The sequence below is a fragment of the Streptomyces tibetensis genome (assembly GCF_040647715.1).
In the GTDB taxonomy this organism is placed as follows: domain Bacteria; phylum Actinomycetota; class Actinomycetes; order Streptomycetales; family Streptomycetaceae; genus Streptomyces; species Streptomyces tibetensis_A.
The window spans coordinates 54994-109719 of sequence record NZ_JBEZCR010000017.1; the positions used below are offsets into that span (position 1 = coordinate 54994).

Sequence of the window (54726 nt, forward strand, 5' to 3'; positions counted from 1 at the left end):
CTGGTCGGGGAGAGCGAGGAGCCGGAGTGCCGCGGCGTGCTGTCCGTGCTGTACGCCGCCGGACGGCCCGTCGCCGCGCATCTGGGACTGCGCTCGCGCACGGTGCTGTCCTGGTGGTTCCCCGCGTACGACCGTGCGTACGCCAGGTACTCCCCCGGCCTGCTGCTGCAGTTGCGGATGCTGGAGGCCGCTGCGGGCGACGGCATCGAAACCGTCGACCTGGGCAGCGGGCCGGCGCGCTACAAGGAGTCGCTCAAGACCCGTGACCTGCGCGTGTACGAAGGAGCGGTGGTGCGGCCGGTGCCGGGTGGAGCCGCCCACTGGCTGGGCCGCGAGCCCGCCCGGGCCGCCCGCCGCTTCGTCCGCGGCCGGCCCCGGCTGGCCGGTGCGGCGGCCCGGACGCTCGAGGAAGTGGGCCGGTTGCGCGGCGGCTGAGGCCTGGTTGAGCGAGGCGGCTGAGGCCTGTTCAGCAAGCGGCGCCCGGCCCCTGAGGGCCGGGCGCCGTGCGGTCGGCCCGTGGCCGTCAGCCCGTGGCGGTCCAGCTGTGGGCGACGTCCACGACGACACGGTCGTCCAGCTGCTGCACCCGGAAGGGCAGCCGCGCGCGGACGCCGAGACCGATCTGGGTCTGCCCCTCGAAGCTGCCGGCGAAGCGGGTGTCCCGGAAGGTGCGGTAGCCGGTGAGGTCCACGCCCGGCAGGGGGCGCGCCACCTGGCCGGGATACGTGGCCGCGCCGGTCTCCGGGTCGTACGCGGGCGCGCTCACCCGTACCTCGAGCACGGCACCGCCGGACACGGGGATGTAGCGGCCCGAGCCGTCCTGGTAGAGCTTGTCGACGTACTGGACGGTGTAGCCGACGCCGCTGCCCGCGCCGGGCACGTCGATGACCATCCGGTCGAAGCAGGTGTGACCACCGGTCCTGACGTCGGTCATCGGTGCGACGCCGGAGCCGGCGTCGGTCTTGGCGAGGCTTCCCCAGCCGGTCGGACACGCGGTGGCCCGTGCGGCGGACTGCGGGCCGGCCACCGGTGCGGCGCCGGCCGGGATGGCCGCCACGCCCACCGTGGCGCCCACGAGTGCGAGAGTCGCGCATGCTCTTCTGATACGTACCATTGCCGCCCCCGAGGCTTGCATGTGGGTGATGCCGGTTGAGACGGCCGGGGCGGCCGAAAGGTTGCACTTGCCGCGCCGGAGCGCCGACCATGGCACATCCTGGTGGGGAGCGATTGGTGTCCGGTGCGTCCGTACCGGGAGGACGCGACATGGATGAGGCAGCCGCCGTACCGGACGGGCCCCGGTCAGCCACCGGCCCGAGTGGGAACGGGGCTGAGGGCCGGGTCCCGGCCGAGGACCCGGGCCGGATCGAGGACGCCCTGACGACCCCGCTGGTGGAGGCCGTGCGGGACCTCGACGGCTACGGCGGGCTGGTCTACCTGCGCTCCCGCGACCGGCGCTCGCTGGTGCTGGCGATGATCACCGGGGTGCCCCGTTCGCTGCTCAGGAGCTGGTGGCGGGTGCCGGTGGGCGGTGCCCTGCCCATGGCGGAGGCCTACCGGCGCGACGAGACGCTGTGGCTGCCGGACGAGCACGCCACCATGGTCCGCTTCCCGCACTTCACGGCCGGGCTCCCCTACTCTTTCGGCTCCGCCTACCAGCCCGTCCGCGCCGGCGGCGAGGCGGTCGGTGTGCTGGTGGTGCTGCGCTCGGCGGCCCGGGCCCCGATGGACGGTGAAGCGGTCGGTTCCGCGCTGCGCCCCGCCGAGCGGGCCATGGAAGAGCGCCTCGACCGCCTGGTCGCGAGCCGGCCGGACCCGGACTCCGCCGCCCACTACGTCGAGTACGACGACGAGCCGATCAGCGTGCGGTTGCCCACCTCGGCCGCCCACCCGGTCCGGGTCGGACTCATCGACTGGGACCTGGACACCGACCGCTGCACGGCGGACGACGACGCCCTCGCGCTCCTCGGCCTGGACCGGTCGGCCTACGGCGGCACCATCGCGGACATCGAGGCCCGTGTCAGCCCCGACGACCTGCACGAACTGCGCGAGAGCCGCCACGACGCGCTGGCCGACGGCCGGGTCAGGTCACGACACTTCCGGGTCCGCGACGAGTCCCGGGGCGAGGAGAAGGCCGGCTACCGGCCGGTCGAGCTGTGGGGCCATCTCGTCCAGGGCGGGGCCGGGTCCGCGCGGATCCTGGTGGGCGCCCTCGTCGACGCGGGCGGCGGACTCACTGCGGCCGGAGCGGCCGAGCGGTTGCCCGACGGGCTCTTCTCCCTGGACCAGGACGGCCGTCTGACGTACGCCAACCGTCGCTGCGAGGAACTGCTGGGCTCCGGCCGGGAGGACCTCTTCGGCCGCTACCCGTGGGAGGTGGTCACCTGGCTGCGGGACCCCGCGTACGAGGACCGCTACCGGGCGGCGATGCTGTCGCAGGAGCAGGTCTCCTTCCTGGTCCGGCGGCCCGACGGGAGCTGGCTGAGTTTCGTGCTCTACCCGGACGTGCACGGGCTGACCGGCCGGGTCTTCCCCACCGGGCCGCCCAGCGGCGCCGAGCGGGGACCGGTAGCCGCTTCCGACGCCGGCGGGGGCCTCGGCGTCGTCGCGCCGCCGCCCGGGCCGGTGGCGGCAGCGCGGGCCGGAGCGCTCTACCACGTGGTGCAGATGGCGAGCGTGCTCACCGAGGCGGTCACCGTGCTGGACGTGTGCCGGGCCGTGTCGGAGCAGTTGCTGCCCGCGTTCGGCGCCCGGGAACTGGCCCTCTACACCGTCCGTGAGGGCCGGATGTACCTGCTGTGGGAGTCGGGCTACCCGGAGGGCTTCCTCACCCCGTTCGAGGGTGTCACCCTCGACACACAGCTGCCCGGCGTGCACGCGCTGACCACGCGGCTGCCCCTGTTCTTCGAGTCGCCCGAGGAGCTCTCCCTCGCCTATCCGGGCATCACCCTGGACCGCATGCAGGCCTGGTCGTTCCTGCCGCTGATCGCCTCCGGCCGCTCCGTCGGGTCCTGCATCCTCGGCTGGGACGCCCCGCACCGGTTCACCCCGGACGAGCGGTCCGCCCTCACCGCGCTGAGCGGCCTGGCCGCCCAGGCGATGGAACGGGCGCGGCTGTACGACTCGGAGTCCGCCGTCGCCCGTGGTCTCCAGGAGGGACTCCTGCCGCACCGGCTGCCCGCCGTCCAGGGCCTGCGCACCACCGGCCGCTATCTGCCCGGTACGCAGGGCATGGCGATCGGCGGCGACTGGTACGACGTGATCACCACCGGGCGTGGCGTGGCCCTGGTCATCGGGGACGTCGAAGGCCACAGTGTCGGCGCCGCCGCGGTGATGGGGCAGCTGCGCAGCGCGGTGCACGCCTTCGCGGCGAGCGAGCGCCCGCCGCAGGAGGTCATCACCCACACCAACCGGCTGCTGAGCGAACTGGAGTCGGACGTCTTCGCCACCTGCTGTTACATCGAACTCGACCCGGCCACCGGACGGGCCCTGGCCGTGCGGGCCGGCCATCCCCCGCCGCTGCTGCGCCACCCCGACGGGCGGGCCGAGACACTGGATCTCGAGGGCGGCGTCATGCTGGGCGTGCAGCCCGACGCGGTGTACCCCGTCACCGCGCTCACCCTGGCCCCCGGCAGCGTGCTCGCCCTGTACACCGACGGGTTGGTCGAGCGGCCCGGCAGCGACATCGAGTCCGGCATCGACGCGGTCCGCCGCCGTCTGTCCGAGACCCCGGCGGACTCGGTGGAGCACCTCGCCGACCGGCTGGTGGGCACGGCCCGTCAGGCCCGGGAGCGGCCGGACGACGTGGCTCTGCTGCTCACGGCGTACCGGTGATCGCCGTGCTCACCCCGGGCAGGCCGCCGCCACGGCACCCGACCGAACGGGCGAACGGGCGAACGGGCGAACCGGCGTGCGAAGCGGCACGGAGTACGGTGGTCAGGACCGGTGAGCAGGGCGGTGGTTGCGGTGGAGTGGCAGCGGTACGCCGAGCAGATGGCCCGGCTCGCCCGGGACCTGGGCTCGCAGGATTCGGTCCAGGCGACGCTGGACGCCATCTCGTCGTCGGCGGTGAAGGTGATCGACGGCTGTGACGCCGCCGGCATCCTGGCGGTCTCGAAGGGCCGGGCCGTGACCCTTTCCGTGTGCGGGGACATGGTCGCGGAGTCGGACCGGTTGCAGGGCGAGTTCGGTGAGGGGCCGTGCTTCGACGCCGCACGCCGCGTGGACGGGGAGCGGCTGTTCCGGGTCGCCGACATGACCCGGCCGCAGCCGTCCTGGCCGCGGTACAGCCGGGCGGCCCGCGACCTCGGGATCGGCAGCATGACCGGTGTCCTGCTCTACACCCACGAGGAGGACTTCGGTGCGCTGAACCTCTACTCGCGCCGTCCCGGGGCCTTCGGCGAGGACATCGAGGCCGCGGGCTGGCTGCTCGCCTCCCATGCCGCGGTGGCGCTGGCGACGGCCCGTACCGTGGACCAGCTGGAGCACGCGCTGGAGACCCGGCACGCCATCGGTGAGGCCATGGGGATCCTGATGGAGCGCCATGAGCTGGGCGAGGACGAGGCTTTCGGTGTGCTGCGGCGCATCTCCCAGGACCACAATCTCAAGCTGCGCGACGTGGCCCGGCGGGTCACGTCCGGTTCCCCGGACCCGGATTGACGTCTCACGCCGTACCGTCGCCGAGCCGGGAGGCGCGCAGGAGCAGCACCGCTATGTCGTCCGCGTGCTGTCCGGTGGGGGTGGTGTGGCGGACGAGCCGGTCGATGAGCCGTTCCAGGTCGTGGCCGTCGGCGGTGTCCAGGTGGGCGGCGAGGTCGGTGGTGGTGCGGGTGGCGTCGGTGCCCGGGAGTTCGACCAGGCCGTCGGTGTACAGGGCGAGGGTGGTGCCCGGGAGCAGGGGCACGGTGGTGACCGGGTAGTCGGTGCCGGTGTCGATGCCCAGCAGCGGGCCGGGCTCGATGTCGAGGACGCCGGCGGGGTGCCGGGCCTGGCGCAGCAGGGGCGGCACGTGTCCCGCGCTGGCGAGGGACGCCCGGTGGCGGCCCAGGTCGAGGTGGACGAAGAGGCAGGAGACGAGCAGTTCGGAGTCGAGGTCGGCCAGGAGCCGGTTGGTGCGGGCGAGGACCTGGCCGGGTGCGGCGCCGGCGGTGGCGTGGGCGTGGATGGCGGTGCGGACCTGGCCCATGAGGGCGGCGGCGGCGACGCTGTGGCCTTCGACGTCGCCGATCACGGCGGCCGCGCTCGTGTCGTTCAGGCGCAGCACGTCGAAGAAGTCTCCGCCGACCTCGGTGCCGTGGCCGGCGGGCAGATAGCGGGCGGCGACGTCGAGGCCGGGCAGGCGCGGCAGGGCCCGGGGCAGCAGGGCGCGCTGCAGTTCGTGCACGAGCCGGTGTTTGGTGTCGTAGAGCCGGGCGCGGTCGAGGGCCTGGGCGATCAGGCCGGACAGCGAGGTGAGGACGGCGCGTTCGTCGGCGGTGAAGGTGTGCGGCCGGGTGTAGGACAGGATGCAGCAGCCGACCGGTCGGCCGGAGATGATCAGGGGGAGGAACGCCCAGGCCTGTTTGCCGCTGATCTGCGGTGCTCTGGGGTAGTTGGCGGCCAGCTCGCCGGGGTCGGCGAAGAAGGCGGGGGTGCCGCTGGCGAGGACCTGGCCGGCGGGGGTGAGGTCGGTGTCCAGGGAGAGGGCGTCGAGCCGCTCCACGGCGTCGGGCGGATAGCCGTGGTGGCCGATGATCTTCAGCCGGCCGGCGTCGACACTGGACAGCACCAGGCCCTGGGCGCCGAAGGCGGGCAGGATCTGGTGGGCGATCAGCGCGACGAGGTCGCGCACGGTCACCGACTCGGTGAGCGCGGCGGCCAGGTGCACGAGTTGGTAGAGGCGTCCCGTCGGGGCCGCGGCGGGTGGCCGCGCGCCGGTGGGCGGCGTCGCGTGCTCGGTCTGCTCCGCGCTCGGCAGGACGCGGACGCTGATGCCGCTGGCGTCGGGGTAGAGCTGGAAGGTCAGCGAGTGGTCCGGCGGGCGGAGCGCGGTGAAGGAGACCGGGGCACGGCTGACGATCGCCGTCCGGTAGTGGTCCTCGACGACCGGGTCGTCGAGCCAGGGCAGGGAGTGCCAGGGACGGGTGCCGAGGAGACGGTCTGCGCCGCGGCCGAGCAGACGTGCCGCGGCGGCGGTCGCGAAGGTGATGCGGCCCTCCAGATCGAGGGCCAGGGCCCCTTCGGGCAGGCGTTCGAGGTAGTCGGCCGCGGCCAGACCGGTCTGCGCGGGGTGACGGGTGGTCCCGACGGGAACGACGCGCGGCTGGTCGGGCAGGGACGGCGGCCGGGTGGCGTCGTCCAGGAGGCGGGCCATGCGGCGGGCGCTGGAGGTGATGTGACCGTGTTCGCGTGGTGTGACCCGGCGCGGCCGCCCGGCGGGCCACATCAGCACGAGACCGCCCCAGGAGCGTCGTACGCCGGTCAGCGGGGCGGCGACCAGGGCGAACGGATAGGGCAGGACGGCGGCGGCCCGGGGGTAGCGGCGGGCCATCTCGTCCTGGCCGGCGATGCTGACCAGGGCGTCGTCGTGGATCGCGTCGGTGACCGGGACCGGCGCGGTCAGGGGCAGCCGCTGCCAGGGGGCACTGAAGGCCATCGGAAGACCGCACAGGGCGACCAGCCGCAGCACCGGCTCCGCGTCCTCGATCAGATAGAGGCCGCCGATCGAGGCGCCGGTGCCGCGCACGGTGTCGGCCAGCACGATCCCCAGGGCATCGTCCGGCGATCCGGAGTCGCCGGGGTGCTCCTTGCTCCCGGGCATGGTGTCCTCCCGCTCCTACCCCGGACGCTACGCCTGGCCGAGCGTGCGGGCACCCCGTCCGGACGGGGTGCCCGGTTCGCGGGTGGATGTACAGGGCCGGGGCAGGGCCGTGGGGGGGTCGGCGACCGCACACCGGCGGTTTCTTCGCGCAGGCGGCCGTGCCGGCGGACGTCTGCCGGCAGAATCGGGATCCTGGACGGCATGGGGAGGCCGGCTTGCAGACGCTGACATCGCGGGACCCGCTGGCCGTCGCCGTCACGCAGGCGATCCGGGCCGGAGATCTGCCTGGCGACCGCGCAGTACCTGCACCAGCACGGCGCGGACCCGCACTGGTGCGGCTACGACGGCATGGCCCCGCTCGACATCGCCCGCGCCCAGGACGCCGACGACGTCGTGCGGTGGCTGTGCGACCCGGGCGCGAGGAGTGCCTCCTGGCGTCCCGCCGCGGCCCGACGCCTCACAGGCAGTAGCGCACGAGCCATTCATCCTGGTTGTACGCGGTGCGCGCCGGGTCGGGCACGCTGGCTGCCCGCTCCTCGACCATGTCCTCCACGCGCACCGGCTCCGGCAGTGCCCCGAAGCGTGCCCGGCGGGCGGCGCTCTCCGCCTCGCTCCCCTGCTGCGACGTCGCCTCGTCCACGGCGATTCCCCTCTCCGGCTGGTCGGTCCGACCGTTCGGCCCTAGGTGGGCAAAGGGTTGACGTGCGAGAGGGGTTCTTGGTTCCCGCGGCGTCGATCCGTACCGGAGGCGAACCGGCTTGTTCGACCCTACGAACCTGCAACCCGCCTGTTTCCCTTGCGGCCCCACAGTGATAGGAAACTTTCCTATCAGTTCAGCGCACCAGGCCCCCTTCGGTTCAGAGCACGGGCTCTTCCACCCCCTTCGGTTCAGCGCACTGGTTCTTCCACCCCCCTTCGGTTCAACGCGCCCGCTCCTCCACCCCTTTCAGTTCTGCACGGCCCGCTCTTCCAACCCCCCACTCCGTTTGGAGGCACCGTGAGACACCCCTTTGCCCCGGCCGGCCGCCGTACCGTCCTGGCGCTGTTCGGCGCGGCCCTCGCCGCCACTCCGTTCCTGAAGCCACCGCGCGCCACGGCCTCCGTGGCCGCGGTCGGACTCGACGACCCGGCTAAGAAGGAGATCGCCATGCAACTCGTGTCGAGCGCGGAGAACTCCTCGCTCGACTGGAAGGCGCAGTACCCGTACATCGAGGACATCGGCGACGGCCGCGGGTACACCGCCGGCATCATCGGGTTCTGCTCCGGCACCGGCGACATGCTGGGTCTCGTCGAGCTCTACACCGCCCGCAGGCCCGGCAACGCCCTCGCGAGGTACCTGCCCGCCCTGCGCGAGGTCGACGGCTCCGACTCGCACGACGGACTCGACCCCGGCTTCCCCGGTGACTGGCGCCGGGCGGCGCGGGACGCCGGGTTCCGGCGCGCCCAGGACGACGAGCGCGACCGGGTGTACTTCGATCCGGCGGTCGCGCAGGGGAAGGCCGACGGGCTGCGTGCGCTGGGCCAGTTCGCCTACTACGACGCCATCGTCATGCACGGCGACGGCGGCGACCCGACGAGTTTCCGCTCCATCCGCAGGCGGGCCCTGCGGACGGCGAAGCCGCCGGCGCAGGGAGGTGACGAGGTGACCTACCTCCACGCCTTCCTGGACGCACGAGTGTGGGCCATGAAGCAGGAGGAGGCACACAGCGACACGAGCCGGGTCGACACGGCCCAGCGCGTCTTCCTGAACCGGCGCAATCTCGATCTCACCCCGCCGCTGGACTGGAAGGTCTACGGCGACAGCTACCACATCGGCTGACGCAGCGGCCCGGGGAAGTGGTCCCTGAACCAGGCACGGAAGTGGACTGCTTCCCGGGCCGCCCGGCTGCCTAGCGTCACCCGCATGAACGCCACGACCACGCGCGGAGCCCTGCTCGCCGCGCTCGCCTGCGTCCTCGTCGGAGGGTCCTTCACGGCCAACAGCGTGCTGGGCGACTACCCGTACGCAGGCGGTCAGTTCCTGCGCTACGGGCTGGCCTGTCTGTTACTGCTCCCGGCGGCCGGGAGAGGTGCTGCCGACCGGCTGCGGGCCCTGACACCACGCCAGTGGGGGCGTCTCGCCCTGCTCGCGGCGGTCGGCATGGTCGGGTTCAACCTGGCCGTCATCGCCGCCGAGCGCACGGCCGAACCGGCGGTGCCCGGCGTGTTCGTGGGCTGCGCGCCGGTGGCCGTCGCCGTGATCGTGCCCCTGCTGGACCACCGCCGGCCGCAACGCACGGTGGTGTACGGGGCGTTGCTCGTGGCCGTCGGTGCCTTCACCGTCCAGGGCTGGGGGCGCACGGACGGCGTGGGCATCGCCTTCTCGGTGTGCGCCCTGGCCGGGGAGGCCGGGTTCGCCGTACTCGCGGTCCCCGTGCTGCGGCCGCTCGGGCCGCGGCTGCTGTCCGCCGTCGTGTGCGCCGTCGCCGCACTGGAGTCGGCGGCGATCGGGCTGATGGCCGACGGGGGCGGGTGGCTGCGGCGGCCCGACGGCGTCGAGACGGCCGCGCTGCTGTGGCAGGCGGTGGTGGTCACGGTGGTCGGCTTCGTGTGCTGGTACGTGGGCCTGCAACGGATCGGCGCGGAACGCGCCACCCTGTTCTCCGGCCTCATCCCGGTCGCGGCGGCCTGCACCGCACCGCTCGTGGGCACGGGCTCCTACGGGCTCCCCCAGGCGGCGGGGAGCGCGCTGGTGGGGCTCGCGGTGGCGCTCGGGTCGGGGGTGCTGGGGCGCGCGGGAGGCGAGCGCCTTGCCGGGGCGCGGGCCTTTCGGGGGAACAGGCGCCCGGAGTCCCGCGGTGTCTGCGTGCCTGAAACGCAGGAATGATCCCGCGTGCATCTAATGGACGGCATTGACCTCCCGGCCGACACAGGAGAAGACGTCCATGCCGCAGAGCCGCACCGGTGAAGGGGACCAGAAGGCCGCGCGCGGGGGTGTGCTGCGGCGGCTGGGCGAGTGGTGCGCACGCCACTTCGTCATCGTCATCATCGCCTGGCTGGTGGCACTGGTGGCGCTGCAGGTCGTCAGCCGTGAGTTCGGCGGCGAGTACTCCGACAACTTCAGCCTGCCCCAGGCGCAGGCCCAGAAGGGCCTGGACGTGCTGAAGGCGCACGATCCCCAGGCCGGCGGCTACAGCAGCCAGATCGTCATGCACGACGACCAGCAGCCCCTGACGGCGCTGAGCTCCCAGATGTCCACCACGGTCGCCGACCTGGAAAAGCTCCCGCACGTGCTGTCCGCCCAGAACCCGCTGTCCGCCCCGCCCACGCCGAGCGGTCAGAAGAACGTGGGGCCGTTGTCGGACGACAAGAAGACGGCCTACATCACCGTCCGCTTCAACGTGCAGCCCTCGACGCTCGGCGACGACTACCTCAACGGGGTCGACAGCGCCGTGCAGCCGTTGCGGTCGGCCGGGGCGGACGTCGAGTACGGCGGACCGCTCGGCGAGCTGGCCCGGCCGTCCGCCGACGACCGGGTGAGCGAGCTGATCGGTTTCGGCGTGGCGGTCGTCGTGCTGCTGGTCGGGTTCGGCAGCGTGATCGCCGCTGTCATCCCGCTGCTGAGTGCGCTGATCAGCGTCGTCGGTGGTCTCGCCATCCTCGGGCTGCTGGCGGCGGCCTTCACCTTCGCGACGGTCTCACCGACCCTGGCCACGATGATCGGCCTCGGTGTCGGCATCGACTACGCCCTGTTCATGCTCACCCGGCACCGGCAGAACCTCATCGACGGCATGGACCCGGTGCGGGCCGCGGGTCAGGCCGCGAGCACCAGCGGCCACGCCGTCCTCGTCTCGGGCTGCACGGTGATCATCGCGCTGGCCGGCCTGTCCGCGTCCGGGGTCTCCTTCATCTCCCTGCTCGGCCTGGCCGCCGCCGTCACCGTCGTCTCGGCCGTCGTCGGCGCGCTCACCCTGGTGCCGGCCCTGCTCGGCTTCGTCGGCCGCCACATCGACCGTTTCCACGTGCGCCGGCCCATCGCCGAGACCGAAGCCGGGGCGGGGGACACACCGCAGGGCACCTGGCACCGGTACGCGCAGCGGGTGGAGCGCAGACCGCTGTCGTTCCTGTCGGCGGGTGTCGCCGTGGTCGTGGTCCTCGCGATCCCGTTGTTCTCCATCCAGCTCGGGCACATCGGTGACGGTGCCGACCCGACGTCCTTCACCGACCGACGGGCGTTCGACCTGATGTCCGACGCCTTCGGGCCAGGCTCGAACGGCCCGCTCACGGTCGTCATCGACCAGACGAACGTGCCCCAGTCGCAGCGCTCCGACCTGGCCTCGAAGGCCCAGCAGTCGATCGACAAGGTCCAGGGCGCCGCCGTCGTCACTCCCTTGACGCCCACGCAGGACGGCGACATCCTGCTCGGCACGGTCTACTCGACCGTGTCCCCGCAGAACGCCACCACCACGGACCTGACCAACCGTCTCGTCGACGACACGCTGCCGGACGTCGTCCAGGGCACGGACGCGAAGGGATACGTCACCGGTACGACGGCCACCCAGGTCGACTTCCGTGACATCGTCGCCTCCCAGCTGCCCGTGATCATCGCCGTCGTGGTGGGTCTGGCGTTCCTGATCATCCTGGCCGTGTTCCGGGGGCTGCTCGTCGCCGTCAAGGCGGCCGTCCTGAACGTGCTGTCGATCGCCGCGTCGTACGGGGTGGTCGTCGCGGTCTTCCAGTGGGGCTGGGGCGGGCCCGCGCTCGGGGTGCACGGCAAGGTGCCCATCGAGAGCTACGTGCCGATGATGATGTTCGCCATCGTCTTCGGCCTCAGCATGGACTACGAGATCTTCCTGCTGTCCCGTGTCCACGAGGCCTGGCTCCGTACCGGGGACGCCAAGGGGTCGGTCGCACACGCCCTGGAGATCACGGCCCGGGTCATCACCTGCGCCGCGCTGATCATGGTGAGCGTGTTCGCGGCGTTCCTCCTCAGCGACAACATCGTGGTCAAGATGCTCGGGCTGGGGCTGGCCGTCAGCGTGCTCATCGACGCGACCGTGGTCCGGCTGCTCATGGTGCCCGCCGTCATGACGCTCCTCGGGCGGCACGCCTGGTGGATGCCACGGTGGCTGGACCGGGTGCTGCCGCACATCGACGCCGAGGGGTCGAAGACCGAGGCGCGTCCGGCTTCCTGACAGGGCCGGGGGTCAGTGGAGCACCAGGTGGACGAGGGCGACCGTGCCGACCGACACGATCAGCGTGCGCAGTACGGCGGGACTGAAGCGGCGTCCCGTTCTGGCACCGACGAGGCCGCCGAGCGCCGATCCGCCGGCGATGAGCAGGACGGCCGTCCAGTCGAAGTGGGCGAAGAACAGGAACAGCACGGCGGCGACGGTGTTGACGACGGCGGCCAGCACGTTCTTCACGGCGTTGAGCCGCTGGAGCGTCTCGTCGAGCAGCATGCCCATCAGGGAGACGTAGATGATGCCCTGCGCGGCGGAGAAGTAGCCGCCGTAGACGCTGGCCAGCGTCAGCCCGGCGAACAGCAGGGGTCCACCGTCGCGGCGCACGGGGCCGCTCCCGCTCTCGCGACGGTGGCGCACCCTCTTCGCGATCCAGGGCTGGCACGCGACCAGGACGAGGGCGAGGCCCACCAGGACCGGCACGATCCGTTCGAACGCCGACGCGGGAAGGGTCAACAGCGCTACGGCGCCCGTGAGGCCGCCCAGCACGGCACCGATGCCGAGCAGCAGGACGCGCCTGCCCTGGCCGCGCAGTTCCTCGCGGTAGCCGAGGGCCGCGGTGACGGAACCGGGGACCAGGCCCAGCCCGTTGGACACCGTGGCGGTGACCGGGGGCAGTCCGGCGGCCAGCAGAACCGGGAAGGTGATCAGCGTTCCTGAGCCGACGACGGCGTTGACGGCTCCGGCACCCGTGCCGGCGGCGAGCACGGCGGCCATCTCCCACGGCGTCACGCCGCCGCTCCGCCACTCGTGCCGTTCCCGGTGAGGTTCATGGGATCACGCTAGAGGGTGGATCCTTCGGCGTTGGTCGAAGGGTGCCGGTGTGCGGCCCCGGCCGGACACGCGGAACGGCGCCGGGATCCGGTGGGATCCCGCCGCCGTCACCGCTTCACGCCGGGACGTGATGTCGAGCCGCCTCACATGTGGCTGCGCCTCACCCGGCGGAGGACGACGAAGCCCGCGATGACCAGAACGGCACCCGCCGCGGCCGGCCAGAGCTGCGCTCCGGTGTCGGCCAGGCCGCCCTCGCCGACCGCCTGGGGCTCGGTACGGGACGGGGCCGACGGGGTCGGGGCGGCACTGGTCGCCGTGCCGACGGCCTGGGAGTCGCCGAGGCCGTCCTCGGCGTCGCCGTTCTCGGAACCGCCACCCTGCTCGGCGGCGTTGCCGGTGCCGGCGGAGGCCGTCGCCTTCACCTCCGGCCGGGCACCACCGGGAGCGGTGGACGCGTCGCCGGGCTCCGGCTCGGCGTCCGGCTTGTCCGCCGGGGGCTTCGCGGCCCCGCCCTTGCCGTCGTCGCCCTGGCCGGCAGGCTTGCCGCCGCCGTTGCCGTTCTGCGGGGCGTCGGGTGTCTTGGTCGGCTGCTCCTGCGGGGCCTCCGTCTTCGTCGGCTCCTCCTGAGGCTCCTCGGGGGTCTTTGTCGGCTCCTCCTGCGGGGCCTCCGTCTTTGTCGGCTCCTCCTGCGGGGCCTCCGTCTTCGTCGGCTCCTCCTGAGGCTCCTCGCTCGGTGCCGGCTTCTGCCCACCGTCCGCTCCGGCTCCGCACTCACGGCCGTCGTTGATGCAGTCGACCATCTCCCCCATCAGATCCTCGTCGAAGATGTTGATGAAGTCGCCGTGGTCCGTGACCGGCTTGTGCAGCTGCTCCGGGAAGGAGTCGACCGCGAACAGCGGTGTCGTGCGGCCGCCGTCCTGCAGACTCGGCGCGTCGACGTCGTAGACGATGCGCTGGACGAGCTGCGGGATGGGGCGGAAGCCGGACGGGCAGTTCCCGTCGGCGTCCGCGAACGCCACGTGCGTACGGTGGTTGGCGCTGTCGATGTTGCGACCGTCCCAGCAGCTCTGGAACTTGAAGGTCCGTACGACGTCGCTGCCCTGCGGGCACAGCGGGTACTTGTCCTTCAGCTGCCGGTCCTCGAAGCCGGTGCAGCTCCAGGAGGCGTTGGCGTTGGCGGGGCCGTTGACGAACGACTTGGCGTCGCCGGTGATGATGCGCAGCAGCCGCGGCATGGCCGTGACCTTCTCGCGCGGGTTGCCGACGAACGTCAGCGTGACCTGCTTCGGCGTCACGATCTCGCCGGCGTTGCCCTCGATGCCGCCGCCGGGCTTCTGCGCGTCCTGCTCCTGCGCGCCGTTCTGCAGACGCACGACGGGCCAGTAGTAGGAGGACTTGTCGCCCTGGTCGTCGCAGCTGGTCTCGGCCTTCGCCAGGTCCTGGTCGCTGGCGAAGGCGTTGTTGGACTGGTTGCCGACGTAGTCGTGGAAGTGGTGGGCGCCGTTGGTGACACCCGGCGCGGCGATGATGTTGTCCGAGTTGAACAGCCCGTTCTCGTTCACGCCGCAGCTGGTGGCGAAGGAGCCGCGGGACGCGCCGCCCTCCTGGCGCGGGTTGTTCACGTTGGGCTGGACGCTCTTGATGTCGGCGAAGTCGGCGGCGACGGGGCCGTTGCCCGCCTGTCCGCCGTTGGCGCCCTGGCCGTTCTGCTGCCCCTGGCCTGCCTGGCCCTGCTCCTGGCCGGGCTGCTCGGTCGCGCCGGCGTCCTTGCCCTCGCCCTGCGCGGGGGCCTGGTTGCCGTCCTGGAGGGTGCAGGCGGCGAGCGCGTCGAGCCCCTCGGGGCGGTCTCCCACGCGGTCGATGGCGATGGCGATGCGCTCGAGGGTCGCGGCCCGCTTCTCCTTCAGCGGGTTCACGACCGCACTGTCGGCGAAGCCGGGGTCCTGCTGCACCTGCTGGGCCGATTCGCTCAGCCGCTGGTAGGCCTTGGCGATCTGCTCGTCCAGCAGGGCGAGTTCCTTGTCGACCTCCCCCCGTGCCTGCTCGGGGACCGAGGTCAGCTTGCTGCCGACGTCCGGGCAGTCGATCGTGGCGCCCGCGGTACGGACCCCCGTGCCTGACCGCGTCCGGGCGGAGTCACCGTCCGAACCACCGTCCGTGGCCGAGGCGTAGACGTTCGCGGCCATCAGGCCGCCTCCGCCCAGGATCAGTGCGAATGCGGCGAAGGTCGCGCGTCGTGGGCCGGTAGGGCGTCTTCGCGTGTTGCGTCCCAAGGGTGCTCTCCTGCGCTTGTGGCGTGCCGGGCATGAAAATCCCCTCGTCCCGTACGTGCGGGAGCGCCGCTGTGTTCACCCGCCTCGAAAACTTTCGGAGAATTCTCATGAAGCCCGGACCCGCCAGGGCCCCGCCGGGCACGCCGTCCGGCGGGGCGGCGCAGGTCAGCGGAAGTTCACGTCACTGCACAGGAAGTAGGTCTGGTCCATGTGCGAGGCCTGCCAGATCGTGTACACGATGTGGCGGCCGCTGAGTCCCGAAGTGCTCACGGGGATCTCGTAGTTCTGGCTGGGCGCGTACCTGGCGGTGCGCTTGACGAGCTGGAGGTCGTTCCAGGTCAGCGGCTGGGTAGCGGGGTCGAATCCCTGCCGCGTGACGTACACCAGGAAGTAGTCGGCGCCGTGACTGGCCTGGTCGTACAGCTTCACCGTGAAGTTGCCGGTGATGTCCGTCGCCTTCCAGGCGCCGACCGCGTCGAGGGAGTTGTACCGGCCACCCTCGGTCCGGCCACCGCTGCACAGCTGGCCGTTGGGGACGACGGCCTGGAAGTTCCCGCCGGAGCCGTTGCGGTACAGGCCGTTCCAGTTCCACATGGCGTTGGCGTCGGCCCGCCACGCCTGCCAGCACATGGGGTCCTGCTGGGCCATCGCGGGGTTCAGGTGGTCGTTGCCCCAGCGCTGCCAGCAGCCGTAGTTGCGGGAGGCCGGGTCGACGACCGAGCCGTGGGCGACGGCGGTACCGCTCCACGGGATGAGGCTGAGCAGCGCGGCGACCAGCACGCCCAGGGCGAGCGTCAGGCGGGACCTGAACCGAGCCGTCCGTAAGTCATGACCATGACAATTCATGATCTCCTCTTTCGGGTGTGGGGGTGTCGTGCGTTTCCGTCTCACTTTCGATCATGTTTCGAAATGGGAGCGCTCCCACTCGCACAGAGTGCGCCTGGTGGTCACGGATCGGCAATGCGGGTTTGCGCCACTTCCGTATCGGTCAGAGCCGGTCGAGCGCCTGGGTGGTGCGCCCGAGGAAGACGGCCTCACCGGGCTCGGGGACATCGATCACCTCGAAGCCCATGCGGTCGTAGAAGGCACCGGCCCGGGTGTTGGCCTTCGACATCGCCAGGTGGACGGCCGGGACCCCCTTGTCCTGCAGCGCGTGCAGGAAGGTCCGCATCAGGCGGCGCCCGTGACCGCGCCCCTGCCAGGCGGGCAACAGGTCGATGTGCAGATGGGCGGGGTGGCCGGCCAGCTCGGGCAGCACCATCCGTTCGGGGTGGTGCAGCATGCCCGCCATCGCCTCGTCCGGTGTGCGCGGCGGGCCGGGCGGTGCCGGGTACCGGTCGGCCACCAGGGGCAGCCACCTGGTCCGGAAAGCGGCGGCGAAGCGAGGGGTGTCGGCCGCACCGAGGATGTAGCCGACCGCCCCTCCCCGCCCGTCGTCCAGCACGAAGGCCAGATCCGGCTCCAGACGGACGTAGGGAGTCGCGAAGGTCGCCGGGAAGATGCCCGGATCCGCGTAGTGGGGGCGGCTGTCCTCGCCGTGGTGGGCGGTGCGGACGCAGATGTCCTCCAGGGCCGGACGATCCCCGGGGCGGTAGGGGCGGATGGCGGGTGAGGCGGTCATGTCGGCATCGTGCCCGCATGGGGAGCGCTCCCTCAAGTGGGCGCGGACCGGTTTGCCGTGCGCGGCTTAAGGGTCCGGCCCGGGGTTACCCGTCTCACATGGTGAAGCTGCATATTCCGGGACGAAAAGAACACTCCGAGTCCGAGGCCCCGCCCCCGGAGAGCCCGCCCGGGGGATCCGAGGCGGATCGCCGGGAGACGTTCGGGGCGGGCCGTGGTGAGGCTGTCGAGGCGGGCCGTGGGGAGTCTTCCGAGGCGGACCGCCGGGAAACCATCGAGTCCGGCCGCAGGGAGGAGACCGCCCGAGCGGACCACGGGGAGGCTGCGCAAGCGGACCGGGACGGTTCCGGCCGGGAGCGCCGGGAAACCGCCGCCGCCGCTTTCGACGAACCGGGGCCGGATCCCTCGGTGGAGCGCGCCGCGCCGGACTCGCCGACCGAGTTGCCCCGGAAGTCGTGGGTCGCGGTGCTCAAGGGCAGTGTGCGGGAGTTCAAGGACGACGAGCTCACCGACCGCGCCGCCGCGCTGACCTACTACGGTGTGCTGGCCCTGTTCCCCGCCCTGCTGGTGCTGGTGTCGATGCTGGGCCTCACCGGCCGCTCGACCACCGACAAGGTGACCGAGAACGTCCGCGAGCTCGTCCCCGGCTCCGCGGGCGACATCATCACCAGGGCCGTCGACCAGTTGCAGGGCAACGCCGGCATCGGCTCTCTGATGGCGATCGTCGGTCTGGTGCTGGCCGTGTGGTCGGCGTCCGGCTATGTCGGGGCGTTCATCCGCTCCGCCAACGCCGTGTACGACATGCCCGAGGGCCGGCCCGTGTGGAAGCTGCTGCCGATGAGGGTGGGCGTGACGGTCGTGCTGCTGATCATGGCCGTCATCAGCGCGCTGATCGTGGTGTTCTCGGGCGGGGTGGCCCAGCAGGCAGGAGACCTGCTGGGCGTCGGCGACACCGCACTGACGGTGTGGTCGATCGCCAAGTGGCCGGTCCTGGTCCTGTTGGTCGTGAGCATGATCGCGATCCTGTACTGGGCGGCCCCGAACGCCAAGGTGAAGGGGTTCCGCTGGATCACGCCCGGCAGTCTGCTGGCCCTGCTGATCTGGATGGTCGCCTCCGCCGGCTTCGCCGTCTACGTGGCCAACTTCGCCTCCTACAACAAGACCTACGGCACGATGGCCGGTGTCATCGTCTTCCTCGTCTGGCTGTGGATCACCAACCTGGCGATCCTGCTGGGTCTGGAGTTCGACGCGGAGACGGTGCGCCAGCGGGCCATCGCCGGCGGGCATCCGCCCGAGGCCGAGCCGTACACCCAGCCGCGGGACACCCGGGCGTGGGACGAGCAGGACCGGCGCCGGATGGAGGAGGCCTGACGGCGCGAGAGGCCTGACGGTGCGAGAGGCTCAGCCCATGAGACCGGCGGCCACCGTCGCGCCCAGCTCCCAGCACCGCTCGAGGTCGCCCTTGTCCGGCTCGCCGGTCACGGTCACGGCCTCGGCGGTGCGGCGCCAGCCGAGACCCGTCGTGACCGACTCGATGCCGCGTACCGCTCCGGTGACGTCGTTGCCGCCGTGCACCCAGTAGCCGAAGGGACGGCCGCGGGTGGCGTCCAGGCACGGGTAGTAGACCTGGTCGAAGAAGTGCTTGAGCGCTCCGGACATGTAGCCGAGGTTCGCGGGAGTGCCGAGGAGGAAGCCGTCGGCGGCGAGGACGTCGGAGGCGGTGGCGGCCAGCGCGGGCACGCGGACGACGCGGACGTTCTGGATCTCGGGATCCGTCGCCCCGGAGACGACGGCCTCGAACATCGCCTGGCAGTTCGGCGAGGGCGTGTGATGGACGATCAGCAAGGTGGCCACGGCACCTGACCTTGCCGTCCGGGCACCTGTCACGCAAGCCCGGGCCCGTCACCTCTCGCGGTGACGTCGCGCTAGCCCGGGCCCGTCACCTCTCGCGGTGACGTCGCGCAAGCACCGCGCAAGCCAGGGCCCCGTCACCTCGCGCGGTGACGGGGCCCGGGTGTCGCTGTCACTCAGCAGTTGCCGCGACGGTGCGTCCGCAGGCAGACCGATTCAGCGGTTTCCGCGGCGGCGGATCAGCAGGCAGGCCACCACGACGGCACCCGCGCCCGCGAGCAGGGCGGCCCGGTGGTCGCGCACCGACTGCGGGGCCTTGTCCTGCCAGACCTGCTCGGCCTGTGCGGCTTTCTCCTTGGCGCCCTCAGCGGCGGCGGCGCCCTTCTCCTTGACCGGCTCGGGCAGCTTCTCCTCCACGGTGTGGAAGACGTGCGCGGCCTTGGCCCTGGCCTGCCCGCTCCACTCCTGGGCCTTCGCCCCGGCCTGTTCCCTGACCGCGACGGCCTTCTCGCGGGCGCGTGTCCTGACGTCGGCCCGGTCCGCCAGGGCCTGGACGGTGCCGCCCAGTTCGTGGCGGGTGTGCTCGACCTGCTCGCGCAGCTCCTGCCGGCTGCGGGCGGTCGGCTCGTCGTGCGGGGGCTGGGTCATCGCTGTGCACTCTCCTTGATCTCGGCCACGTCGGCCTTCACGCTGTCGATGGTCTGCTGCGGGGCGGGCGGGGCGGCGCTGCGCACCTGTTTGCGGCCGGCCAGCGCGGTCAGGCCCGTGGCGACCGCCAGGACGCCCGTGACGATCAGCGCCGCCGCCCACACCGGCAGCGGGACGGCCAGGGCGGCGATCGCCGTGGCGGCCAAGGCCTGGAGGGTGACGAAGCCGAGTACGCCGGCTCCGCCGAACAGGCCTCCGCCCTTGCCGAAGCGTTTGCCCTTCTCGGTCATCTCCGCCCGGGCGAGGCGCATTTCGCCGCGCACCAGGTCGGTCAGCTGCTCTGTGGCCCGTTCCACCAGCTCGCCCACCGGCTCCTGCCCGGCTTCCGGCACGCTCCCCGTGCGGGGAGCGGCGGGGGCCGTGCGGTGCGTGTCCGCCATGACGATCACCTCCCGTTCCGCAGTTCCTGGCCGGGTACCAGCCAGGACGGAAAGAACACCTGGTCGGACAACTTGTGATGACGAGGAGTGAGCGGCGCGAGATCTGGTACCCGTCCGTCGCTCACACACGAGAGAGGGAGGTTTCGCCTTGTCGCAGGTAGAGGAATCCATCGAGGTCCGCGTGCCGGTGCACACCGCGTACAACCAGTGGACGCAGTTCGAGTCCTTCCCTGAGTTCATGGACGGCGTCGAGCGCATCGAGCAGCGCACCGACACCCTCACGCACTGGGTGACGAAGGTCGGCGGACAGGCGCGGGAGTTCGACGCGGAGATCACCGAGCAGGTCCCGGACGAGCGGGTCGCCTGGACCACCGTGGGCGGCGAGGCGCGGCAGGCCGGTGTGGTGACGTTCCACCGCATCCAGGACGACACGACCAAGGTCATGCTGCAGATGGACTTCGACCCCAGTGGCGTGGCCGAGAACGTCGGCGACAAGCTGGGCTTCGTGAAGCGGCAGGTCTCCGGTGATCTGAAGCGGTTCAAGCAGTTCATGGAGGCTCGGGGCGCGGAGACCGGCGCCTGGCGCGGCGAGGTCTGACCGCATGTGAGGAGGCCGCCACCACAGCTCGTGGTGGCGGCCTCTTTCGTGTTCTGCGCTACGACGCCACCGGGGCGGCGATCCCGCTCTGGAAGAGCTGCCGGGCCTGGCGGCTCAGGTCGTTGAGACGCAGGGCGAGGTGCGCCGCGGCGTCGTAGAGGGTGTGGACGGCCCCAAGCCGTTCGAGACGGGGGGCCAGGGCCGACAGGGCGATGGCCAGGGCGACTCCGGTCCAGGCCACGGGCCCGAGTGGGGTGCAGCCGAAGAAGTGGCTGACCCCGGGGGTCTGGACGAGGGCGGCGAGGACGGCTGCGGAGCCGAGGGCCGTGACCCACACCAGCGTGCTGTGGCGGCGTCCGGAGAGGGTCTGCACGAGCTGGGCACCGACCACACCGCACAGGGCCATGGTGGTGGACCGGCGTTCGGTGCCGGGGGTGAGGCGGCCGATGAGGTACGCCGCGACCGCGCCGAAGCAGGTGGTGATGCCGCGGCGGCGGATGGAGCGCAGCAGGGGCGCGCCGAGGACGTCGAGGCCCATCGGGCCGGTCGCGGCGTGCTCCGCGGTCGAGGGGTCACTGCTCGGCGTAACGGCCACGGCCATGGCCGGGAACATGTCGGTGAGCAGGTTGACCAGCAGCAGCTGACGGGTCGACAGGGGTGAGGCGCCGGCGAGCAGGGTGCCCAGGACGCTGAAGCCGACCTCGCCGGCGTTGCCGCCGATGAGGATGCTCACCGCGTCGGCGACGCTGCGCCACAGGGCGCGGCCCTCGGTGACCGCGTCCACGAGAACGGACAGGTCGCCGGTGGTGAGCACGAGGTCGGCGGCGTTGCGGGCGGCCGCCGAGCCGCGCGACTCGACGCCGACGCCGACGTCGGCCGCGCGGATGGCGGCGGCGTCGTTGGCGCCGTCACCGGCCATCGCCACGACCCGCCCGGCCTGTTGCAGGGCCTCCACGACGTGCAGCTTCTGCTCGGGTGCGACCCGGGCGATGACGCCGGCGCCCCGCAGGACCCGGACGCGTTCGCGGCGTTGCATGGCGACGAGTTCGTCCCCGGTCACCGCCTCCGTCTCCTCCGGCCAGCCCAGTTGCAGCGCGATGGCGCGGGCGGTCTCCGGGTGGTCGCCGGTGAGCATGACGGGCAGGATGCCGGAGCGGCGCAGTTCCGCGAGCAGGGCGTGCGAGGTGTCGCGCGGGACGTCGGCGAGGGCGACGAAACCGCTGAACTCCAGGTCCCCGAGCGGCGCGTCGAGTTCGGCCTCGGCGTCGTCGGCCCGGCAGGCTCGGCGGGCGACGGCGAGGACGCGCAGTCCCTGCCCGGCGAGCTCGTGGGCGGTGTCCGAGGCGTGGCCGGGCAGGTCCCGGCAGGCGGGCAGGATCGTCTCGGGGGCGCCCTTGACGACGAGGAGTTCGCCCATGTCGGGGTCGCCGTCGCGACCGACGGCGGCGGCGTAGCCCCGGCGGGTCTCGAAGGGCAGCTCGCCGGTGGGGGCCCAGCCCTGGTCGGGCGGGGCCACGTCGAGGACGGCCTCGTCGGTGGCGTGTGCGACGCGGCGGCCCTGCCCCGTCTCCTCCTGCGGGCAGGCGCGCGCGGCCAGCCGCACGATCGGATCGGCCTGCTCCTCGTCCGTGGCGAGGACGGTGCCGTCGGCGGTGGCGACACGGACCAGGCGCAGCTTGTTCTCGGTGAGGGTGCCGGTTTTGTCGAAGCAGACGGTGTCGACCCGGCCGAGCGCCTCCAGGGTGCGCGGGGTGCGGACCAGAACGCCGCGGCGGGAGAGCCGGCGGGCCGCCGCCATCTGCGCGACGGTGGCGACGAGCGGCAGGCCTTCGGGGACGGCTGCCACGGCGACCGCGACGCCGCCGCTGACGGCGCGCCGGACGGGGCTGCCGCGCAGCAGGGACAGGCCGGTCACGGCGGCGCCGCCGGTGAAGGTCACGGGCAGGGCCTTGCGGGTGAGTTCCTGGAGCCGGGCCTGGACGCCGGCGGGGGGCGGAGTACGGGCGGCGAGGGTGACGGCCCGGCCGGCCTCCGTCTGCTCGCCGGTGTCGACGACGAGGGCGGTGGCCCGCCCGGCCACCACCGTGGTGCCCTCGAAGACCATGCAGGTGCGCTGGGCCACGGGGAGCCCGGGCGTGGCCTCGACCGCCTTGCTCACGGGCAGGGACTCGCCGGTGAGCGCCGACTCGTCGACCTCCAGGCCGTCGACGTCCAGCAGCCGGGCGTCGGCGGGTACGACGTCGCCGGCGTCGAGGCTGATCTCGTCGCCGGGCCGCAGCCGGGCGGCGTCGACGGTGACCGTGCGGTGGCGGCTGTCCTGCTTGCGGGCCTTGGGCTGCTGCCGGGCGGCGAGCCGGGCCAGGGCCTGTTCGGCGCGCAGCCGCTGGAGCCCGCCGGTCACGGCGTTGAGGTCCATGGCGCCGACGACGAGCAGCGCGTCGACGACCGAGCCGAGCAGCGCCGAGGCGACGGCGCCCGTGGCGAGGACGGGGGTCAGCGGGTCGTCGAGTTCGCGGCGTACGGCACCGGCCGCCTGCCACGTCCAGCGGGCGGGGGTGAGGGCCGGGTGCCGGGTCATGCGGGCGGCCTGCTGCTTCGAGCGGTCGGCGAGCAGGGCCAGTCCGCGGGGCTCACCGTCGCGGTCGGTGCGCCCCAGCCGGTCCCGGGCCTCGTGAGGTTCCAGGGCGTGCCAGGGGATGTGCAGCCGGGGCGGGGGCGGAGTGGCCCGGGCGACGCGGACGGCTTCGAACCAGCCGGTGCTCAGGGCGCCCGCGGCGGCGATGTTGACGGGGGCGTGCCGGGTGAGGGGCCACAGGAGGCGGCGGCCCGGGGGCCGGCCGCCGCGCGCGACCAGGAGCCCGGACAGGGCCGCGCCGGCGCGGGCCAGGGTCTGCGACCGGCGCCCGACGCGCCGGGCCGCGGGAATCGCCGTGAGCAGCCGCCAGACATCGGCGAGGCCTCTGGGGGCCAGCACGTCGACGCCCCAGGAGACGGCTGACCGTCCGTCGGTGAGGGCGATGGCCACGTCACCGGCGGGAAGGCCGGCCGCGAGGTGCCCCTGGCCGGACTCGTGGAGGCGGGCGACGGTCACGACCACGCGCCCCTCGGCCTGCAGGGCCCGTACGACGTCCCCGAACGGCTTGGCGCTCGGGGCGACCTCGTCGGCGAGCCGGGTGATGTCCTTCAGGTCCGAGCCGCCCGCGATCACGACGTGCAGTCCGGCCCGGCGGGCGGCGTCCAGGACGGCCTCGGCGAAGGGGTGGACCGGGTCGTCGGGCAGGCCGTCGTCGGTGCTGTCCTGGGGCAGGCTGCGCAGGGCGTCGGCGTGCAGGACGAGGGCGTCGGCGATCTCCAGCTGCCGCAGGCGCTCTCCGTTGCGCAGCAGGATCCCGGCGTGCGCGAGGAAGGTGCCGAGGGTCGCGCCGAAGGCGGCGGGTCCGTAGCGGGCCGCCTTGGGGGACCCGGCGAGGACGGCTTCGGCGGCGTCCCTGGCGCTGTGCGTGACGAGGAGGGTGGCGGCGGCGCCGGCGATGCTGCCCGTGCTGGCGTGGGAGGCGTACGCGGCGGCGGGGGTGACCTTGAGCGGCGGCCGGGCGTCCGCGGGGCAGGACACGCTGGTGCGCCGGTGGTGGCAGACGTCGTCGTGCAGTGTCTCGAAGGCGGCGGCCCTGGCCACGGACTCCGTGAGCTGATTGCCGCGCAGGATGCCGTCGAGAACGAGGGCCAGCGGGGTCTGGCCGATGCCGTGGGCGGCGGCGTTGGCGGCGGCGAGGACGAGTTCCATGCCGGATGTGCCGAACCGCTGCCGGAGCAGGGCCCGGAAGCGGGGGTTCTCGCGCAGCAGCGTGACGGTGGCGGTGACGACGCGCGAGGTGGGCGGCAGCCGCAGGGACCGGCCGGCCAGGGCACCGGCCGCGCCGGCGGCGTCCAGCAGGATCGCGGCTGCGGTGACGCGTACCTCGGCGGGGTCGCCGGGGTGGCTGGTGTCCCGGATGTTCGGGTCGACGCCCTCGGCGAGGCCCATGCGGGTGGCGAGGGCGGTGGCCCGTTCGGTGACGCGGTCGGTTGCGGCGTCCTCGGCGACGGTGACCACCAGGCGGCCCAGTCCCCCGTCCCAGTACGCCGACAGGACGTCCGGGTGCTCGACGAGTTCCCGGGCGACTTTGCGGGCGAGCGCTCCGGGATCGCCGTCGGAGTGCCGCAGCGCGAGGTGGAGGCGCTGCCCGGCCTTCCAGTGCTGTCCGCCGGTCAGGGCGTTGCGCGCGACGTTGCGGACGCGGCGGGTGGTGTCGTAGACGGACGTCACCGACTGGGCGGTGCTGCGGGCGGCGCCTGCGGCCGCGCCGGCCACGGCCCCGACGAGCGGGGTGACGTCGAAGCGTGTGAGCATCTGCTGCTGTCCCGACTCAGGGGCGGCTGTGGTGTGCGTGCCCGTGCGACTGCTCGTCGTCGTGGTGCGCGGTGGCCTCGGCGACCTGCTTCAGCGCGGAGGCGGTGGCGGTGTCGCCGACCTTGGCGGGCTGTTCGTGGACGTGCTGTTCCGGCCGGTCGTACCGGTAGTGGGAGGCGGCGAGCCGGCCGCCGGGGCCGTACGCGGAGGTGTCCTCGTCGTCCCCGCCGGCCCGGGCGGAGCGGTGGTCGCCGCTGCTGCCGGTCTGCGTACCGGCGTTCGGTGACGCGCCGTCGGGCCGGTGCTCGGGCCGCGGGCGGGTCAGCCAGGCGACGGCTGCTCCGGTCACCGCCACCGGCCACTCCACGAGTCCGGTCACGCCGAGCACCCCGGCGCCGGCGTAGACGGCCATCCGGCGGCCGCGCGGCGAGACGGCGCCGATCCTGTCCAGCGCGCCCGTGGTCGCCCTGCCCACCTGCTCGGCGCCCGGGAGGTGCCGGAGGCCCGAGGCCACGACCCGCAACGGCTGCGGAAGATCCGACGAACGTGACGTCTCCTGGTTCATGTCGACCTCCACAAGCGCGTTGTTCGGCGGCGTGATCCGGTTTCCCAGCCTTTTGCCCCATATTCCGCCTTTAGCGGTTTATGCGCTTGTCTTGTTCGGCCGGGGTGTCCGGATCCTGCGCGGCGGCGGGCCGGGGGAAGGCGCGTGGAAGCCGTCCGTGTCGGGCCGGGAGCGCCGGGTACTCAATGCAGGCACGCAGGCCGTCTCGGGTCCGGACACCGCACGGGAGCGGAGTGTCCGGTTCGGCGAAGGAGTGGTCATGACGCAGAACGGTGATGACGCGACGCTCGTCCGGCGACCGGGGATCCCCGACCTCCGGACGGCACCGAACGGTGCCGAGCCCGCGCCACCACAGGATCCGCAGGCGGACCAGCCGCTGCAGGAACTGCCCCAGGACCGCAACCAGGCCCTCCTGGAGGCGGCCAAACAGGTCGGCGCGCTGCTGAAACGCGAGGGGCATCTGTTCGCGCTGGCCGGGAGTGTGGCCGCGTACGCCCACGGCGGCGAGAAGAACCTGCAGCACGACGTCGACTTCGCGATCCGCCCCGAGGACGCGGAAGCGGTGGCGGCCACGCTTCACGAGGCGGGGCTGACAGTGTACACCCCGCCGGAGGACTGGCTGATCAAGGCCACGTGCTTCGGCCAGCCGGTCGACATCATCTTCGAGCTGGCACACCGGCCGGTCGGCGCCGACATGCTGGAGCGGGCGCAGGAGCTGTCGGTCGACTCGGTGCGCATGCCCGTGCTGGCCCCGACCGATCTGCTGTGGAGTCTGACCGCCGCGTTCTCGGAGCACCACTGCGACTTCGGGGCGGCCCTGCCCATCGCTCGCGCCCTGCGGGAGAAGGTCGACTGGGAGAAGGTCCGGCGCGAGTGCGGGGACGAACCCATGCCCGCGGCCTTCTTCTTCCTCCTGGAGCGCCTGAACGTCATCTGAAGGAGCACCCATGAGCACCCACGGTTCCCAGGACGCGGGCGGCGGGCCGCCCGCCGAGAACCTGGACTACCGCATCGCCCACCTCCAGGACCGCCTCGCCTCCGGCGATCTCGGTGAACTGGGCGTACGGGTCGAGGCCCGCGGCCGGACGGTGCTGCTCACCGGCACCGTGCCCTCCGCGCCCTGCCGCGACGAGATCGTGCGCACCGTCCACGAGGAGCTCGCCGGATTCCCCGTGCACAGCGACCTCGTGGTCACCGAGGCGTCCTCCCCCGACCACGCGGAGGAGCTCTCATGATCCGCGTCGCAGCCGTCGGAGACATCCACATGGGGCCTGACAGCCAGGGCGTGCTCCGCCCCGCCTTCGAGACCCTGCCCGAGTGCGCCGACCTCCTGCTGCTGGCCGGGGACCTGACCCGGCACGGCACGCCCGAGGAGATGCGGGTGGTCGCCCGGGAGGTCCAGGACCTGGCCGTTCCGGTCGTCGCGGTCCTCGGCAACCACGACCACCACGACGATCGTCCGGACGAGGTCACGGCCATCCTCCAGGACGCCGGGGTCCATGTCCTGGAGGGACGGGCGACGGTCGTGGAGAGCGGCGGGGCGCGGATCGGCGTCGCCGGGACCAAGGGGTTCGGGGGCGGTTTCGTCGGCCGCTGCGCCGGGGAGTTCGGCGAGCCGGTCATGAAGGAGTTCGTCCGGTACTCCCGGCGGAGCGCCGACGGGCTGCGGAGCGCGCTGGAGCAACTGGCCGAGGACGGCTGTGACGCGCGGATCGCCCTGACCCACTACTCCCCCGTGGCGGACACCCTCGCGGGCGAGCCGCTGGAGATCTACCCGTTCCTGGGGAGTTACCTGCTGGCCGAGGCGATCGACACCGCCGGCGCCGACCTCGCGGTGCACGGGCACGCCCACGCAGGTACGGAACACGGCATGACGAGCGGCGGAGTGCGGGTGCGCAACGTCGCCCAGCCGGTCATCGGACGGGCCTTCCACGTCTACCACCTGCCGACGCGCGAGCCCGCCGCGACCGGCGCCGCCGCCCGGCAGGCCGGCTGAGCACCTGGCCGGTGAGGGGCCGGTGCAGCAGCTGGTTCGGGCCGGGAGCGGCTCAACGGTCGCTCCCGGCCCGTAGGCGGAGGTGATCCGCGACCGCAGCAAACGCCTTCGCTTGATCCCTCCGTGCGCCCCGGGCCGATCGCCCCGCTTGCCGCTCTCGTGCCGCCCGCGTATCGCCGGGCGGCACTTTTGTCGCCCACCGCCCTCGTGCACCGCCCCGGCCGGTGTACCGCCTGTGGTGTGAACCCCCCGCACGTCGTGCCCGTTCAAGGCATTTTGTCTGCTTAGCATGCGAGCTCCGCGCTCCGCACGCCGACGATGTCCCCCTGCATCCGCACGGGAGCGCGACCGCCCCGTACGAGAGGACACCAGATGGCGCTGACGGGCCGTCGAAGAGCACCGTCCGAGCATGCTTTCTCCCCGCACGACGACGTGCTGCGCATCGCCGCACCGCACGTCGCCCGCCGCCGGTTCCTGACGGTCACCGCGGCGGCGGCGATGCTCGCCTTCGCCACCAACCGGCCGGCTCGCGGTGCCGCCGCCGCTCCCGAACTCGACGCCGCCCGGGTGTCCGACGACCCGTTCACCCTGGGTGTGGCCTCCGGCGACCCGCTGCCCGACTCGGTACTGATCTGGACCCGGCTGGCCCCCGAGCCGTTCGCCGAGGACGGCGGCCTGGGTCAGGAGCGGGTCGTCGTCTCCTGGGAAGTCGCCCTGGACGAGTGGTTCGCGATCGTCGCGCAGGAGGGCACCGCCACGGCCCATCCCGAGTACGCCCACAGTGTGCACGTCGACGTCAAGGGCCTGACGCCGGACAGCCACTACTACTACCGGTTCCGTGTGGGCAGCTGGATCAGCCCCACCGGCCGGACCCGTACCGCGCCGGCCGCGGGCACGGACACCGCGGCCATGCGTCTGGCCGCCGTGGCCTGCCAGGCCTACCAGGACGGCTACTACACGGCCTTTCGCCATCTGGCGCAGGAGGACGTCGACGTGGTGTTCCACCTCGGCGACTACCTGTACGAGTACCCGGTCGACTCCGTCGGCGGGGCCCGTCGCTACACCGACCGCAAACTGCCCGACGTGTTCAACCGTGAGACGACCACCCTGGCGGACTACCGGCTGCGCTACGCGCTCTACAAGAGCGACCCGGACCTGATCGCCGCGCACGCCCGGCACCCGTTCCTCGTCACCTGGGACGACCACGAGACGGAGAACAACTACGCGGGCGGCCTCGACGAGAACGGCAGCCCTCAGGAGCAGTTCCTGGTGCGGCGTGCCGCCGCCTACCGGGCCTACTGGGAGAACCAGCCGCTGCGTGCCGAGCAGCTGCCGCAGGGCCCCGACGCCCGGCTGTACCGCCGGCTGACCTGGGGGTCGCTCGCCCAGTTCGACATCCTCGACACCCGCCAGTACCGCTCCGACCAGGCCTACGCCGACCGGCCGCACGCGCCGGGCAGCGAGTCGGACGATCCCGCCCGCACGCTCACGGGCGCCGCGCAGGAGCGCTGGCTCCTGGACGGCTGGCGCGACTCCGGCGCGCTGTGGAACGTGATGCCCCAACAGGTGTGCTTCTCCCAGCGCAAGTTCGACCTGACCGAGCCGGCCCGGGTCTCCATGGACGCCTGGGACGGCTACCGGGCCTCCCGCGACCGGGTCGTGGCGGGCGCGAAAGCCGCCGGCATCGACAACTGGATGGTCCTCACGGGCGATGTCCACGTCGGCTACGCCTTCGACATCAAGGACGACTTCGACGACCCGCAGTCCAGGACGCTGGGCACGGAGTTGACCTGCACCTCCATCGCCAGCGGCGGGAACGGCACCAGCAAGCCCGACAACTGGGACACGTTCATGAAGGCCAACCCCCACATGAAGTACTACGACGGCCGGCGCGGCTACGTCCGGGTCGAGCTGGGCCGCGAGAACGCCCAGGCCGACTTCCGGACCGTCTCGGCCATCAACACGCCCGGGGGCACCATCTCGACGACCGCGTCCTTCGTCACGGAGGTGGGTTCGCCCGGCCTGAAGTCCATGTGACACGCCGGGCGTCCGCAGTACTGCGCATGGCGCCCTTCCCCGCGCCGCAGCACGAAGCGGGGCTGCCCGGGACATCACTTCCGGGCCGCTCCGGCGAGGCGTACGGCCTCGCCGGCAGTTCCACGCGATCGAAGGAGACACATCGAATGGCCCACAGACACGCCGCGACCGGCCGCCGGGCGGCCCTGACCGCGCTCGGGGCGCTGCTCGCCACCGGGCTCCCGTCCGCCGTGGCGGCCGAACCGGCACCCCCCGCGGGTTCGCCGCCCTCGACCGCCCACACCCTCGGCGCCGACCGGCCGTCGGCTCCGCTGCTGCGCGCCCTGGAGCGCGACCTCGGGCTGACCCGGGCCCAGGCCTCCCGGCGGCTGATCAACGAGGCGGAGGCGGGCACCCGGGCGGGGCTGCTGCGCAATGCGCTGGGGAACCGATTCGCGGGGGCCTGGCTGCGCGGCGCGACCTCGCAGGAGCTCGTGGTGGCCACCACCAAGGCCGCGGACGTGCCCGCCATCAAGGCCCAGGGGGCCAAAGCGGCCGTGGTGAAGAAGGCACTGCGCGACCTGACGGCCGCGCAGCGGAAGCTGGACCGGGCGGCGGCCCGCGTCGGCGCCGGCGACACGCACCTGTGGTACGTCGACGTCCCCGCGAACCGGGTCACCGTGGAGGCCCGGACCAAGGCCGCGGCCGCCGCGTTGATCAAGGCGGCCGGCCTCGACGGCAAGGGCGTCGGCGTCAAGGTGACGGCGGACCGGCCACGCCTCCTGGCGGACCTCACCGGCGGCGACGCCTACTACATCAACAACGCGGCCCGGTGTTCGATCGGCTTCTCCGTCACCAAGGGCGAACAGCAGGGCTTCGCCTCGGCGGGCCACTGCGGCAAGAAGGGCGACACGACCACCGGCTTCGACAGGACGGCGCAGGGCACGTTCCAGGCCTCCACGTTCCCGGGCAAGGACATGTCGTGGGTCGCCGTCAACGACCAGTGGAGCACCACCGCGAACGTGAGGGCCGAGGGCGACCAGAAGGTGCAGATCACCGGCTCGGTCCAGGCGCTCGTCGGGGCCGCCGTCTGCCGCTCCGGCTCCACCACCGGGTGGCACTGCGGCAGCATCGAACAGCACGACACCAGCGTCAGCTACGCCCAGGGCAGGGTGGACGGGCTGACCCGGACGACGGTGTGCGCCGAGCCGGGCGACTCCGGCGGGCCCTTCGTCGCGGGCGTCCAGGCACAGGGCGTGACCTCCGGCGGTACCGGCGACTGCAGCAGCGGGGGCACCACGTTCTACCAGCCGATCAATGCGCTGCTCAGCGACTTCGGCCTCACCCTGAAGACCGCCGCCGTGGAATCGGCGCCCCCGCAGGGCACCGTCACCCAGGCGTGGGCGGTGGGCCGTGTCTACCAGGCCGGTGCCACCGTGCTGCACGCCGGTGTGCGCTACCGCTGCCTGCAGACCCACCAGGCCCAGGGCGCTTGGGCGCCCACCGGCACGCCGGCCCTGTGGCGGCGGGTGTGACGAGGGGTCAGAACTGTCCGGCGCCGGCACGATCCGTGCCGGCGCCGGACGGGCCTCGCTACTCCTCCTCCGCCAGCAGCGCGTACGCGGTGGCCAGGAACGGGTCGTGGGCCCGGAAGCGGCGGGTGCACACCGCGGCCAGGGCGGTGCCGGTGTCGGCGCGGAACCCCAGGAACGCCTGGTGGCCGAGGGTCGCGCCGCTGTGGAAGTACATCGGTCCGCCGTCCGTGGGGTGACGGAACCAGGCGATGGTGTGGACGTGCCGGTGCCCGATACCCCTGCGCAGTACGGGGCGGCACACCGCCCGCAGGGCGGGGGCGAGGTGCGATGACACACCCGTCGGGTCCAGATGGGCCTCGAGGAAGGTGAGCAGGTCGTGCGGCGTGGCCCGTACGGCACCCGCTGCCTGGAAGCCTCCGGCGTCGAAGGCGGGCACGGGTGACACGCCGTCCCGTGCGTGGCCGGGGGCGTCGAGACCGGAGTCGTCCGCGCGCAGGGTCGTGGCGTCCAGGCCGAAGGGGCGCAGGATCTGGTCGGTGAGCAGGTCCTCCCACGGGGTGCCGGTCGCGGCGGCCAGTGCGTGTCCGAGTACGGCGACACCGAAGTTGGAGTAGCGCCACCGGGTGCCGGGGCGGTGGCGCGGCCGGTGGCGCAGGAAGGCGTCGACGACCCGGGCCTCCGGGTAACGGGCGTAGGGGTTGGTGGTCCAGGCGGGCAGGGCCCGGAGGAGGAATCCGGCCGGCAGGGCGGGCAGTCCGGAGGTGTGGGTGATCAGGTGGGCGAGCGTCACCGGGTTCGCACCCGCCGATCGCCCCCCGTCCAGGAGGGCGGCGGCCGGTTCACCACCGGTCAGCCGACCGCTGTCGATCAGCCGGGCCAGCAGCAGCCCGGTGAACGCCTTCGTGGCCGAACCGATCTCGTAGCGCAGGTTCTCGCGGGCGAGCGGCGGGGTCGGAGCGGTGCCGCCGCTGACGACGCTGCGGCGCCCGTGCCGGGAGAGGGCGAACACCACATGCGGGGCGTCGGAGGCGGTGACGGCGTCGGCGAGCCGCTCACGGACAGGGCCGTCGTCGTCAGGGGGAGATTCCGGCGTCAGGACCCGCAGGGCGGGCCCCGCGGTCGTCAGCGCGGCGCGCGGGCGCCGGGACCCGTCCGACGGCATGTCGTGCGCGGCAGGGGACCGGCCCGCGGGGGTGGCGCGCGAGGCGTCCGGTTCCTCGCCGGTCTGCGTGTGGTGTGCGGCCGGCGACCCGTCCGCCGTGGATGCGGCGTCGCCGAGCGGTCCGCCCGGCCAGGGTGCGTGCCGACGGGACGTCATGACGCGGGCGCCAGCAGGGACAGGGACCGGGACGTGGCCAGTACGGAGGCGTAGGCGGCGACCAGGGTGGGGTGGTAGACGATGTCGAACACCTGGTCCGGCGGGCCCTCGGGCATCGTCCGCAAGGCGGGCATGGCGCCGTCGGGCTGCTGCGCCGCCGCGAAGCCCCGCCAGGCCCGTTCGTCCAGGGTCGGACGGGGCAGGCAGGCGTCGACCACGAGCAGTTCGCCGAGCAGGTCCCAGCGTTCCAGGTCCAGCCAGTCGTCGATCCAGACCGGCAGCCAGGTCGCCAGGTAGTCGGCGGTGGCGGGCGGCAGACCGTCCGGCCTCTCCCCCCAGTCGGTCAGGTGGAACACGTTGTGCGTGACGTCGTAGGCGATGTGCCCCTCCACCGTCCACGGCTCGGGGGTACGGGCCAGCCAGGTCGTGTCCCGCACTTCGGCCTCCGGCGGCCGGGGCTCGAGACCGAACCGGCGCTGGAACGCGGAGAGGCCGAGCCGCCGGGTGGGGGCCGCCTCGAAGGCCGCCCAGCTGTCGATCCGGTGGTTCAGGACGGCAGCCCGCTCCACCTCCGGCTGGCTGTAGCCGAGTTCCTTGAAGGGCAGGTACACCTCGAAGGGGATGGGGGACATGGGTTCCGTGAGTTGTCCGCGCACCAGCATGCGGCCGCCGTCGAGTGTCTCGCGCCAGGCGTGGTCGAGGAGCTGCCGGGCCAGCTGCGCCTGGCGCGACCCCGCGACACCCTCGCGGAACAGCACCTTGCAGATCATGGCCAGTTCGCCGATGGGTTTGAAGCGCTCCAGGAAGCCGATCTCGGGGTCGACATCGGGTTCCAGCTCGAATCCGTCACGGTGGGCCCACAGCCATTCCAGGGCGCCCACGCCGACGTTGTGGATCAGGCGGGTGTCGGTCATCCCAGCACTCCTTGTCCGCCGGGCCGGTGGTGCGTGGCTGCCCGGGCTCCGTCCTCGAGCCGCCGGGTGGTCAGGGTCGCCGCGAAGGCCGCCATGAGGGTGGGGTGGTAGTGGGAGAGGAAGTCCGGGCTGCTGTCGTGGTCCGCTCCGCTCCCCTGCTCCGGGACCGCGCCGAGAGGGTGCTGCACCGCCGCGATCCGCGCCCAGGCGTCGTGCAGGACGGCGGGTTCGGGCAGCAGGGGCAGGCTCGCCGCCACGGCCAGCAACTCGCAGCCCAGGTCCCACATCCCGGCGTCCAGACAGGTGTCGAGCCAGGGCGGCAGCCAGTCGGCCAGGTAGCCGGCGAGGTCGGGTGGGAGCCCTGCAGGCCCGGCTCGTCCCCAGTCCGTGAGGTGGAAGACCACATGGGTGAGGGAGTAGCCGGAGGACTGCTCGAAGGTCCACGGCTCGGGCAGCCCGGCCAGCCAGGTGCGCCGCAGGGCCTGCGGGAGCGCGTCGGACTGCCGGATGCCGCTGCGGCCCTCGGCGTTCAGGACGCCGAGCCGCCGGGTGGGCTCCTGCTCGGTGAGCTGCCAGCCGCGGGTGCGGGCCACGGTGGCGGCGGATTCCTCGTAGCCCCGGTGGCGCAGGCCCGCCGCGGCCATGGCGGCGTACACCTCCAAGGGGTAGGTGGCGAAGGGCTCCAGCCGCTGCAGACGCAGGAAGAGCTCGCCCCGGCCGGTCTCCTGCCAGGCGAAGGCCATCAGGTCGGCCGCGCAGGCGTGGACCGGATCCGGGGGCGCGGTGTGCCGGCACACGGTCGCGCACACCTGCGCCAGTTCCCCGAGCGGCTTCCAGCTGCGGTTCACCTGCCCGTCGGCGGCCAGCGCGTCCTCGCCCAGCGCGAACTGCGCGCGCTGCGCCGAGATCCATGCCAGCGCGTCCTCCGCCACCCGCCGGGTCCCCCGTGCGTCCCTCACACGAACGCTCCCGTCCGCGTCAGCCGTGCCGCACTCACGTGCAGTGCCACGAGCGGGTCCTGACCACCCATCAGCTCCACGAAGTCCAGGCCGTTGTCGAGTCCCAGCGTCTGCGGTACGCCCTCCAGGAGGGTCAGCCAGCGTCCGGCGCCGGCGGCCTGCCGCCAGTCCCTGCGGCGTACCGCGCGCACGAAGCCCCGGGCGACGTCGACCGGACGCTGCCGTGCCGCGCGGGCCACCGCGCAGTCCTCCCCCGGCACGGCGACGGCGGCCAGTACCGCCAGCTGGTGCGTCAGGAGTTGCCAGGTCGCGCCCTCGAGCCAGGCAGCGTCGGGCTCCTGGTGCGGGGCGTCGGCGTGGCCCGGGTCGAGCCGCCGCAGCGTGTCCCGCATGGCCCAGTGGCTCCACCGGACGGTGGGTGCGGCGTCGGCTCCGGGCGGGTAGGCCTCCACGGCCTCGCGGAATACGGCGAGTTCACCGGGCAGGGGCGGGGTGCGCAGAAGGGTGCTCGGCAGCAACGCGTCGGCTCCCAGCACGCGTACGGCCGCGAGGGTGAGGTCCTGCGCTTCCGCGCCGGCCCGCTCGGGGGCGGCCGCACGAGTGTGGTCTCCGCTCCGGAGAGCGGAGACCACAGCGGAAGCCAGGTCCTGCACCGCGCCCTGCAAGAGGGACGAAGTGCCTGACTGCTCCATCTTCTACTCCTGTCGGTCCACTAGCCCTTCTTGGGGCGCGGGGTGGGCGGCGACAGGAGCAGGCCGAAGCCGCCCTTGAACAGCGCGAGCGCGGCGCACTCGCGGCTGTCGCGGTAGATGCCGTCGGCTTCTGCCGGGTCGAGCGCGGCCTCGATGTCGGCACTCTGGATGCCTGTCAGGTCCTTGGTGATCTTCTCCGTGGCAGTCATTGCACCATCTCCTTTGCTGAAGTGGATGCTTCCCCTCTAGTGCACCTGATGGGGACAAATCATGCCAACTGACGCAGACGTTTATTTGCGTCACTTCTTCAACATCTCGCGCATGAATTACTTGGCTTTCGGCAGTTGCCGCCGCAACGTCACGGCTGGTCGGCGCGGGCCACGACCCGCAGGGTGCGCACGGAGGAATCGACCGTGTCCGGGATCAGGACGCCGCGCTCCGCGCCGCTGCGCAGGTAGTCCAGCACCGCGTCGGTGATGACCTCGCCGGGGGCCACCACGGGGACGCCCGGCGGGTACGGGCTGATGGGCATCGTCACGCACGGCGGACGGCCACGAACATCGTCCCGGAGTACGCCGAAGGACTGTTCGGTCTGCGCGCGGCCACGACGGCGGCGCTGGAGGACCTGACGGAGCGGCTGCGGGCGTGCGCCGAAGGGGTGGCTCTGGCCACCGGCACCACCGTCGAGGTGCAGCGGGCCACGGTGCGCTACGAGCACTTCCGGGACAGCGACGTGCACTCCGAGCGGTTCGCCGCGCATCTCGCCCCGGCGGGCATCGGGTTGTCACCACCCACGCCCGGCGTGTACCTGGGGTCGTCCGACATCGGCAACGTCAGCGCACGGGTCCCCGCCATCCACCCGTTCGTCGCGATCACGGGCGAGGACGGCTCCGACCACACCCCGGAGTTCGACGAGGCGGCCGCTTCACCACGGGCCCGTGAGGTGCTGATCGCCGCGACCTCGGCCCTCGCGTGCACCGCCGCCGACGTCCTGCTGTCCAGCGCTTTGCGCGAGGAGGCGTGGGCGCGGCACCGGGCGGTGTGAGTGGTTCGGCTCCGGGTGGGGAACCCGGCGAACGCTGTACCCACCGACTCTCTGGAGAGGGCCATGAGTCTGTTGCGTGTGCTCGGCCGCCCCTTGCTGGCCTCGATGTTCCTCGCGGGCGGCATGAACTCCGTCCGCGACCCCAAGCAGGTCGCCGACGCCGCCGAGCCTGTCGTCCAACCGGTCACCGAGCGCGTCCCCGCCCTGCCGGACCGCACCGAGCAGGTCGTGCGGCTCAGCGGTGCCGTACAGGTCGCTGCGGGGCTGATGCTGGCCACGGGGCGCGTGCCGCGTCCGGCCGCGCTGGCCATCGCCGCCACCCTGGTGCCGACCACCCTGGCGGGACACCGCTTCTGGGAGGCTCAGGACCCCGAGGAGCGGGCACAGCAGCGCATCCACTTCTTCAAGAACATGTCCATGCTCGGTGGACTGCTGATCGCCGCCGACGACACCGGGGCCCGTCCCTCGGTGGTGTGGCGCGGTAGCCACGCCGCCCGGGGCCTGCGGCGCGATGCGGGCCTGGTGCGCCGCTCCGTGCGCGCCACCGCACGGCCGGCCGGCGCCGTCGGGCGGGTCCGGGCCAAGCTCCCCGTCTGAGCCGCCTGCGCGGCACACCCGGCGGACCACACGTTACCCCCCCGGGGCCCGGGGGACCCGAGCGCTGGAGGTGAAGGAGATGGGACACGGAGGAAGCGTCATCGATGAGCTGGTGACCGATCACCGCGAAGTCGAGGAGATGTTCGGCAAGATCGAGGCACTGCCGTCCGGCCACCAGGACCGCAAGATGTACGCCGACCAGGTGACGATGGAGCTCGTACGGCACTCGGTGGCCGAGGAGGCCTACCTCTACCCCGCCGTACGCGAGCACGTGGCTGGCGGGGACGCCCTCGCCGATCAGGAACTGCAGGATCACGCCACGGCCGAGCAGATCATGAAGGATCTGGAGGGCTGCGACCCCGGTGACGCCGAGTTCGACCGGCTGGTGGGCATGCTGATGAGCGAGATCCGCTCGCACATCGCCGACGAGGAGGGCAACCTCTTCCCGCGGCTGCGGCAGGCCTGTCCGATGGACACGCTCAACGAGCTGGGCGACAAGGTGCGCAAGGCCAAGAAGACCGCCCCGACCCGGCCTCACCCGGCAGCCCCCGACAAGCCACCGGCCAACAAGCTCCTGGCTCCGGGCACAGGGATGGTGGACCGGCTGCGGGACGCACTGAGCGGCCGGGGCAAGTCCGAGTAGGCCGGATCACCCCGCCGGGCGGGGCTCGTCACTTCAGGTGACGGGCCCCGCTTCCTCGTGCCGGTGATCGACCGCCGCGTGGTCACCCCGTGTGATCAACCCCACTGTGGTCTCAAGGCCCGTGCAAGGTACGGCGTTTGGAGGGCGGGAGAGGGTGGATCAAGGGCAGGTGGAACCGCTTCTCCGGTCCGCTCTGCCACGATGGTCCGCGCCGTACCCGTCGAGGGGATCCACCGAGCAGCGCCGCCGGTGTGACGCGCTCCTCGTCGCCCTCCTGTGAGTCCTCCGACTCGTCTTCGAGTACCGCACTGTGCCTTCCTCTCCCTCCCCCTCCCCTGCCCTGCCCGCTTCCCGCTCGCCGTGGCGGTCGCTGCGGTACCGCAGCATGCGCTGGTGGTCCGTCGCGAACTTCGTGTCGAACGCCGGTACGTGGATGCAGCTCACCGTGCAGAACCTGCTGGTCCTGCAGATCACCGGGTCCGCCGCCGCGACGGGGCTGTCCATGTCCGTGCAGGCCGCTCCGGCGCTGCTGATCAGCGTGCTCGGCGGGGCCGCCGTCGACCGGTGGCCCCGCAAGCTGACGGCGGCCGTGAGCCAGGCCGTGCTCGGCGCGATCGCGTTCACCACGGCGGTCCTCGTGGCGCTGGACCTCATCGACATGACCTCGCTGATGGTGCTGGCCGCCCTCACGGGTGTCGTCGCGACCGTCGACAACCCCGCGTGCGCGCTGCTGGGCAACGACCTCGTGCCGGCCGAGGACGTGCCCTCGGCCATCGGGGTGGGGGCCTTGGTGCACCAGGCCGGCCGGCTGGTGGGGGCGGCCCTGGCCGGTGTGGCGGTCGGGTTCCTCGGCACGTCCGCCGCGTACTTCGGCAACGGGCTGTCGTTCCTGTTCGTGGCCTCGGTCATCCCGTTCCTGCGTCCGGCGGCCGGTGCGGTGCGGCAGGACGCCCGGGCTGTCGAGGACACCGGTCCCGACCTGACCGTCCGGGAGGGGCTGGCCTACTTCGTGCGGCGGCCACGCCTCGTGGCGCTGGCGGGTGTGACCGGCATCAGCTCCGTGTTCGGCCGTAACTACGGGCTCACCCTGGCGGTGCTCGTCACCGGGCCGCTCGCCGGTGGCGCCGGTTCGTTCGGCACGGTCTCGACCGTGCTCGCGGTCGGCGGCATCCTCGGCGCGGTGCTCGGCGCCCGGCTGCGCCGGCCGTCCGTGCGGCTGGTGGGCGCCCTGGCGGCAGCGGGGGCGCTGCTGCAGGTGGTGGCGGGGCTGTCACCGTCGCTGGCGGTGCTGATCGCGCTGGTCCTGCCGATGGCCGTGGTGGAGTCCGTCTCCGACACCGCCGGCACGGCCGTTCTCCAGACCGACCCGCCCCCGCACCTGCGGGGACGGGTGCTGGGTGTGTGGGGCAGCATCGGCACGGTGTGGGGCCTGGGCGGCCCTCCCGCGCTGGGCCTCCTCATGGAACTGGCCGGGCCACGCGGCGCCCTCGTCACCGGCGGACTGCTCATCGCCGGCGCGATCGGGGCGGGCTCCCTGCTGCGCCGGCGCCGGGCCCCGGCACCGGTCCTCCTGCGCAAGGGGGAGCACGACGCCCCGAGCCGACCGGCACTGAGCCCGGCGGCCTGAACGGGGACCCGTACCCACCAGGCCGACCGGCTCCGACCTTGGGGGCCCGAGCGAGTTCCCTCCCCACCGAGGCCGACCGGCACCGAGCCCGGCGCCCTGAAGAGCGCTGTTCGAGGGCCGTTCGCGACGTGTGGTCCGCGCAGCGTGCTGCCCCCGCGTGCGTCTCACGTCCGCAACACCGCCTCCGCCGCCCGCCGGGCCAGCAGGGTCGTGGAGCGGCCGTCGAGGTAGGGCAGGACCACCGCCTGCCCGCCCCAGGTGCGGAGCACCGTCGCCTCGGGCAGGTCCTGGACGGAGTAGTCGCCGCCCTTGACCCAGACGTCCGGCCGCAGCCGGGCCAGTACCGCCTCCGGCGTGTCCTCCTCGAAGACCACGACGGCGTCGACACTGCCGAGCGCGGCGAGAACGCGGGCCCGGTCCGCCGCCGGGTTGAGCGGGCGCCCCGGCCCCTTGCGGCGCGCGACGGACGCGTCGGAGTTCAGGCACACGATGAGGCAGTCGCCGATGCGCCGGGCGCTCTCCAGCAGCCCGACGTGACCGGCGTGCACCAGGTCGAAGCAGCCGCCGGTGGCGACGACGGTGCCACCGCGGGCCCTGACCCGCTCGGCGAGCCCGAACGCGTCGGTCGCGGGCTCGTCGGCGGCGCCCGGCGCGGGCTCGGTCCGCCACAGGCCGGGATTGCCCGCACCGCCTGCCGCGACGAACGCGGCCGCCTCCGCGACGGCACGCTGCACCGCCTCCTCGGGGAGCAGACCGTCGGCCAGGGCGGCCGCCGCCGTGGCGGCGAAGCAGTCACCCGCACCGCAGGGGTCCCCGGCGGCCCGGTAGGGCACCGGGACCAGCATCGGAGTGCCGGGCCCGGGCCGGGCCAGCAGTACTCCTCGCTCGCCGAGGGTGACGGCCACCCCGGCGGCACGCCAGCGCTGGGCGAGCCGGGCCGCCCGCTCGGCGTACGCGCCCAGCGAGGTCCCCCCGGAGCCGGGGTCCAGGGCCCGTGCCTCCGCCGCGTTGGGGGTGACCAGGCGTGCTCCGGGCACCGGCGGGTCGCCCGTGGGGTGGGGGTCCCACACCAGGGGCGTGCGGCGTGCGGCGTCCTCCAGGAGCGGTCGCAGGGCGCCCGCGGTGTGCCGGCCGTAATCGGCGACCAGGACGGCGTGCGCGCCGGCCAGCGCCTCCCGGACCGCCTCGTCGGGCTCGCCCGGGGTGCCGCCGCCCCGGTCGATGCGGACGACCGGCCGGCCGCCCGCGAGGACGCGGGTCTTGACCGGCAGGGTGCCGTCCAGCGGGATCTCCAGGATCCGGACCCGGCCGTGCAGCCCGCGGCGTACCGCCTCACTGGCCTCGTCGTCGCCGAGCGCGGTCACCAGGACCACGTCCCTGCCGCCACGGGCGGCGAGGGCGGCGGCCAGCCCGGCCCCGCCGGGGTGGCGGCGGTCGCCGGTGACGTCGACGACGGGAGCGGGGGCGTCGGGGGCGAGGCGGGTGGAGACGCCTTCGATGTCCTCGTCGAGGAGAACGTCCCCGACCACGACGAGGGGGCGTGGTCCGGTCCGGGTCATGGCGTACCCCCGTGGGTCAGGACCGCGCGCGACGCGAGGGGCGTGGCCACGGCCGTGTCGAAGCACTCGCAGAGCAGGTGGACGGCGACGAGGTGGGTCTCCTGGACGTTGGCGGTGGTGTCCGCGTCGATGCACAGCGCCTCGTGGGCGGCTTCCGCCAGGGGGTTCGGGCCGCGCCCGGTGAGCGCCCAGACGCGCAGTCCGGCCTGGCGGGCGGTCACGGCGGCCGCTATGAGGTTGCCGCTGCGCCCCGAGGTGGACAGCAGCATCAGGACGTCCCCGGGGCGACCGTGGGCGGTGACCTGACGGGCGTACACGTGGTCGAAGCCGTAGTCGTTCCCGATGGCGGTCACGCTGGAGGTCTCGGCGTGCAGGGCGATCGCGGAGTAGGCGCGGCGCTCCCGGCGGTAACGGCCGACCAGTTCGGCGGTGAGGTGCTGGGCCTGGGCGGCGCTGCCGCCGTTGCCGGCGGCGAGGAGCCGGCCACCGCCGCCGAGGACGTCGGCGAGGCGGCCGCCCCAGTCCGCGATCCGGCCCAGGCCGTTCTCCCGGAACCGGCCGAGGGCCTCCTCCAGCGACCGGCAGTGCAGACGGGCGGCGTCGAGGCCGGGCTGTGCAGAAGATTCGCTCATGCGGATCGGGCGCGCCGCCGTGCGGGGACGGCGGGGACCCACACCTCCTTCGGGCGACGGGCGGGGCCGGCGGTGTCAGCCGGCCCCGGGTGGCAGCGGGCTCGGTGCCGAGGGCCTCACCAGGAACCCGACGGGGTCGGTCTGCACCGGTGGCGGCGGGCTCGGCTTCGAGGAGTTCGCCGGAACCGGCGGGGTCAGCCGGCGCCGGTGGCGGCGGGCTCGGTGTCGAGGACCTCGCAGTAGGCGGCTTCGGTGGCCGCGGCGACCTGGCCCCAGCCGTACCTGCTGAGCACCCGGCGGCGGCCGGCCGCACCGCAGGCCGCGCGGGCCTGCGGATCGGCGAGCAGCCCGGCGACGGCGCCGGCCAGGGCCTCCGGGTCGCCGGGCGGAACCAGCCGTCCGGTGCCCGGGTCGGCGACGGTGTCGAGCTGCCCGCCGACCGCGCTGGCCACCACGGGCACGCCGCAGGCCATGGCCTCCAGCGGGACGATGCCGAAGGGCTCGTAGTCGGCGGGGCAGACCACCACGTCGGCGGAGCGCAGCAGGGCCGGCACCTCCTCGCTGGGGAGGGCACCGACGAAGCGGACGCGGTCGGCGACCCCGGCGTCCCGGGCGATGTCGCGCAGCCGCCGTACTTCCGGGTCGCCGTCGAGCCCTCCGGCGGGCGGCCCTCCGACGACGACCAGCTCGGTGCCGGGCAGCCGGGCCAGGGCCGCGACGGACACGGCGGCGCCCTTGCGCGGCACGAGCCGGCCCAGTTGCAGGATCCGGTGCGGGTACGGGCCGCGCGGCGCGGCCGGGCCCCTGGGCGTGAACCGGTCGGTGTCGACACCGCACGGCACGATGCCGATCCGGTGCGGGGCGATGCCCATGCGGACCAGTTCGTGGACCTCGTCGCGGCAGGTGGCGATGACGCGGTCGCAGTTCAGGCCGATCTCGATCTCACCGGGGATCCGCTCCGGCGGGCTGGTGTCGGCGAGCCGCTGGTGCCGTCGCTTCACGGTGCCGAGGGCGTGGTACGTGTGCAGCAGGGGCAGGCCGTGCCGGCGGGTGGCGCGCAGCGCGGCCAGGCCCGACATCCAGTAGTGGGAGTGCACGAGGTCCGGCGCCCGGGTGCGCCAGCCGCGGGCGAGGTGGCGGCCGAACTCCTCCATGTGCGGCAGCAGCTCGTCCTTGGGGAGCGGTTCGGCCGGCCCGGCGGGTACGTGGTGCACCTCGACGCCGTCGCGCAGTTCCATCCGCCAGGGCAGGTCGGGCGCGTCGCGACGGGTGTGGACGGTGACGCGGTGGCCGCGGTCGGCGAGCGCCCCGGCGAGGTGAGCGACGTGGACGTTCTGCCCTCCGGCGTCGACTCCGCCGAGTGCGGCGAGGGGGCTGGCGTGCTCGGAGACGAGCGCGATCGCGAGGACGCCCGGGTCGAGCGGGCCGCCGGCGAGCGGCCCGGACGGGAAGGGGCTGAGGGACGGGGTCACGAGCACACCTCCGTGATCAGGTGCTCCCAGTCGACCAGGAAGCGTTTGAGGCCGTAACGCTCGAGGGCCGCCTGGCGGGCGCGGGTCCCGTCCGCGGTCGCGGCTTCGGGTTCGTGGAGGTAGCGGCGGGCCGCGCGGGCGAGGACGTCGGGGCGGGTGGTCAGGGTGCCGGCACCGGGCGGGACCGCCTCGACCGCCTCGGTGGTGGCGAGCGCCAGCACGGGCACACCGAGGTGCATCGCCTCCAGCAGGGACAGGCCCAGCGAGGTCCAGCGGACCGGGTGCAGGTACATGCGGCGTTCGGCCAGCGCCGTGTGCAGCTCGCTCTGGGGCAGGTCGGCGGTGTGGCAGCGGTCGGTTGGGAGGCCGAGGTGTCCGGCCAGGCCCTCGGTGTCCATCCCGAAGACGTCGAGCGGGACGGCCTCGGCGAGGGCGGGCAGCAGGTCGGTGCCGGTGTACCGGGCGCGCCGCACGGGTTCGTTGACGACGACGGCGGCGCGGGCGAGCCGGCCGTTGTAGCGGTGGCCGGGGTCGACGATGCCGTGCTCGATCACCGCGGTGCGGGTACTGCCGGCGTCCCAGAACAGCCGGTTGAAGTGGGTGACGTGCACGAGCGTCAGGTCGTCACGGTCCGCGCACGGGTGCCGCGTGTCGGGCACGTCGCCGTCGGGCGCGTTGTGCTCCAGGTACACCGCGGGCACGTCCCGCCCGGGGCGGCGCCCGCCGAGCCACCGTTCGGCCAGTGCCGCCTCGTGGGGCCGCTGCAGGAGAACCAGGTCGACCGGCGTGTCGCGCAGTTGCGCGGGGGTGACCTCGCGGACCGAGGCGGGCCAGGTGAAGGTCTCGGCCCGCCCGAGACCGTCCGGGCCGCGGTCGGGCGTGACGGGGACGAGGTAGGTGTGCGGGCCCTGGACGAACGCGGTCGTCCAGGAGCCGTGCACGTGCCACAGCAGGATGTTCATACGGCCGCTCCTCGCTCGGTCGGTTCTCCCCGGTCCGCCGGGTGGCCCGTGAGGGCCGCCACGGCGGCGAGCACCTCGCCGTCGGCGATGCCGTCGAGGCAGGGGTGTCCGGGCACGGGGCAGTGCCGGGCCCGGGTCTGCGCGCACGCCGCGTGCGGGTCGCCGAGCAGGACGTGCGGGACGCCGTAGGGGGCCCACCGGTCGGCGGGCACGACCGGTGCGAAGACGCTGATGACGGGTGTGCCCACGGCGGCGGCCAGATGCGCCGGGCCGGTGTTGCCGACCACCACGGCCCGGGCTGCGGCCAGGACTCCGGCCAGGTGCGGCAGGTCGGTGGCGCCGCCGAGGTCCAGGGCGTGCCGCCCGGCGACCCGTGCGGTCAGTTCGCGCTCGGCGGGCCCGCCCGTCACGACGACCCGGTGCCCCGCGGCGGACAGTGCGGCCACGGCCCGCGCCGCCCGGCCCGGCGTCCAGGCCCGCGCGGACACGGCCGCGCCGGGGTGGAGGACCACGTACGGCTCGGGGCCGGTGAGGTGGCCGGTGCTCGGCGGCGGCAGGACACGCAGCCGGCCGTCGTCGCCGGGCGGGAGCGTGAAGCCCTCGGCGCGGGCCAGGTCGAGGGCGGCCAGGGCCTCATGACGGTGCGGCCTCCTGCGGTGCCGCCGGTCGAGCAGCGCGCCCGGGTAGTCCTCGCAGTCGGCGGCGGTCCGCCCGATCCCGGCCAGCTTCAGCAGCAGGGCGGCCGGCAGGGGGCTCTGGTGGTACGACACCAGCACCAGCGCCCGGTCGAAGCGGCCCGCCGTGAGCGTCTCCATCAGCCGCCGGGTGTCCGGACGGGTCACCGGCGGCGGCTGCAGCCCGACCCAGGGCGCGTCGAAGGTCAGCACGTCGTCGACGCCGGGCAGCATCCGCCCGGCCGCCGCGCCCTGTGGTCCGCAGAGCAGCGCGGTGTACGAGGACCCGGCGGCGACCGCCCGTACGGTGGGCCCCGCGAGGAGGACGTCTCCGGCGCTGTCGAGACGGACCACGAGCGTGCGGGGAGGACGGGAGGGGCTCATCGCGGCTCCCGTGCCGGGACTGCGGAGCGGAGAACGAGGCGTACGGCCGACGGCAGGTCCGGTGCCGTGTCGTCGGCAGTGGCGGTCTCATCGGCACGCGTGACGGCCGTGGGGACCAGGACCCCGCGGGCCCCCGCCGCTCGTGCCGCCTCCATGTCGGCTCCGATGTCGCCGATGACGGCGGTGCGTTCCGGTGGGACGGCGAGCCGCCGGCACGCGGCCAGGATCAGTCCGGGTGCCGGTTTGCGGCAGGCGCAGCCCTCCCCCGGGCCGTGCGGGCACACGGCCCAGACGGCGAACGGCCCGAGCAGCTCCTCCACCCGCAGCCGTACGGCCTCCACGTCGCGGCGGGTCAGCAGGCCGCGGGCCACGCCCGACTGGTTGGTCACGACCCCGACGGGCACCCCGGCGGCACGCACGGCGTCCACGGCCTCGCGGGCACCCGGCATGAGCGTGACCCGGGACGGGTCCCCGTTGTAGGGCACGTCGGCGACGAGGGTGCCGTCGCGGTCGAAGAGAACGGCCGCGGGGCGGGGGCCGCCCGGGACGTGCGGGCGCTGCCGTACGGGCTCCGGCAGCAGCCAGGGGGCGAGGGACGGCGTCATGACCGCAGCCGTTCTGTGGCGGCCGGTCGGGGCGCGGGCGCCGGCTCACCGTTCCCGAACGGGGTGTACCGCCCTGCCTTGCGGTGGGCGACCCGACCGCGCAGCCAGTGCCAGGTCGCCGCGGGTGGGACGACGGCACTGGTCAGCGCCATGGTGAGCACCTCGTCGCGGGTGCCCGGGCCGGGCAGGATGCGGGCGAGGGCGAACTCGGTGGTGCCGGCCAGCCAGGCGCCGGCGCAGGCCGCGGCGGCCCGGTGCCTGCCGAGCAGGGCGCAGCCGAGCGCCGTCACCCCCGCTCCGGTCACCGCCAGGTGCAGGGGCAGGCGACCGCGGCGTGCCTCGGCACGGCGCCACCAGTGACGGCCGTGCAGCCGGGTCATCAGCACGTCGTCGGCGTTTCCCGCCTGGAGCCGGACGGAGATCCAGCGCCCGGCCGGGCGTACGGGGTGGGTGGTGGTGCGCCGGCCGGCGGTGAGCGTCCAGCCGGCGTCGAGCATGCGCAGGGCGAGGTCGGCGTCCTCCCGGAAGGCCCGCCGGAAGCGTTCGTCGAATCCGCCGACGGCCGTCAGCGCGGACCGGCGGTATGCCAGGTCGGCGGTGATCCAGCGGGCGCCGGCGAGTCCGGCCGTGTTGCGTTCCCAGTCGGTGGGGCGCCGGTCGGCGGGCAGGGGCACCTCGATGCGGGCGGTGATGCCGGCGGTGCGCTCGGTGGCCGCGGCCAGGTCAAGGGCCAGGTCGTCGCCCCAGGTCGGGCCGGGGACGACGTCGTCGTCGAGGAAGACGATCCAGGGCACGTCACCGGTGGCCCGCCAGCCGAGGTTGCGTGCGGCGGCGGGTCCGCGCGCACCGCCGGGTACGACGATGGTGCGTGCGCGCAGGGACGGCGGGACGTCGGCGGTGAGGGGGACGCCGTCCGTGGCGGGCCGGTCGTCGACGAGGACCACCCGGACGGGGCCCGGCCCGGTCGTCTCCGCGAGGGCGTGCAGGCAGGCGCCCAGGCTGGGCCGGCCGAGGGTCGGGATGACGACGGCGTACGCGGCGTCGGGCGCGAGGGCCTCCGGTCGGGTCATCGGGGACCTCCGGCATCGGCGCTGCGGGAGTCGGTACGGAAGAGGTCGCCGCGCCGGATCGCGTACGGGCCGATGGCCAGCAGGTCGACGGGCGAGGAGCCGAAGCACTCCAGGGCGTCGCGCGGATCGTCGACCATGGGCCGGCCGGCGGTGTTGAGGCTGGTGTTGACGACCACGGGCAGTCCGGTGAGCCGCTCGAACTCGCCGAGCATGCGGGCGACCAGGGGTTCGCGGTCCGGGTCGACGGTCTGGATGCGGGCGGTGCCGTCGACGTGCACGACCGCGGGGATGCGGTCCCGCCATGCGGGGGCCACGTCGTGCACGAACAGCATGTACGGGCTGGGCAGCGGGCCGTCGAAGAGCTCGGCCGCGCGGCCGGCGAGGACCATGGGGGCGACGGGCCGGAACTGCTCGCGGCCCTTGACGTCGTTGAGGCGTTCCAGGTTGCCCGCGTGCCCGGGGTGGGCCAGCAGGGAGCGGTGGCCGAGGGCCCGGGGGCCGTACTCGGAGCGGCCCTGGAACCAGGCGACGATGTGGTTGTCCGCCAGGGCCCGGGCCACGGTCGCGGCGATGTCCGGGGGCCGTTCGAAGGGTACGGCCGCGGTCTTCAGCCAGGCTCCGAGCTCGGCGTCGGACCACTCCCGGCCGAGGTCGGCACCGGCCATGGGCTGCGGTGCGTCGCCCTCCACGGCGGACAGCAGCAGGGCTCCGCCCAGGGCGGTGCCGGCGTCTCCCGCCGCGGGCTGCACCCACACCCGGGCGAAGGGGCCCTCGCGGGCGATGCGGGAGTTGGCGACGCAGTTGAGGGCGACGCCGCCGGCGAGGGTGAGAACCCGGTCGTGGGTCCGGCCGTGCAGCCAGCGCACCAGGTCGAGCAGGGTCTCCTCCAGCACGGCCTGGGCACTGGCGGCGACGTCGGCGTGGTCCTGTGTCCACGGCTCGTCGGGGCCCCGGGGCGCGCACAGCTCGTGCCAGGGCACGCCGGTGGCGTGGAAGCCGCCGTCGCCGGTGGGGTACATGTGGCGGCGCAGTTCGGCGAGCATGCGCGGGCTGCCGTGGGAGGCGAGGGCCATGACCTTGAACTCGTCGGAGGAGCGCAGGAAGCCGAGGTGCTCGGTGAGTTCCTCGTAGACGAGGCCGAGCGAGTGCGGCAGATCCTGGGCGTGCAGTTGCTCCAGGCGGTCGCCCACGCGGCGGGCGGCCAGGTGGGAGGCGCGTTCGCCACGGCCGTCGAGGACCAGGACGGAGGAGTTGCCGGCGTCCGGTGCGGCGAAGGCGCTGGAGGCGGCGTGGGCCATGTGGTGTGGCACGAAACGGACGATGCCGGGCTCGAGGCCGGGCAGGGCGGTCGCCAGGAAGCCGGGTGCCTCGCGGGCGTAGGTCAGCCGCAGGTGGTCCCAGGGGTCGTCCAGGCCCATGTCCTCGGCCGGCCGGGCGAGCCGCGGGTCGAAGGAGTAGGTGACGGCGTCGAGGTCCTGCGGGCGCAGCCCGGCCCGCTTCAGGCACCAGGCCGCTGCCCGCTCGGGCAGTTCCCAGGCGGAGAACGGCAGGGGTCTCTTGCCGTGTTTGCGGCGGGAGAACCGCTCCTCCTCGGCGGCGGCGACGGTCCGCCCGTCGATCACCAGGGCGGCGGCGGGGTCGTGGAAGAGGGCGTTGATTCCGAGGATGCGCATGGAAGGCGGGCCTTTCGGCGGTCGGGAGACACCCGGACGCGGCGGTGCGGGTGCCCGGGCGGGTTCACTCCTCGGTGCCGGCCTCACGGAACCATGCGATCGTGCGCCGCAGCCCCTCTTCGGCACGCACCTGCGGTTCCCAGCCGAGCTTGTCGCGGGCCAGCGTGATGTCCGGGCAGCGCACGGCGGGGTCGTCCACGGGGCGTTCGATGTAGCGGATCTCGGAGGAGGACCCGGCGAGTTCGACGACCAGGCGGGCCAGGTCGAGCATGGTGATCTCGGTCGGGTTGCCGATGTTGACGGGGCCGCGCATGCCGTGGGCGGCCGCTGCGAGGATGCCGCGCACGGTGTCGTCGACGAAGCACAGCGACCGGGTCTGGCGGCCGTCGCCGGTCACGGTGAGGGGCTCGCCGGCCAGGGCCTGCCGTACGAAGGTCGGCACCGCCCGTCCGTCATGGCCGCGCATGCGGGGCCCGTAGGTGTTGAACAGCCGCACGATGCAGGTGTCGGTGCCCTCGGCCTCGGCGTGGGCGGTGGTCAGTGCCTCGCCGAAGCGTTTGGCCTCGTCGTAGACGCTGCGCGGTCCGACGGGGTTGACGTTGCCCCAGTAGCGCTCGTCCTGGGGGTTTTGCTGCGGGTCGCCGTAGATTTCAGAGGTCGAGGCGAGCACGAAGCGGGCGCGGGCGGAGTGTGCGAGCTCCAGGGCGTGGCGGGTGCCGAGGCTGCCGGTCTGCAGGGTGTGCAGCGGGAGGCGCAGGTAGTCCGCCGGGGACGCCGGGGAGGCGAAGTGCAGCACGAGGTCCGGCGGCCTTCTGACCTGCAGCCCCTCCGACACGTCGGCCTGGACGAGCGTGAAACCGGGCCGTTCGAGCAGCGGCGATATGTTCTCGGGCCGGCCGGTGCTGAAGTCGTCGACGCAGGTGACGGCCGCGCTCGCGTCCAGGAGGGCGGCGCACAGATGAGAGCCGACGAAACCGGCGCCGCCGGTGACGACGGCGTGTTCCCAGGTCCGTGAGAGGGCGGTGCTCATGTCGGTCTCTCCTCCGTCGGCGGCGGCGCGAGGCACGACGGACGCGCTTCGGCCGGCGAAGGGGCCGAAGGGCCGTCGAGCTCACGCCCAGCCTCCGGCGTCGGTGCGGGCACGGCACGGCCGCGTAGGGCAAACCGGTGAGTCACGGAGGGTGAGAGGTGTGACCGGAGCGCTGTCCTCGCAGGTCGCGCGTTACACCCGGGCGTCAGGCGATCAGCGTGCGGCCCGGGTTCAGGCGGTCCAGGAGCTGGTCCTGGTGCAGGCCGGCGACGGGGGCGAGCAGGTCGGGGTGGCGCAGCAGGGCCGCGGCGTTCCGGTCGCCGTCGTCGGGGGCGACGAGCCGGCGGAACTCGGCCGGCGCGCCGGTGCTGTGGCTGCCGTCGGCGAGCGCGACCACCGCCCGGGCCGCCAGCTCCGGATCGGTGAGCAGGCTGGCCGCCCAGCTGGCCACGACCTCGTCCACCCAGGTGCGCCAGGCCGGTGGGTCCATGTCGTCGCCGAGGCCGGCGTCGGCACCGGTGACCCAGTCGAGCCGTCCGGAGCCGCCGGGGCCGACCATGCCGAGCAGGGCGGCGTCCATCGCCGTCGGGTACCTGAGCCAGGCGGCGACGGTCACGGCCTGCCGGGCCTGGACCTCGCACAGGGCGGAGGCCAGCGCGCCGCCGGAGGCGGGGAAGGCGCGGGTCAGCCACTGGGCGGTCGCCGCTATGACAGGGGAGAGATCTGCGTGCACTGCCGGGCCGTCCGGGGGGGAGGGAGCGGGAATCTGGTCGTAGACGGTAACCGCCGCTTCTCGTACCCGGACGTGACCGGGACCTCGTCCGGGACGTGGCCTCGGCCACATCTGCCGAGGGGGCCGGGCGTCGCCCTGTGCTTCGTCGAGCCCCGTGCAGCGCCGACCCCCCTGTGCGTCGCCGCCGCACGCACGTGCCGAGGCACGGCGGCCGTCACAGGAGCAGGAATGTCGTCGTCAGAGCCGTCGACGGGCGTCTGAGCTGCAGCTCCTCCAGGAGCGGATGGACGCCGGCGCAGGGAGGGATCTCCCATGGCTCCGAGGCATGCTCGTACCTGCCTGGATACGCACCCGATTCCGGACACTCGGCGTAGACCCACTCCGGCGGTTTTGCTGCGCGTCGTCGGGTCGGCGTCGTGCGCGGCCGTGGCGGTCGTTTCGCGGTACGGGCGCCGGGCACCCGGCCCGCGTGTTCTCCCACGGACCCGAACCCGCAGGTCCGGCCCGGCGCACCGGTGTCCGGTCGCCGGTGCGCTCGCTGCGTTTCGACGGCTGGATCGCGGGACTCGGCACGGCGTCCGGCGCCCGTGTGGTGCTCGGCCATTGGCCGCGGTCGCCGTTCGGGCCGTTCAGTGACGTGATGATCGAGGGGGCCGACGGACACCGGTTGCTGCTGGCGCCCACGGCCGAGACGGCGCAGTTCGTCGCCGGTACCTACGTCTTCGACGAGGTACGGGTCGTCCCGGTGGAGGTGACCATCACCGGCCGCCGGCACTGGACCGTCACCGCCCCACCGCTCCACCTGGGGTTCAGCACCGGCCGCCGGAACCTGCCGGGCCTGGCGCTGCGGGCGGTCCCGGGTCGCCTCGCCGTCCGGCCGGGCTGGATCGCGCTGTGGGACCGGCCCGCCCGTCTGCTGCTGGGGGCACACACGCATGCCGGCGCCCGGGCCGGACGGCACCAGTGGTACGGCGCCCGGGATCTGCACCCGGTCACCTCGGCCACCGTGACCTGCAAGGGCGAGAGCCTCGGCGCCCTCGCCCCGGTCGAGCCCCCCGTGCGCTTCGGGACCGGCTCGACACCCCGCCCTCCCTGTCTCGTGCGGGTCACCACGACGGTGACCGTGGAGCGGGGCCGGAGTACGACAGGAGTCGCGTCATGACGGAACAGCGAGCGGATTCGCCGGACGCCGAGCGTGCCCCGGCCACCGACATGTCCCTGCTGGGCATCTACCTCAACGACCATCTCGCCGGTGCCACCGCCGGGACCGCGCGGGTGCGCTACCTGCTGCGCTCGTGCGGCGGCTCGCCGCTCGCCGACGCGCTGGCCCCGGTCGCCGACGAGATCGCCGACGACCGGGCGGCCCTGCTCCACCTCATGCGGCGCCTGGACGTCCCGGTGCGCCGCTACAAGGTCTACGCGGGCCGGGCGGCAGAGCAGGTGGGGCGGCTGAAGAGCAACGGCAGCCTGGTACGGCGCTCTCCGCTGAGCACCTTGTGGGAGCTGGAGGCGCTGGCGCTCGGGGTGGAGGGCAAGCTGGCCGGCTGGGAGACGCTGCGCGATCTGGCCGCCACGGACGAACGTCTCGACCGGCGGCAGCTCGACGAACTCATCGAACGGGCCCGCCGGCAGCACGCCACGCTGGAGGCGCTGCGTCACAGGCAGGTCGAGGTCGCCTTCCGCGGAGGCTGAGCACCCGGCGTTCGCTCACCAGAACCGGCTGCTGAGGGCGGGCTGGTGGGCGAGCTGTACGGCGTCACGCAGCCGCAGCGCGACGCTGATGGTGGCGCGCAGGGCGGACGGACGGACGCTCTGGGCGGTCTCGGTGGCGAGGACCAGCAGGCAGGCCGCCGCCTGCTCGACGACCTGGACCGGCAGGGTGAAGTCGTTGTCGGCGGCCTCACGGAACGCCTTCAGCGGGATCTCGGCCCCGTCGACGGCCCGCTGCGCGGCCTGCTCCAGATGCTGGGCGGCTTGTTCGCACACGGGGGCCGGCAGGGCGATGGTGCGCTGGAACGGTGTACTCGTCATGACCCGACTGCTCCCCCGGCGATGGCCGGTTCTGTCGCCCGGCGGTGGGATTTCACCGTCCCGCGTGACCGGCGCGTGGCGCATGTCCCGGAATCGAAACAGCGGTCAAGTGCGGTACGACAGCCGCCGGATACGACAGGTCTCCTCCTGCGATCTGCACGCCGCCGGTGCGCCCGCGTTCGGGGCGGCGCCGCCGGACGGCCCGGTGGACGCCTACATCGGGCTCGCGCCGATGCGCAACGAGCCGGGTACCGACTGGCCGCGCTGGTACGCCCGGCAGCGCGTGCTGCCGTATCTGCGGCGGGCGGTCGACCAGGGCACGCTCCTGCCGCGAGAGGCGGCCGTCGTCGAGCGGCTGTGTGAGCGGCTGCCGGATCTGGCCGGGCCCGCCGAGCCGCCCGCGCGGCTGCACGGCGACCTGTGGAGCGGCAACGTGCTGTGGGCGGCCGACGGGCACGTCCGGCTGATCGACCCGGCCGCGCACGGCGGGCACCGGGAGACGGACCTGGCGATGCTGCGGCTGTTCGGCTGCCCCCATCTGGAGCGGGTGCTGGACGGCTACCGGGAGGTCGCGCCGCTCGCGGACGGCTGGGCCGGACGGGTCGGCGTGCACCAGCTGTTTCCGCTGCTGGTGCACGCCGTGCTGTTCGGCCGGGGCTACGCGGAACAGGCCTTCGCCGCGGCCCGTAACGCCCTGGACGGGTGATCCGCGTCAGCGGGTCACGACGTGCCGTTCGTCAGGGACGCAGTGGGTCATGGTGAGGCCCTCGACGTCGCGGGGTTTGTTGTTGCCGAGGTCGGCCAGGCGTTCGCGGTCCTCGTCCGTGAGGTCCTGGCTCGCCAGCGGCCGCAGTCCCGCCACGTCCTGCGGGCCGATGCCGAGCCCTTCGCCCACCCGCAGGCCGAGGTCGTTGTCGACCAGCAGGAAGTGCCAGACCATGCGCTCCTGGATCGCCCGCTCGCACTGGGACAGTTGACCGATGAAGTTCTTCACCAGGTCGTCGCGTTCCCAGTCCTCCAGCAGCAGATAGCGCTGCCCGGCCTGGAGATAGTCGTTGGTGCGGGGGATGCGCTTGCGGGTGAGCCGGCCCCGGATCTCGGGTCCCTGCTCGTCGTGCGCCGGGTAGCGGGCCTCGCGCAGGCCCCCGGTGATGGACGGCTCGTAGTTGACCTGCGGATTCTCTCCCCCGCCGTCCACGTGGTACGCCATCTGGCCGTCGCGCTGGTTGGTGCGCACGTCGGCGTTCTTGGCCTGGTTGACGGGAAGCTGCAGGTAGTTCGGGCCGACCCGGTAGCGCTGGGTGTCGCTGTAGGAGAAGGTCCGGCCGATGAGCATCTTGTCGTCGGAGAAGTCCAGGCCGTCGACGAGGACGCCGGTGCCGAAGGAGATCTGCTCGTTCTCGGCGAAGAAGTCCTTCGGCATGCGGTTCAGCACCATCCGGCCCACCGGCCTCGGCGGGAAGTCCTGCTCGGGCCAGGTCTTGGTGTCGTCCAGGGGGTCGAAGTCGAGTTCGGGGTGGTCGTGGTCGTCCATCATCTGGACGAGCAGCTCCCATTCCGGGTGGTCTCCGCGGGCGACGGCCTCGTACAGGTCCTTGGTGGCGTGACCGAGCGTGTCGGCCTGGACGTTGGCGGCGTCCTCCTCGGTCATGCTGCGCACGCCCTGCTTGGGCATCCAGTGGTACTTGACGAGCTTGGTGTCGCCGTCGGCGTTGACCCACTTGTAGGTGTTGACGCCGAAGCCCTGCATGTGACGGTAGTCGGCGGGGATGCCACGCGGGCTGAACAGGTTGACCAGCATGTGCATGGCCTCGGGCGTCTGCGACATGAAGTCGAAGATGCGGTTCGGCTGCTGCTCGAAGGTCACCGGGTCGGGCTTGAGGGCGTGGATGACGTCCGGGAACTTGATGGCGTCGCGGATGAAGAAGACGCCCAGGTTGTTGCCGACCAGGTCCCAGTTGCCGTCCTCGGTGTAGAACTTGACGGCGAAACCACGCGGGTCGCGGGCGGCCTCGGAGGAGTCGCGGCCGCCGATCACCGTGGAGAAGCGGACGGCCACGTCCGTGCGCTTGCCGCGCTCCTGGAACAGTTTGGCCCGGGTGTAGCGGCTGACCGGCTCGTCACCCCAGGTGCCGTAGGCCTCGAAATGGCCGTAGGCGGTGACGCCGCGGGCGTGCACGACCCGTTCGGGGATGCGTTCCCGGTCGAAGTGGCTGATCTTCTCCAGGAACTGGTAGTTCTCCAGCGTCGCCGGGCCTCGGGCGCCGACGGTGCGCTGGTTCTGGTTGTCGTAGACCGGATGGCCCTGGCGGTCGGTGAGTACCTCGCGGTTGTCGCCCGGTGCGGGACCGGTGCCGGAAACGTCCGTCATATGCGTGGGCTCCTTCGGCTGGTGGCCGGCGGCCGGCCGGGTCGGAGCCGCGAGGGTCCGCCCGGCCGGTCCTGGCGGGACGGGCCGGGTACCCGGGCGGAGCGGTCACTCACGTGTCACGGGCCTCGTCCGGCGCCATCGGCGGCTGGGGCGAAGGCCGCTGCATGACCGGGGGTGGGATGGTGGCTGCCGGTATCCGGCACGGACAGCGGGGCCACGGGAGAGGAGAGGGATGCGCAACGTCTACTGGATCGGGGGCGGCAGCGGCGCGGGCAAGTCCACGATCGCCCGACGTCTCGCCGACCGGCACGGCTGGCGTCTCTACGCGACGGACGACGCGATGGCGGATCACGCGCGCCGGACCACCGCCGAGGAGGCGCCCTTCCTGCACGCGTTCCTGGCCATGGACCTGGACGAGCGATGGGTCAACCGGTCCCCCGAGACCATGCTGGAGACGTTCCACTGGTTCCGGGGCGAGGCCTTCGGCCTGATCGTCGAGGATCTCGCGCGTCTGCCCCGGGACACGCCCGTGGTCGTCGAGGGGTTCCGGCTGCTGCCGCACCTGGTGAAGCCGCTGCTCACCGAGCCCGGCCACGCGGTCTGGCTGCTGCCCACACCTGACTTCCGCCGGGCCGCGTTCGCGAGCCGCGCCACCCCCGGGGGAAGGTTCACCCAGCGGACCGGTGATCCCGGGCGGGCGGAGGACAACCTCGCCGTGCGGGACGCCCTGTTCACCGAGCGACTGCGCACGCAGACCACACGCCTGGGGCTACCCGCCCTCACGGTGGACGGCACCTTCACGGAGGACCGACTGGCCGAACGGGTCAGCGAGGTCTTCCGGCTCCGGCACGGACGAGGGCCCGGATCCGCGCGGGGCCCGGGCCCTTGAGGGGCGGTGAGCCTCAGCCCCCGTCGAGGCGTGCGCGCAGCAGCCCCTTGCCCAGTTCGGCACCCTTGCGGCTGTCCGCCTGGGCCTTGCGGAACAGGTCCGCGACCTCGGTGTCCTTGGCG

General features: G+C 73.4%; 49 protein-coding genes and 3 pseudogenes (2 of these 52 cut by a window edge). 21 read left to right on the plus strand and 31 right to left on the minus strand.

From position 1 onward, the window contains the following. Positions 1-435: the final stretch of a GNAT family N-acetyltransferase gene (locus AB0B29_RS34210; protein ID WP_362246185.1), read on the plus strand. It extends 669 nt beyond the left edge of the window; 435 of the gene's 1104 nt are visible here — the last part of the coding sequence; the start codon falls outside the window, past its left edge; it ends in the stop codon at positions 433-435. Between the two features lie 88 nt (positions 436-523). Here the strand turns inward: AB0B29_RS34210 and AB0B29_RS34215 are convergent, their stop codons facing one another. Continuing rightward, entirely contained in the window at positions 524-1114 is a 591-nt protein-coding gene (locus tag AB0B29_RS34215; protein WP_362246036.1) for an AMIN-like domain-containing (lipo)protein, read from the minus strand. Positions 1115-1263: 149 nt separating this feature from the next. On the opposite strand from AB0B29_RS34215, the gene AB0B29_RS34220 reads away from it, so the two are divergent. Then, a complete protein-coding gene (locus tag AB0B29_RS34220) occupies positions 1264-3831 on the plus strand; it encodes a SpoIIE family protein phosphatase (RefSeq protein WP_362246038.1) in 2568 nt (855 codons plus the stop codon). A 159-nt stretch (positions 3832-3990) separates the two neighbouring features. Then, positions 3991-4656 (plus strand): GAF and ANTAR domain-containing protein, encoded by a 666-nt coding sequence (locus tag AB0B29_RS34225; protein ID WP_436845948.1) that lies wholly within the window; start codon positions 3991-3993, stop codon positions 4654-4656. 4 nt (positions 4657-4660) lie between these two features. Here AB0B29_RS34225 and AB0B29_RS34230 read toward each other — a convergent pair whose 3' ends face one another. Beyond that, positions 4661-6796, minus strand: coding sequence for a SpoIIE family protein phosphatase (locus AB0B29_RS34230; protein WP_362246040.1), 2136 nt, complete (start codon positions 6794-6796; stop codon positions 4661-4663). A 457-nt stretch (positions 6797-7253) separates the two neighbouring features. Continuing rightward, complete coding sequence (locus tag AB0B29_RS34235) at positions 7254-7436, minus strand: hypothetical protein (protein WP_104781672.1); 183 nt, start codon at positions 7434-7436, stop codon at positions 7254-7256. A gap of 357 nt (positions 7437-7793) precedes the next feature. Between AB0B29_RS34235 and AB0B29_RS34240 the strand changes: the two genes are divergently transcribed. The 3 genes from AB0B29_RS34240 to AB0B29_RS34250 all read left to right on the plus strand — a co-directional run bounded on the left by AB0B29_RS34240 (position 7794) and on the right by AB0B29_RS34250 (position 11970). Further along, positions 7794-8615 (plus strand): chitosanase, encoded by an 822-nt coding sequence (locus tag AB0B29_RS34240; protein WP_362246042.1) that lies wholly within the window; start codon positions 7794-7796, stop codon positions 8613-8615. 84 nt (positions 8616-8699) lie between these two features. After that, entirely contained in the window at positions 8700-9662 is a 963-nt protein-coding gene (locus AB0B29_RS34245) for a DMT family transporter (protein ID WP_362246044.1), read from the plus strand. A 58-nt stretch (positions 9663-9720) separates the two neighbouring features. Next, positions 9721-11970: an MMPL family transporter gene (locus AB0B29_RS34250; RefSeq protein WP_362246046.1), complete on the plus strand. Its 2250-nt coding sequence runs from the start codon at positions 9721-9723 to the stop codon at positions 11968-11970. Positions 11971-11982: 12 nt separating this feature from the next. On the opposite strand, the gene AB0B29_RS34255 is transcribed toward AB0B29_RS34250, so the two are convergent. The 4 genes from AB0B29_RS34255 to AB0B29_RS34270 all read right to left on the minus strand — a co-directional run bounded on the left by AB0B29_RS34255 (position 11983) and on the right by AB0B29_RS34270 (position 16686). After that, positions 11983-12750, minus strand: a complete 768-nt coding sequence (locus AB0B29_RS34255; protein WP_362246048.1) for a sulfite exporter TauE/SafE family protein — start codon at positions 12748-12750, stop codon at positions 11983-11985. A 185-nt stretch (positions 12751-12935) separates the two neighbouring features. Beyond that, a complete protein-coding gene (locus AB0B29_RS34260) occupies positions 12936-14978 on the minus strand; it encodes a DUF1996 domain-containing protein (protein WP_362246050.1) in 2043 nt (680 codons plus the stop codon). 252 nt (positions 14979-15230) lie between these two features. After that, positions 15231-15911: a lytic polysaccharide monooxygenase auxiliary activity family 9 protein gene (locus tag AB0B29_RS34265; RefSeq protein ID WP_362246052.1), complete on the minus strand. Its 681-nt coding sequence runs from the start codon at positions 15909-15911 to the stop codon at positions 15231-15233. 142 nt (positions 15912-16053) lie between these two features. Beyond that, a complete protein-coding gene (locus AB0B29_RS34270) occupies positions 16054-16686 on the minus strand; it encodes a GNAT family N-acetyltransferase (RefSeq protein WP_362246054.1) in 633 nt (210 codons plus the stop codon). Positions 16687-16784: 98 nt separating this feature from the next. On the opposite strand from AB0B29_RS34270, the gene AB0B29_RS34275 reads away from it, so the two are divergent. Continuing rightward, a complete protein-coding gene (locus AB0B29_RS34275; RefSeq protein WP_362246056.1) occupies positions 16785-18056 on the plus strand; it encodes a YihY/virulence factor BrkB family protein in 1272 nt (423 codons plus the stop codon). A gap of 30 nt (positions 18057-18086) precedes the next feature. Here AB0B29_RS34275 and AB0B29_RS34280 read toward each other — a convergent pair whose 3' ends face one another. The 3 genes from AB0B29_RS34280 to AB0B29_RS34290 form a co-directional block, all read right to left on the minus strand. After that, positions 18087-18539: a flavodoxin family protein gene (locus AB0B29_RS34280; protein WP_362246058.1), complete on the minus strand. Its 453-nt coding sequence runs from the start codon at positions 18537-18539 to the stop codon at positions 18087-18089. 213 nt (positions 18540-18752) lie between these two features. Next, a complete protein-coding gene (locus tag AB0B29_RS34285) occupies positions 18753-19184 on the minus strand; it encodes a DUF3618 domain-containing protein (RefSeq protein ID WP_362246060.1) in 432 nt (143 codons plus the stop codon). Next, entirely contained in the window at positions 19181-19624 is a 444-nt protein-coding gene (locus AB0B29_RS34290) for a phage holin family protein (protein ID WP_362246062.1), read from the minus strand. The genes AB0B29_RS34285 and AB0B29_RS34290 overlap by 4 nt, the downstream gene beginning before the upstream one ends. 148 nt (positions 19625-19772) lie before the next feature. On the opposite strand from AB0B29_RS34290, the gene AB0B29_RS34295 reads away from it, so the two are divergent. Beyond that, positions 19773-20222, plus strand: coding sequence for an SRPBCC family protein (locus AB0B29_RS34295; RefSeq protein ID WP_362246064.1), 450 nt, complete (start codon positions 19773-19775; stop codon positions 20220-20222). 58 nt (positions 20223-20280) lie between these two features. On the opposite strand, the gene AB0B29_RS34300 is transcribed toward AB0B29_RS34295, so the two are convergent. Both AB0B29_RS34300 and AB0B29_RS34305 read right to left on the minus strand, forming a co-directional pair. After that, positions 20281-24612 carry a cation-translocating P-type ATPase gene (locus AB0B29_RS34300; RefSeq protein ID WP_362246066.1) on the minus strand — a complete coding sequence of 1444 codons (4332 nt, stop codon included), beginning with the start codon at positions 24610-24612 and terminating at the stop codon, positions 20281-20283. A 16-nt stretch (positions 24613-24628) separates the two neighbouring features. Beyond that, positions 24629-25177, minus strand: a complete 549-nt coding sequence (locus AB0B29_RS34305) for a hypothetical protein (protein WP_362246068.1) — start codon at positions 25175-25177, stop codon at positions 24629-24631. Between the two features lie 259 nt (positions 25178-25436). Here AB0B29_RS34305 and AB0B29_RS34310 point away from each other — a divergent pair, with 259 nt between their 5' ends. The 5 genes from AB0B29_RS34310 (at position 25437) to AB0B29_RS34330 (ending at position 30724) form a co-directional block, all read left to right on the plus strand. Further along, positions 25437-26114, plus strand: coding sequence for a nucleotidyltransferase family protein (locus AB0B29_RS34310; RefSeq protein WP_053669472.1), 678 nt, complete (start codon positions 25437-25439; stop codon positions 26112-26114). Positions 26115-26124: 10 nt separating this feature from the next. Further along, on the plus strand, positions 26125-26412 hold the full coding sequence (locus tag AB0B29_RS34315) for a BON domain-containing protein (RefSeq protein WP_362246070.1): 288 nt from the start codon (positions 26125-26127) through the stop codon (positions 26410-26412). Then, positions 26409-27173, plus strand: a complete 765-nt coding sequence (locus AB0B29_RS34320; protein ID WP_362246072.1) for a metallophosphoesterase family protein — start codon at positions 26409-26411, stop codon at positions 27171-27173. Before AB0B29_RS34315 ends, AB0B29_RS34320 begins: the two co-directional genes overlap by 4 nt. A gap of 372 nt (positions 27174-27545) precedes the next feature. Continuing rightward, positions 27546-29210, plus strand: a complete 1665-nt coding sequence (locus AB0B29_RS34325; RefSeq protein ID WP_362246074.1) for an alkaline phosphatase D family protein — start codon at positions 27546-27548, stop codon at positions 29208-29210. 146 nt (positions 29211-29356) lie between these two features. After that, on the plus strand, positions 29357-30724 hold the full coding sequence (locus AB0B29_RS34330) for an alpha-lytic protease prodomain-containing protein (protein WP_362246076.1): 1368 nt from the start codon (positions 29357-29359) through the stop codon (positions 30722-30724). Positions 30725-30782: 58 nt separating this feature from the next. Here the strand turns inward: AB0B29_RS34330 and AB0B29_RS34335 are convergent, their stop codons facing one another. The 6 genes and pseudogenes from AB0B29_RS34335 to AB0B29_RS34360 all read right to left on the minus strand — a co-directional run. Continuing rightward, positions 30783-32042, minus strand: a complete 1260-nt coding sequence (locus tag AB0B29_RS34335; protein WP_362246078.1) for a serine hydrolase domain-containing protein — start codon at positions 32040-32042, stop codon at positions 30783-30785. Beyond that, on the minus strand, positions 32039-32956 hold the full coding sequence (locus AB0B29_RS34340) for a DUF6895 family protein (protein ID WP_362246080.1): 918 nt from the start codon (positions 32954-32956) through the stop codon (positions 32039-32041). Before AB0B29_RS34340 ends, AB0B29_RS34335 begins: the two co-directional genes overlap by 4 nt. Then, on the minus strand, positions 32953-33915 hold the full coding sequence (locus tag AB0B29_RS34345; RefSeq protein ID WP_362246082.1) for a DUF6895 family protein: 963 nt from the start codon (positions 33913-33915) through the stop codon (positions 32953-32955). Before AB0B29_RS34345 ends, AB0B29_RS34340 begins: the two co-directional genes overlap by 4 nt. Next, entirely contained in the window at positions 33912-34607 is a 696-nt protein-coding gene (locus AB0B29_RS34350) for a hypothetical protein (protein WP_362246084.1), read from the minus strand. Before AB0B29_RS34350 ends, AB0B29_RS34345 begins: the two co-directional genes overlap by 4 nt. 20 nt (positions 34608-34627) lie before the next feature. Further along, entirely contained in the window at positions 34628-34816 is a 189-nt protein-coding gene (locus AB0B29_RS34355) for a hypothetical protein (protein ID WP_362246086.1), read from the minus strand. A 149-nt stretch (positions 34817-34965) separates the two neighbouring features. Then, positions 34966-35133: pseudogene (locus AB0B29_RS34360) on the minus strand (ornithine decarboxylase); the annotation flags it as partial. On the opposite strand from AB0B29_RS34360, the pseudogene AB0B29_RS34365 reads away from it, so the two are divergent. The 4 genes and pseudogenes from AB0B29_RS34365 to AB0B29_RS34380 form a co-directional block, all read left to right on the plus strand. Next, positions 35129-35652: pseudogene (locus AB0B29_RS34365) on the plus strand (amidohydrolase); the annotation flags it as partial. The pseudogenes AB0B29_RS34360 and AB0B29_RS34365 overlap by 5 nt on opposite strands. Before the next feature lie 63 nt (positions 35653-35715). Continuing rightward, entirely contained in the window at positions 35716-36249 is a 534-nt protein-coding gene (locus tag AB0B29_RS34370; protein ID WP_362246088.1) for a DoxX family protein, read from the plus strand. A gap of 79 nt (positions 36250-36328) precedes the next feature. Next, positions 36329-36892, plus strand: a complete 564-nt coding sequence (locus AB0B29_RS34375; RefSeq protein WP_362246090.1) for a hemerythrin domain-containing protein — start codon at positions 36329-36331, stop codon at positions 36890-36892. A gap of 385 nt (positions 36893-37277) precedes the next feature. Then, positions 37278-38519: an MFS transporter gene (locus AB0B29_RS34380; protein ID WP_362246092.1), complete on the plus strand. Its 1242-nt coding sequence runs from the start codon at positions 37278-37280 to the stop codon at positions 38517-38519. 164 nt (positions 38520-38683) lie between these two features. Here AB0B29_RS34380 and rfaE2 read toward each other — a convergent pair whose 3' ends face one another. The 10 genes from rfaE2 to AB0B29_RS34430 all read right to left on the minus strand — a co-directional run bounded on the left by rfaE2 (position 38684) and on the right by AB0B29_RS34430 (position 49313). Beyond that, complete coding sequence (rfaE2, locus tag AB0B29_RS34385; RefSeq protein WP_362246094.1) at positions 38684-40078, minus strand: D-glycero-beta-D-manno-heptose 1-phosphate adenylyltransferase; 1395 nt, start codon at positions 40076-40078, stop codon at positions 38684-38686. Continuing rightward, complete coding sequence (locus AB0B29_RS34390) at positions 40075-40710, minus strand: D-sedoheptulose-7-phosphate isomerase (protein ID WP_362246096.1); 636 nt, start codon at positions 40708-40710, stop codon at positions 40075-40077. Before AB0B29_RS34390 ends, rfaE2 begins: the two co-directional genes overlap by 4 nt. Before the next feature lie 194 nt (positions 40711-40904). Beyond that, entirely contained in the window at positions 40905-42182 is a 1278-nt protein-coding gene (locus AB0B29_RS34395) for a glycosyltransferase (RefSeq protein WP_362246098.1), read from the minus strand. Continuing rightward, entirely contained in the window at positions 42179-43144 is a 966-nt protein-coding gene (locus tag AB0B29_RS34400) for a glycosyltransferase (RefSeq protein ID WP_362246100.1), read from the minus strand. Before AB0B29_RS34400 ends, AB0B29_RS34395 begins: the two co-directional genes overlap by 4 nt. Beyond that, positions 43141-44202 (minus strand): glycosyltransferase family 9 protein, encoded by a 1062-nt coding sequence (locus tag AB0B29_RS34405; RefSeq protein ID WP_362246102.1) that lies wholly within the window; start codon positions 44200-44202, stop codon positions 43141-43143. Before AB0B29_RS34405 ends, AB0B29_RS34400 begins: the two co-directional genes overlap by 4 nt. Continuing rightward, entirely contained in the window at positions 44199-44807 is a 609-nt protein-coding gene (locus AB0B29_RS34410; protein ID WP_362246104.1) for a D-glycero-alpha-D-manno-heptose-1,7-bisphosphate 7-phosphatase, read from the minus strand. Before AB0B29_RS34410 ends, AB0B29_RS34405 begins: the two co-directional genes overlap by 4 nt. Next, entirely contained in the window at positions 44804-45877 is a 1074-nt protein-coding gene (locus AB0B29_RS34415; RefSeq protein WP_362246105.1) for a glycosyltransferase family 2 protein, read from the minus strand. Before AB0B29_RS34415 ends, AB0B29_RS34410 begins: the two co-directional genes overlap by 4 nt. Continuing rightward, entirely contained in the window at positions 45874-47550 is a 1677-nt protein-coding gene (locus AB0B29_RS34420) for a carbamoyltransferase family protein (RefSeq protein ID WP_362246107.1), read from the minus strand. The genes AB0B29_RS34415 and AB0B29_RS34420 overlap by 4 nt, the downstream gene beginning before the upstream one ends. A 64-nt stretch (positions 47551-47614) precedes the next feature. Beyond that, complete coding sequence (locus tag AB0B29_RS34425; RefSeq protein ID WP_362246109.1) at positions 47615-48580, minus strand: NAD-dependent epimerase/dehydratase family protein; 966 nt, start codon at positions 48578-48580, stop codon at positions 47615-47617. A gap of 205 nt (positions 48581-48785) precedes the next feature. Next, a complete protein-coding gene (locus AB0B29_RS34430) occupies positions 48786-49313 on the minus strand; it encodes a hypothetical protein (RefSeq protein ID WP_362246111.1) in 528 nt (175 codons plus the stop codon). A 469-nt stretch (positions 49314-49782) separates the two neighbouring features. Between AB0B29_RS34430 and AB0B29_RS34435 the strand changes: the two genes are divergently transcribed. Together AB0B29_RS34435 and AB0B29_RS34440 are read left to right on the plus strand one after the other, a co-directional pair. Beyond that, the gene (locus AB0B29_RS34435; protein ID WP_436845946.1) at positions 49783-50475 is read left to right on the plus strand and encodes a hypothetical protein; all 693 of its coding nucleotides are present in this window, start codon (positions 49783-49785) and stop codon (positions 50473-50475) included. Beyond that, positions 50472-51005 carry a hypothetical protein gene (locus tag AB0B29_RS34440; RefSeq protein ID WP_362246113.1) on the plus strand — a complete coding sequence of 178 codons (534 nt, stop codon included), beginning with the start codon at positions 50472-50474 and terminating at the stop codon, positions 51003-51005. The genes AB0B29_RS34435 and AB0B29_RS34440 overlap by 4 nt, the downstream gene beginning before the upstream one ends. A 15-nt stretch (positions 51006-51020) precedes the next feature. Here AB0B29_RS34440 and AB0B29_RS34445 read toward each other — a convergent pair whose 3' ends face one another. After that, positions 51021-51344: a hypothetical protein gene (locus tag AB0B29_RS34445; RefSeq protein WP_362246115.1), complete on the minus strand. Its 324-nt coding sequence runs from the start codon at positions 51342-51344 to the stop codon at positions 51021-51023. 154 nt (positions 51345-51498) lie between these two features. Between AB0B29_RS34445 and AB0B29_RS34450 the strand changes: the two are divergent. Beyond that, positions 51499-52050 (plus strand): annotated as a pseudogene (locus AB0B29_RS34450) (fructosamine kinase family protein); the annotation flags it as partial. Positions 52051-52056: 6 nt separating this feature from the next. Here the strand turns inward: AB0B29_RS34450 and AB0B29_RS34455 are convergent. Then, the gene (locus AB0B29_RS34455) at positions 52057-53715 is read right to left on the minus strand and encodes a catalase (RefSeq protein WP_362246117.1); all 1659 of its coding nucleotides are present in this window, start codon (positions 53713-53715) and stop codon (positions 52057-52059) included. A gap of 232 nt (positions 53716-53947) precedes the next feature. On the opposite strand from AB0B29_RS34455, the gene AB0B29_RS34460 reads away from it, so the two are divergent. After that, positions 53948-54604, plus strand: a complete 657-nt coding sequence (locus tag AB0B29_RS34460; RefSeq protein ID WP_362246119.1) for a hypothetical protein — start codon at positions 53948-53950, stop codon at positions 54602-54604. Positions 54605-54617: 13 nt separating this feature from the next. Here AB0B29_RS34460 and AB0B29_RS34465 read toward each other — a convergent pair whose 3' ends face one another. Continuing rightward, positions 54618-54726: the 3' end of a hypothetical protein gene (locus AB0B29_RS34465; RefSeq protein ID WP_356663574.1), read on the minus strand. The gene runs 128 nt beyond the window's last position; only the last 109 of its 237 coding nucleotides appear in the window; its start codon lies beyond the right edge, outside the window — the gene reads right to left on this strand; the stop codon is at positions 54618-54620.

What these genes read in the sequence shown, in the direction of transcription:
- AB0B29_RS34415 (WP_362246105.1), bottom strand. Translation starts at nt 45,877, where the DNA reads ATGACCCGACCGGAGGCCCTCGCGCCCGACGCCGCGTACGCCGTCGTC.
- AB0B29_RS34260 (WP_362246050.1), bottom strand. Translation starts at nt 14,978, where the DNA reads ATGGCCGCGAACGTCTACGCCTCGGCCACGGACGGTGGTTCGGACGGT.
- AB0B29_RS34265 (WP_362246052.1), bottom strand. Translation starts at nt 15,911, where the DNA reads ATGAATTGTCATGGTCATGACTTACGGACGGCTCGGTTCAGGTCCCGC.
- AB0B29_RS34275 (WP_362246056.1), top strand. Translation starts at nt 16,785, where the DNA reads ATGGTGAAGCTGCATATTCCGGGACGAAAAGAACACTCCGAGTCCGAG.
- AB0B29_RS34305 (WP_362246068.1), bottom strand. Translation starts at nt 25,177, where the DNA reads ATGAACCAGGAGACGTCACGTTCGTCGGATCTTCCGCAGCCGTTGCGG.
- AB0B29_RS34300 (WP_362246066.1), bottom strand. Translation starts at nt 24,612, where the DNA reads ATGCTCACACGCTTCGACGTCACCCCGCTCGTCGGGGCCGTGGCCGGC.
- AB0B29_RS34380 (WP_362246092.1), top strand. Translation starts at nt 37,278, where the DNA reads ATGCGCTGGTGGTCCGTCGCGAACTTCGTGTCGAACGCCGGTACGTGG.
- AB0B29_RS34370 (WP_362246088.1), top strand. Translation starts at nt 35,716, where the DNA reads ATGAGTCTGTTGCGTGTGCTCGGCCGCCCCTTGCTGGCCTCGATGTTC.
- AB0B29_RS34215 (WP_362246036.1), bottom strand. Translation starts at nt 1,114, where the DNA reads ATGGTACGTATCAGAAGAGCATGCGCGACTCTCGCACTCGTGGGCGCC.
- AB0B29_RS34445 (WP_362246115.1), bottom strand. Translation starts at nt 51,344, where the DNA reads ATGACGAGTACACCGTTCCAGCGCACCATCGCCCTGCCGGCCCCCGTG.
- AB0B29_RS34425 (WP_362246109.1), bottom strand. Translation starts at nt 48,580, where the DNA reads ATGAGCACCGCCCTCTCACGGACCTGGGAACACGCCGTCGTCACCGGC.
- AB0B29_RS34350 (WP_362246084.1), bottom strand. Translation starts at nt 34,607, where the DNA reads ATGGAGCAGTCAGGCACTTCGTCCCTCTTGCAGGGCGCGGTGCAGGAC.
- AB0B29_RS34420 (WP_362246107.1), bottom strand. Translation starts at nt 47,550, where the DNA reads ATGCGCATCCTCGGAATCAACGCCCTCTTCCACGACCCCGCCGCCGCC.
- AB0B29_RS34390 (WP_362246096.1), bottom strand. Translation starts at nt 40,710, where the DNA reads ATGAGCGAATCTTCTGCACAGCCCGGCCTCGACGCCGCCCGTCTGCAC.
- AB0B29_RS34310 (WP_053669472.1), top strand. Translation starts at nt 25,437, where the DNA reads ATGACGCAGAACGGTGATGACGCGACGCTCGTCCGGCGACCGGGGATC.
- AB0B29_RS34400 (WP_362246100.1), bottom strand. Translation starts at nt 43,144, where the DNA reads ATGAACATCCTGCTGTGGCACGTGCACGGCTCCTGGACGACCGCGTTC.
- AB0B29_RS34315 (WP_362246070.1), top strand. Translation starts at nt 26,125, where the DNA reads ATGAGCACCCACGGTTCCCAGGACGCGGGCGGCGGGCCGCCCGCCGAG.
- AB0B29_RS34440 (WP_362246113.1), top strand. Translation starts at nt 50,472, where the DNA reads ATGACGGAACAGCGAGCGGATTCGCCGGACGCCGAGCGTGCCCCGGCC.
- AB0B29_RS34405 (WP_362246102.1), bottom strand. Translation starts at nt 44,202, where the DNA reads ATGAGCCCCTCCCGTCCTCCCCGCACGCTCGTGGTCCGTCTCGACAGC.
- AB0B29_RS34460 (WP_362246119.1), top strand. Translation starts at nt 53,948, where the DNA reads ATGCGCAACGTCTACTGGATCGGGGGCGGCAGCGGCGCGGGCAAGTCC.
- AB0B29_RS34245 (WP_362246044.1), top strand. Translation starts at nt 8,700, where the DNA reads ATGAACGCCACGACCACGCGCGGAGCCCTGCTCGCCGCGCTCGCCTGC.
- AB0B29_RS34270 (WP_362246054.1), bottom strand. Translation starts at nt 16,686, where the DNA reads ATGACCGCCTCACCCGCCATCCGCCCCTACCGCCCCGGGGATCGTCCG.
- AB0B29_RS34455 (WP_362246117.1), bottom strand. Translation starts at nt 53,715, where the DNA reads ATGACGGACGTTTCCGGCACCGGTCCCGCACCGGGCGACAACCGCGAG.
- AB0B29_RS34330 (WP_362246076.1), top strand. Translation starts at nt 29,357, where the DNA reads ATGGCCCACAGACACGCCGCGACCGGCCGCCGGGCGGCCCTGACCGCG.
- AB0B29_RS34320 (WP_362246072.1), top strand. Translation starts at nt 26,409, where the DNA reads ATGATCCGCGTCGCAGCCGTCGGAGACATCCACATGGGGCCTGACAGC.
- AB0B29_RS34290 (WP_362246062.1), bottom strand. Translation starts at nt 19,624, where the DNA reads ATGGCGGACACGCACCGCACGGCCCCCGCCGCTCCCCGCACGGGGAGC.
- AB0B29_RS34375 (WP_362246090.1), top strand. Translation starts at nt 36,329, where the DNA reads ATGGGACACGGAGGAAGCGTCATCGATGAGCTGGTGACCGATCACCGC.
- AB0B29_RS34335 (WP_362246078.1), bottom strand. Translation starts at nt 32,042, where the DNA reads ATGACGTCCCGTCGGCACGCACCCTGGCCGGGCGGACCGCTCGGCGAC.
- AB0B29_RS34250 (WP_362246046.1), top strand. Translation starts at nt 9,721, where the DNA reads ATGCCGCAGAGCCGCACCGGTGAAGGGGACCAGAAGGCCGCGCGCGGG.
- AB0B29_RS34340 (WP_362246080.1), bottom strand. Translation starts at nt 32,956, where the DNA reads ATGACCGACACCCGCCTGATCCACAACGTCGGCGTGGGCGCCCTGGAA.
- AB0B29_RS34225 (WP_436845948.1), top strand. Translation starts at nt 3,991, where the DNA reads ATGGCCCGGCTCGCCCGGGACCTGGGCTCGCAGGATTCGGTCCAGGCG.
- AB0B29_RS34410 (WP_362246104.1), bottom strand. Translation starts at nt 44,807, where the DNA reads ATGACGCCGTCCCTCGCCCCCTGGCTGCTGCCGGAGCCCGTACGGCAG.
- AB0B29_RS34325 (WP_362246074.1), top strand. Translation starts at nt 27,546, where the DNA reads ATGGCGCTGACGGGCCGTCGAAGAGCACCGTCCGAGCATGCTTTCTCC.
- AB0B29_RS34220 (WP_362246038.1), top strand. Translation starts at nt 1,264, where the DNA reads ATGGATGAGGCAGCCGCCGTACCGGACGGGCCCCGGTCAGCCACCGGC.
- rfaE2 (WP_362246094.1), bottom strand. Translation starts at nt 40,078, where the DNA reads ATGACCCGGACCGGACCACGCCCCCTCGTCGTGGTCGGGGACGTTCTC.
- AB0B29_RS34285 (WP_362246060.1), bottom strand. Translation starts at nt 19,184, where the DNA reads ATGACCCAGCCCCCGCACGACGAGCCGACCGCCCGCAGCCGGCAGGAG.
- AB0B29_RS34230 (WP_362246040.1), bottom strand. Translation starts at nt 6,796, where the DNA reads ATGCCCGGGAGCAAGGAGCACCCCGGCGACTCCGGATCGCCGGACGAT.
- AB0B29_RS34355 (WP_362246086.1), bottom strand. Translation starts at nt 34,816, where the DNA reads ATGACTGCCACGGAGAAGATCACCAAGGACCTGACAGGCATCCAGAGT.